Origin of the sequence: Marinobacter sp. ES-1 (genome assembly GCF_000475255.1) — a bacterium.
Taxonomy (GTDB): Bacteria; Pseudomonadota; Gammaproteobacteria; order Pseudomonadales; family Oleiphilaceae; genus Marinobacter; species Marinobacter vinifirmus.
The window spans coordinates 115344-173014 of record NZ_AXBV01000052.1; the positions used below are offsets into that span (position 1 = coordinate 115344).

At 59.1% G+C, this 57671-nt stretch carries 48 protein-coding genes (2 of these 48 cut by a window edge); 21 read left to right on the forward strand and 27 right to left on the reverse strand.

Annotated features, from left to right (window positions below; translation table 11 throughout):
* The 4 genes from Q668_RS09720 to Q668_RS09735 form a co-directional block, all read right to left on the reverse strand.
* On the reverse strand, window positions 1-1194 hold the 5' portion of the coding sequence (locus Q668_RS09720; RefSeq protein ID WP_022989420.1) for a diguanylate cyclase. 684 nt of this gene lie to the left of the window's left edge; 1194 of the gene's 1878 nt are visible here — the first part of the coding sequence; its start codon is at window positions 1192-1194; its stop codon lies beyond the left edge, outside the window.
* 153 nt (window positions 1195-1347) lie between these two features.
* Window positions 1348-2085: a pseudouridine synthase gene (locus Q668_RS09725; RefSeq protein WP_022989421.1), complete on the reverse strand. Its 738-nt coding sequence runs from the start codon at window positions 2083-2085 to the stop codon at window positions 1348-1350.
* Entirely contained in the window at window positions 2085-5162 is a 3078-nt protein-coding gene (locus tag Q668_RS09730) for an efflux RND transporter permease subunit (RefSeq protein ID WP_022989422.1), read from the reverse strand. The genes Q668_RS09725 and Q668_RS09730 overlap by 1 nt, the downstream gene beginning before the upstream one ends.
* A gap of 5 nt (window positions 5163-5167) precedes the next feature.
* The gene (locus Q668_RS09735; protein ID WP_036219649.1) at window positions 5168-6250 is read right to left on the reverse strand and encodes an efflux RND transporter periplasmic adaptor subunit; all 1083 of its coding nucleotides are present in this window, start codon (window positions 6248-6250) and stop codon (window positions 5168-5170) included.
* Between the two features lie 295 nt (window positions 6251-6545).
* Here Q668_RS09735 and ilvG point away from each other — a divergent pair, with 295 nt between their 5' ends.
* The 3 genes from ilvG to ilvD all read left to right on the forward strand — a co-directional run bounded on the left by ilvG (window position 6546) and on the right by ilvD (window position 10536).
* Window positions 6546-8246 (forward strand): acetolactate synthase 2 catalytic subunit, encoded by a 1701-nt coding sequence (gene ilvG, locus Q668_RS09740; protein ID WP_022989424.1) that lies wholly within the window; start codon window positions 6546-6548, stop codon window positions 8244-8246.
* Window positions 8243-8521: an ACT domain-containing protein gene (locus Q668_RS09745; protein ID WP_022989425.1), complete on the forward strand. Its 279-nt coding sequence runs from the start codon at window positions 8243-8245 to the stop codon at window positions 8519-8521. The genes ilvG and Q668_RS09745 overlap by 4 nt, the downstream gene beginning before the upstream one ends.
* A gap of 320 nt (window positions 8522-8841) precedes the next feature.
* Entirely contained in the window at window positions 8842-10536 is a 1695-nt protein-coding gene (ilvD, locus tag Q668_RS09750; protein ID WP_036219652.1) for a dihydroxy-acid dehydratase, read from the forward strand.
* Window positions 10537-11019: 483 nt separating this feature from the next.
* Here the strand turns inward: ilvD and Q668_RS09760 are convergent, their stop codons facing one another.
* The 5 genes from Q668_RS09760 to Q668_RS09780 form a co-directional block, all read right to left on the reverse strand.
* Window positions 11020-12198, reverse strand: coding sequence for a thiolase family protein (locus tag Q668_RS09760; RefSeq protein WP_022989427.1), 1179 nt, complete (start codon window positions 12196-12198; stop codon window positions 11020-11022).
* Between the two features lie 493 nt (window positions 12199-12691).
* The gene (locus tag Q668_RS09765) at window positions 12692-13840 is read right to left on the reverse strand and encodes an acyl-CoA dehydrogenase family protein (RefSeq protein WP_022989428.1); all 1149 of its coding nucleotides are present in this window, start codon (window positions 13838-13840) and stop codon (window positions 12692-12694) included.
* Between the two features lie 32 nt (window positions 13841-13872).
* Entirely contained in the window at window positions 13873-14634 is a 762-nt protein-coding gene (locus Q668_RS09770; RefSeq protein ID WP_022989429.1) for a 3-hydroxyacyl-CoA dehydrogenase, read from the reverse strand.
* Between the two features lie 104 nt (window positions 14635-14738).
* A complete protein-coding gene (gene bktB, locus Q668_RS09775; protein ID WP_022989430.1) occupies window positions 14739-15926 on the reverse strand; it encodes a beta-ketothiolase BktB in 1188 nt (395 codons plus the stop codon).
* A gap of 32 nt (window positions 15927-15958) precedes the next feature.
* A complete protein-coding gene (locus tag Q668_RS09780) occupies window positions 15959-17101 on the reverse strand; it encodes an acyl-CoA dehydrogenase family protein (protein WP_022989431.1) in 1143 nt (380 codons plus the stop codon).
* Between the two features lie 91 nt (window positions 17102-17192).
* Here Q668_RS09780 and Q668_RS09785 point away from each other — a divergent pair, with 91 nt between their 5' ends.
* The 7 genes from Q668_RS09785 to Q668_RS09815 all read left to right on the forward strand — a co-directional run bounded on the left by Q668_RS09785 (window position 17193) and on the right by Q668_RS09815 (window position 25915).
* Window positions 17193-18233 carry an AraC family transcriptional regulator gene (locus Q668_RS09785; protein ID WP_200861352.1) on the forward strand — a complete coding sequence of 347 codons (1041 nt, stop codon included), beginning with the start codon at window positions 17193-17195 and terminating at the stop codon, window positions 18231-18233.
* A 552-nt stretch (window positions 18234-18785) separates the two neighbouring features.
* Window positions 18786-19205, forward strand: a complete 420-nt coding sequence (locus tag Q668_RS09790; RefSeq protein WP_022989433.1) for a MerR family transcriptional regulator — start codon at window positions 18786-18788, stop codon at window positions 19203-19205.
* A gap of 62 nt (window positions 19206-19267) precedes the next feature.
* Window positions 19268-20434, forward strand: coding sequence for an isovaleryl-CoA dehydrogenase (locus Q668_RS09795; protein WP_022989434.1), 1167 nt, complete (start codon window positions 19268-19270; stop codon window positions 20432-20434).
* Window positions 20435-20596: 162 nt separating this feature from the next.
* A complete protein-coding gene (locus Q668_RS09800) occupies window positions 20597-22204 on the forward strand; it encodes a carboxyl transferase domain-containing protein (protein WP_022989435.1) in 1608 nt (535 codons plus the stop codon).
* Between the two features lie 14 nt (window positions 22205-22218).
* A complete protein-coding gene (locus tag Q668_RS09805) occupies window positions 22219-23028 on the forward strand; it encodes an enoyl-CoA hydratase-related protein (protein ID WP_022989436.1) in 810 nt (269 codons plus the stop codon).
* Window positions 23028-25016: an acetyl/propionyl/methylcrotonyl-CoA carboxylase subunit alpha gene (locus Q668_RS09810; protein WP_022989437.1), complete on the forward strand. Its 1989-nt coding sequence runs from the start codon at window positions 23028-23030 to the stop codon at window positions 25014-25016. Before Q668_RS09805 ends, Q668_RS09810 begins: the two co-directional genes overlap by 1 nt.
* Window positions 25016-25915, forward strand: coding sequence for a hydroxymethylglutaryl-CoA lyase (locus Q668_RS09815; RefSeq protein WP_022989438.1), 900 nt, complete (start codon window positions 25016-25018; stop codon window positions 25913-25915). The genes Q668_RS09810 and Q668_RS09815 overlap by 1 nt, the downstream gene beginning before the upstream one ends.
* Before the next feature lie 36 nt (window positions 25916-25951).
* On the opposite strand, the gene Q668_RS09820 is transcribed toward Q668_RS09815, so the two are convergent.
* Window positions 25952-26815 (reverse strand): PA4780 family RIO1-like protein kinase, encoded by an 864-nt coding sequence (locus Q668_RS09820; RefSeq protein WP_022989439.1) that lies wholly within the window; start codon window positions 26813-26815, stop codon window positions 25952-25954.
* A gap of 116 nt (window positions 26816-26931) precedes the next feature.
* Here Q668_RS09820 and Q668_RS09825 point away from each other — a divergent pair, with 116 nt between their 5' ends.
* Window positions 26932-27672, forward strand: a complete 741-nt coding sequence (locus tag Q668_RS09825; RefSeq protein WP_022989440.1) for an SGNH/GDSL hydrolase family protein — start codon at window positions 26932-26934, stop codon at window positions 27670-27672.
* On the opposite strand, the gene Q668_RS09830 is transcribed toward Q668_RS09825, so the two are convergent.
* From Q668_RS09830 to Q668_RS09855, 6 genes are read right to left on the reverse strand one after another with little or no spacing between them, the layout of a single operon-like run.
* Complete coding sequence (locus tag Q668_RS09830; protein ID WP_022989441.1) at window positions 27644-28069, reverse strand: PaaI family thioesterase; 426 nt, start codon at window positions 28067-28069, stop codon at window positions 27644-27646. The two genes, Q668_RS09825 and Q668_RS09830, sit on opposite strands and share 29 nt — an antisense overlap.
* Before the next feature lie 11 nt (window positions 28070-28080).
* Window positions 28081-28968 carry a 3-hydroxyisobutyrate dehydrogenase gene (gene mmsB / locus Q668_RS09835; RefSeq protein WP_022989442.1) on the reverse strand — a complete coding sequence of 296 codons (888 nt, stop codon included), beginning with the start codon at window positions 28966-28968 and terminating at the stop codon, window positions 28081-28083.
* Between the two features lie 40 nt (window positions 28969-29008).
* Window positions 29009-30094, reverse strand: coding sequence for an enoyl-CoA hydratase/isomerase family protein (locus Q668_RS09840; RefSeq protein ID WP_022989443.1), 1086 nt, complete (start codon window positions 30092-30094; stop codon window positions 29009-29011).
* Window positions 30095-30107: 13 nt separating this feature from the next.
* Window positions 30108-30887: an enoyl-CoA hydratase gene (locus tag Q668_RS09845; protein ID WP_011785602.1), complete on the reverse strand. Its 780-nt coding sequence runs from the start codon at window positions 30885-30887 to the stop codon at window positions 30108-30110.
* Between the two features lie 43 nt (window positions 30888-30930).
* Complete coding sequence (locus Q668_RS09850) at window positions 30931-32097, reverse strand: acyl-CoA dehydrogenase family protein (protein WP_022989444.1); 1167 nt, start codon at window positions 32095-32097, stop codon at window positions 30931-30933.
* 21 nt (window positions 32098-32118) lie between these two features.
* Window positions 32119-33612, reverse strand: a complete 1494-nt coding sequence (locus Q668_RS09855) for a CoA-acylating methylmalonate-semialdehyde dehydrogenase (RefSeq protein ID WP_022989445.1) — start codon at window positions 33610-33612, stop codon at window positions 32119-32121.
* 127 nt (window positions 33613-33739) lie between these two features.
* Between Q668_RS09855 and Q668_RS09860 the strand changes: the two genes are divergently transcribed.
* From Q668_RS09860 to Q668_RS09870, 3 genes are all read left to right on the forward strand, one after another.
* The gene (locus tag Q668_RS09860; protein ID WP_081697583.1) at window positions 33740-34660 is read left to right on the forward strand and encodes an AraC family transcriptional regulator; all 921 of its coding nucleotides are present in this window, start codon (window positions 33740-33742) and stop codon (window positions 34658-34660) included.
* 102 nt (window positions 34661-34762) lie between these two features.
* On the forward strand, window positions 34763-35743 hold the full coding sequence (locus Q668_RS09865) for an XdhC family protein (protein ID WP_022989447.1): 981 nt from the start codon (window positions 34763-34765) through the stop codon (window positions 35741-35743).
* A gap of 105 nt (window positions 35744-35848) precedes the next feature.
* Window positions 35849-36289, forward strand: a complete 441-nt coding sequence (locus Q668_RS09870; RefSeq protein WP_022989448.1) for a hypothetical protein — start codon at window positions 35849-35851, stop codon at window positions 36287-36289.
* Window positions 36290-36392: 103 nt separating this feature from the next.
* Here the strand turns inward: Q668_RS09870 and Q668_RS09875 are convergent, their stop codons facing one another.
* Window positions 36393-37346, reverse strand: a complete 954-nt coding sequence (locus tag Q668_RS09875) for a hypothetical protein (protein WP_022989449.1) — start codon at window positions 37344-37346, stop codon at window positions 36393-36395.
* Window positions 37347-37601: 255 nt separating this feature from the next.
* Between Q668_RS09875 and Q668_RS09880 the strand changes: the two genes are divergently transcribed.
* The 4 genes from Q668_RS09880 (at window position 37602) to Q668_RS09895 (ending at window position 41721) form a co-directional block, all read left to right on the forward strand.
* Window positions 37602-38708, forward strand: coding sequence for a polyamine ABC transporter substrate-binding protein (locus Q668_RS09880; RefSeq protein ID WP_022989450.1), 1107 nt, complete (start codon window positions 37602-37604; stop codon window positions 38706-38708).
* Window positions 38709-38716: 8 nt separating this feature from the next.
* Entirely contained in the window at window positions 38717-39829 is a 1113-nt protein-coding gene (gene potA, locus Q668_RS09885) for a polyamine ABC transporter ATP-binding protein (protein ID WP_227498338.1), read from the forward strand.
* Window positions 39830-39992: 163 nt separating this feature from the next.
* Window positions 39993-40907, forward strand: coding sequence for an ABC transporter permease subunit (locus Q668_RS09890; protein ID WP_022989452.1), 915 nt, complete (start codon window positions 39993-39995; stop codon window positions 40905-40907).
* Window positions 40900-41721 carry an ABC transporter permease subunit gene (locus Q668_RS09895; RefSeq protein WP_022989453.1) on the forward strand — a complete coding sequence of 274 codons (822 nt, stop codon included), beginning with the start codon at window positions 40900-40902 and terminating at the stop codon, window positions 41719-41721. The genes Q668_RS09890 and Q668_RS09895 overlap by 8 nt, the downstream gene beginning before the upstream one ends.
* Window positions 41722-41944: 223 nt before the next feature.
* On the opposite strand, the gene Q668_RS09900 is transcribed toward Q668_RS09895, so the two are convergent.
* From Q668_RS09900 to Q668_RS09910, 3 genes are all read right to left on the reverse strand, one after another.
* Window positions 41945-42988 (reverse strand): proline racemase family protein, encoded by a 1044-nt coding sequence (locus Q668_RS09900; RefSeq protein WP_022989454.1) that lies wholly within the window; start codon window positions 42986-42988, stop codon window positions 41945-41947.
* Window positions 42985-44136, reverse strand: coding sequence for a zinc-binding dehydrogenase (locus tag Q668_RS09905; RefSeq protein ID WP_022989455.1), 1152 nt, complete (start codon window positions 44134-44136; stop codon window positions 42985-42987). Before Q668_RS09905 ends, Q668_RS09900 begins: the two co-directional genes overlap by 4 nt.
* A 272-nt stretch (window positions 44137-44408) precedes the next feature.
* The gene (locus Q668_RS09910; protein WP_022989457.1) at window positions 44409-45515 is read right to left on the reverse strand and encodes an AI-2E family transporter; all 1107 of its coding nucleotides are present in this window, start codon (window positions 45513-45515) and stop codon (window positions 44409-44411) included.
* A 174-nt stretch (window positions 45516-45689) separates the two neighbouring features.
* Between Q668_RS09910 and Q668_RS09915 the strand changes: the two genes are divergently transcribed.
* Window positions 45690-46061: a thiol-disulfide oxidoreductase DCC family protein gene (locus Q668_RS09915; RefSeq protein ID WP_022989458.1), complete on the forward strand. Its 372-nt coding sequence runs from the start codon at window positions 45690-45692 to the stop codon at window positions 46059-46061.
* A gap of 119 nt (window positions 46062-46180) precedes the next feature.
* Complete coding sequence (locus Q668_RS09920; RefSeq protein WP_022989459.1) at window positions 46181-47107, forward strand: formylglycine-generating enzyme family protein; 927 nt, start codon at window positions 46181-46183, stop codon at window positions 47105-47107.
* On the opposite strand, the gene Q668_RS09925 is transcribed toward Q668_RS09920, so the two are convergent.
* The 7 genes from Q668_RS09925 to Q668_RS09960 all read right to left on the reverse strand — a co-directional run bounded on the left by Q668_RS09925 (window position 47104) and on the right by Q668_RS09960 (window position 56800).
* The gene (locus Q668_RS09925; protein ID WP_081697584.1) at window positions 47104-49620 is read right to left on the reverse strand and encodes a LysM peptidoglycan-binding domain-containing protein; all 2517 of its coding nucleotides are present in this window, start codon (window positions 49618-49620) and stop codon (window positions 47104-47106) included. The genes Q668_RS09920 and Q668_RS09925 overlap by 4 nt on opposite strands.
* Complete coding sequence (locus Q668_RS09935; protein ID WP_022989462.1) at window positions 49604-50473, reverse strand: DUF4123 domain-containing protein; 870 nt, start codon at window positions 50471-50473, stop codon at window positions 49604-49606. The genes Q668_RS09925 and Q668_RS09935 overlap by 17 nt, the downstream gene beginning before the upstream one ends.
* The gene (locus Q668_RS09940) at window positions 50442-52547 is read right to left on the reverse strand and encodes a type VI secretion system Vgr family protein (protein WP_022989463.1); all 2106 of its coding nucleotides are present in this window, start codon (window positions 52545-52547) and stop codon (window positions 50442-50444) included. Before Q668_RS09940 ends, Q668_RS09935 begins: the two co-directional genes overlap by 32 nt.
* Before the next feature lie 290 nt (window positions 52548-52837).
* Window positions 52838-52912 carry a DUF4172 domain-containing protein gene (locus Q668_RS17765; RefSeq protein ID WP_152521775.1) on the reverse strand — a complete coding sequence of 25 codons (75 nt, stop codon included), beginning with the start codon at window positions 52910-52912 and terminating at the stop codon, window positions 52838-52840.
* A 106-nt stretch (window positions 52913-53018) separates the two neighbouring features.
* Complete coding sequence (locus Q668_RS09950) at window positions 53019-54764, reverse strand: alpha-amylase family glycosyl hydrolase (protein WP_022989465.1); 1746 nt, start codon at window positions 54762-54764, stop codon at window positions 53019-53021.
* Complete coding sequence (locus tag Q668_RS09955) at window positions 54761-55984, reverse strand: glycosyl transferase (protein WP_022989466.1); 1224 nt, start codon at window positions 55982-55984, stop codon at window positions 54761-54763. The genes Q668_RS09950 and Q668_RS09955 overlap by 4 nt, the downstream gene beginning before the upstream one ends.
* A gap of 12 nt (window positions 55985-55996) precedes the next feature.
* Window positions 55997-56800 carry an HAD-IIB family hydrolase gene (locus Q668_RS09960; RefSeq protein ID WP_022989467.1) on the reverse strand — a complete coding sequence of 268 codons (804 nt, stop codon included), beginning with the start codon at window positions 56798-56800 and terminating at the stop codon, window positions 55997-55999.
* Window positions 56801-56915: 115 nt separating this feature from the next.
* Between Q668_RS09960 and Q668_RS09965 the strand changes: the two genes are divergently transcribed.
* Window positions 56916-57671 carry the 5' portion of a protein adenylyltransferase SelO gene (locus Q668_RS09965; protein ID WP_022989468.1) on the forward strand. Its footprint extends 699 nt past the window's final position, so 756 of the gene's 1455 nt are visible here — the first part of the coding sequence; its start codon is at window positions 56916-56918; its stop codon lies beyond the right edge, outside the window.

The following is a 57671-nucleotide window of genomic DNA, read 5'->3' on the forward strand; positions in this document are numbered from 1 at the left end:
CGCGGCGAAGGCCCGTTTCTTTTCCCGGTTGATGCGGTCAGCCAGCGCAACAGACAGCAGGATAACCCCCAGGGCCGAACCCACCTGGGTGGCGTTTTCAGTGATCAGGTTACGGGGCAATACGGTGAATTTACTGAGCGCCAGAACAATGCCGCCGAACAGCATGAACACCCAGGCCACGGTGTAATAGCGGGCGGCTGGATCGCGCTTTATCCAGCGCACCACACTGAGCATCAGCATGGTGGAACACCCCACAAAGGCCGCCAGGATGGTAGGCAGTATCATGTGCTCGTAAGGCACAAACAGCCCGGCCAGCGCCAGCAGGCCGGCGGTCATAACCATGGCCATGGTCCAGCGGTTCAGGTAAGGATGGTTTTGCCGGGTTACGCTGATAAAGCGGATGCTGAACACCCCGCCAAACAACACCACCAGGTTGAGGAACACGATGATGGACTGGTCGTTCCACCAGGTGGCCTCCGGCCACAGGTACTGGAACGCCACCCCGTGCAGGCTGGCGAGGAACAACGGCATACTGCTGATGTAGCCCACGTAATAGAGAAAACTGCGCTCCCGGACCGCCATGTACACAAACAGGTTGTACAGGATCATCACCAGGACAATGCCGTAATAAACCCCTTCGAACATACTGCGGGACTGTTCTGCCTCATAGAAGACATCCTGGTCCCAGAGGGTCAGGGGCACCTGCATGGAGCTGGTAGTTTCAACTCTCAGGTAAAGGGTTTCCGTGGTATCCGGCGCTATGGCGATAGGCACCACAAAATTCCGATGGTGAATGGGGCGCTCGTGGAAAGGTTGTTTATCGCCCAGAACGAGTGGCTGCTCCGGGTTAGCTGCCGAGGCACGATAGAGTTCGATATGGTCCAGCACCGGATAACTGATTTCCAGGAAGGTCAGGGCCTCGGCCGCCCGGGCATTTCGTAAACTGACGCGGAACCAGTAAACATCGCCGCCATAACCCAGGCTGACACTGTCACTGCCGTTCTGTTGCCACTCGGACTCCGGCAACGCCTGCACCTGGGAGAACGAGATAGGGCTGGATTCAACACGGTAATCCACGAACCGGGACAACTCCAGCCGCTCAGACTGCTCGTTCCAAACGGCGGTCTCCGCCTGGACCAACGCAGGCAGCAACAGACCGGTAATGAGCGCAAGGACAAAACAGAATCTGGGCACGGGAAGCCTCGATAACGAGCTTTATTATTCGGTTATAAGCTTATTTTCGACTATGCACCAAAGAGTTCTGTGTTTCCGCCGATCCCAACCAATCGAAGCAAAACGATATAAAAAGATACACAAATCACATCAAAGAGTGACAGGCAGGGGCGTTTAGCCGGCACCCGGCGACGGAAAGATGGACAGAACATCCATGAAACTCTGCTCCGGCGGAGCTTTCAGAGCCAGCTCCTCGCCGGTTACCGGATGCGTTAACACCAACTCTGTCGCTGCCAGCATCAGCCGCCCCTGCCCGAAGCGCTCGGCAAAATACCGGTTATGCCGGCCGCGGCCGTGGTTGGCATCGCCAATGATAGGATGGTTAATGTGCTTCATATGGCGCCGCAACTGGTGTTTGCGCCCGGTTTTCGGACACAGCTCTACCAGGCTGTAGCGGCTGGTGGGATAGCGCTCGATTTCCACCGGGATTTCGGTGGTGGCCAGCCGGCGGTAATGGGTTAGCGCGTCCCGCACCGGTTGCTCCTGTCCTCTCAGGCGCCGGTCTTCCGGCTCGTCCTTCAGGGGATGATCAATGGTGCCGGATTCCGGCGTCCAGCCCCGAACTACCGCCAGGTAGGTCTTGTTCACCTCACCGGCCATCATAGCCTGGCCGACTGTCCTGGCGGTGTCCGGGTCCCGGGCAAACAGCAACACGCCGGAGGTGGGCCGGTCCAGCCGGTGCACCGGGTACACGTGCTCGCCACCGTTCAGGGCCCGGGCGTACTGCAGGGCAAACTCGGTTTCGTGCTTGTCGATCGGGCTGCGGTGTACCAGCAGGCCGGCGGGTTTGTGGACTGCCAGCAGCCACGGGTCCCGGTAGATTTCCATAAGCGGATTGTTCTGGTAATCCATCACTGCCTCCGGCCAATCAGTGCCCGGAACCGCTCACCGGCCTTGTCGCCCAGCACCAGCAAGGCCGGTGTCAGCAGCAGGGTCAGGAAGGTGGCAAAGGCCAGGCCACCGGCAATGGCGCTGGACAGCTGGGTCCACCATTGGGTAGACGGTGCACCCAACCCCAGTGACGGAGACAAAAGATCTACGTTAATGCCCAGCACCATGGGCATCAGCCCCAGTATGGTGGTAATTGCAGTAAGCAACACCGGCCGGAAACGCAGACAACCGGTTTCCAGCGCCGCGTCATAGGCGGCTTTGCCTTCCTGTTTCATCTGGTTGTAGGTATCAATCAGAATGATGTTGTTGTTCACCACAATGCCGGCCAGGGCAATAATGCCCATACCCACCATCACCACGCCAAAGGGCTGGCCGTTGAACAGCAGCCCCAGCAACACGCCGGCGGTGGACAACACAATGGCCGACAGAATCATGAAAGTCTGGTACAGGGAGTTGAACTGGGTTACCAGAATCAGCAACATCAGCCCCACCGCCACCAGGAAGGCTGCCACCAGGAAGTTTGCGGCCTGTTGCTGGTCTTCGTTTTCACCGGCAAAGCGCACGGTGACGCCTTCCGGCGGCTCCGGCATCTCTGCCTGCAAAGTGCGCAGCAGTTCATCCATCCGCTGCCCGGGGGCTACATCGGATTTGATGGTAACGGTACGCTGGCCGTCTACCCGCACAATGGTTCCGGTCTTGTCGCCCGGCTCCAGGGTCACAAATTCGGACAGCGCCACCTGGCCCCTCGGCGTGTTGATGGTCTGGCGTTGCAGCTGCTCCAGCTCACGCCAGTTGTTGGGCACCCGCACGGCAATGTCCACTTCGTCCCGTACGTCTTCAGGCCGGTAGGTGGCCAGTATCAGGCCGTTGGTTACCAGGCGCACGGCGCTGCCAATACTCAACACATCGGTACTAAAGCGGGCGGCGGCCTCCCGGTCTACCTTCAGGCGCCACTCAATGCCGGGCAGGCTGCGGTCGTCTTCAATGTCGACAAAGCCACCCTGGGCGCGCATTTGCTGTTGTATCTGGTCCACATAGCCGTCCAGGTCGCCGCTGTTCATGCTGCTGACCAATAACTCCACCGGCTTGCCCTCAGCGGGGCCGCCTTCCTGTTTGCGGAATTCCAGCTCTACCCCGGGAATGTCTGCGGTACGTTCACGGAAATCCTCCAGGATCTCGGTGGCCGTCCGGCGGGTGAACCAGTCATTGAACTGGAACTGCAGCACACCGACAACATCCGGTGCCATCTGGGTACTGGTCGACAGCATGGAGCGGGCGTACAGCGCTTTCACCTCCGGCATATTCTGCAGGCGTTGTTCTACCTCCCGCACAATGGCATCCCGCTCCCGGATGGAAAGGTCGCCCCGGGCACGCACCTGCACCTGGGCGGAATCCGGTTCAACACCGGGAAAGAACTCCACCCCGTGATTGAAGCGGCCGTAGGCGGCGTAGATCAGGATTATCAGCACCAGGGAACCAAGCAGGGTCAGCCCCGGACGCTTGAGCAGGGTCGCCAGTACCTTGCGGTAGCCCTGAACAAACCGGCTTTCTTCCGGATCATGGTGCGAGCGCTTGCCACCACTGACGCCCCCAAGCACCGGCAGGAATACCAGTGCCATGGCCAGGGACGCAATCAGGCAGATCAGCACTGTCATGGGCAGGAATTTCATGAACTCCCCCACCACCCCGGGCCAGAACAGCAGCGGCACAAACACCGCCAGGGTGGTGGCGGTGGAAGCAATCACCGGCCAGGCCATGCGGGACGCGGCTTCTACCCAGGCTTGCTTGACCGTCTGGCCATCGCTGAGGTTTCGATCCGCCAGTTCCGACACCACAATGGCGCCGTCTACCAGCATGCCGGCCACCAGGATCAGGCTGAACAGCACGACAATGTTGAGGGTGAGGCCCATGCCCCAGATCACCAGGATGCCGGTCAGGAAGGCACCGGGAATGGTCAGGCCGACCAGCAGAGCCGAACGGGGACCCATGGCGGCGATGACCACGATAATCACCAGCACAATGGCGGTCAGTACGTTGTTGAGCAGGTCCGACAGGATGTCCCGCACTTCCTCGGACTGATCCATGATGTAGCGGATTTCCAGCGTCTCCGGCAGCCGCGGGCGGGCGTCAGCAATCAGGGTGCGAATCTGCTCGATGGTTTCGATGATGTTGGCCCCGGAACGCTTGGATACCTCCAGCACCAGCGCCGGCTCGCCGTTAATCCGGGCAAAGCCGGTGGGGTCCTTGAAAGTGCGCTGGAGCATGGCAATATCGCCGAAAGTCACCACGGTATCGCCGTCCACCTTCACGGGCATCGACATCACATCTTCAATGTTCTCGATGACCCCGGGTACTTTCAGGGCCATGCGGCCATTGCCGGTATCCAGCGAGCCGGCCGCCACCAGCTGATTGTTGCGGGTAACCAGTTGCGCCAGCTGGTCGAAATCGATGCCGTAGCTTTCCAGCACCTGGGCATCCACCACGATTTCCAGCAGGTCTTCCCGGTCGCCGCCTATTTCCACTTCCAGCACATCGGGAATGGCTTCAATGGCATCCTGCAGGCGGCGGGCAATGGTGATCAGCTCCCGTTCAGACAAGGGGCCGGACAAGCCGATGGACAGTACCGGAAACAGGGACACGTTGATTTCATGCACCCGGGGCTCGTCCGCCTCCTGGGGCAGCTTGGAGCGGGCGGTGTCCACTTTCTCGCGCACATCCTGCAAGGCTTTGTCGGGGTCGAAACCGGCATCAAACTCCAGCATCACCGAGGCATGGCCTTCAGCGGAGGTGCTGCGCATTTCCTTGATACCTTCGAGCGCCCTCAACTCCTGTTCCATGGGACGCACTAACAGGCGCTCCGCATCCTCGGGGCTGATGCCATCCAGGGTCATGGACACATAGATCATGGGAATGGTGACGTCCGGGTTCGATTCCTTGGGAATCGCCTGGTAAGCCGCCATGCCGCCAAGAAGCAGGAACAGGAAGGTCAGCAGCGTGGTGCGGCTGCGGTCCATGGCCGCAGAGATCAGTGCTCTCATGCTGGTCAGCCCCGCTGGTCTGAGCGGTCGACCGGCTGCACGGCCTCACCCTCGGCCACAAACCCGCCACCCCGGGTAATCAGCCGGATCTGATCCGGCAGGCCGGACACCCAGGCGCCATCGGTGGCTACGTTGAGCAGTTTGACGGTCTGGAACATCACCCGGTCCTGCCCGTTGACGTACTTCACACCGGGCCGGCCGTCGTCGTCCAGCGTCAGGTAGGCCGGTGAAATGAACTGGGCCTTTTGCTCCGGCAAGCGGATGTTCAGGGTAGCGGTGCCGCCAGCCGCTCTCAGCAAATCCGGGTTCTCCACCAGGATTTCCACCGCAAAGCTGCGGGTTTCCGGGTCTGCCGCACTGGCGACAAAGCTGACCACACCCGCCATGGCGGTGCCATCCAGCAATTTGATCTCCACCGCCTGCCCGGGCTCGACCGCAGACACCGACTGCTGGGGAATCTGCCCGGTGGCTTTCAGGCGATCAACCTGAACCAGCTCGAACAGGGGCGTGCCCACCTGCACCAATGTACCGGGGTCTACTTCCCGACGATTCACTACCGCATCAAAGGGAGCGGCCGGTTTGAGGTGTTGCAACGCCAGTTCTGCGGCAGTCAGCTCGGCCTTGGCGGCTGCCAGTTCACTCTGCAGCCGTAACACTTCGGTTTCGGAAGCCAGGTCATTCGAACGCAACCGGCGAGCGCCGGCAAGGTCGGCTTCCAGCTTGCGGATATTGGCTCGCCAGCGCTCAACCACGGCCTCCCGGCCATCGGTTGACAACGTCAGCAACGGCTCCCCGGCTTTTACCTGATCCCCCAGCTGCACGTGCAACTGCTCTACCGTTCCGGCCACCCGCGCACCCACCATCACCGACTGCCAGGGCTGCAGCTGGCCCTGCAGTTTCAGTACCGGCCGGTAGTTGGTGGCTTCCAGCATTTCCACCTCTACCCGGGTGGGCTGGCGCTGCTCCTGCCCGGGTTCGGCCGGGGCATCATCACTGGCCACTTTGAGCTCACCCGTAGCCATCCAGATCACCAGAAGAACAACAACCAGAAGAGATAAACCGAGGGATCCGAGTTTTGCTTTTGTCATGAAATGCTCATCACTTCCGTATTTGAGGCAATAAAAGGGTTGCAACCGGTTTTAAACGTGGGTTAGATTCTACACATATTGTTTTTACAAATTCAGAGCAGATTGCCGATTTTATGAATCTCAACGCAGTGATTGTCCTTGTAAAGCTAGTCCTGGTGGTCGTGGTACCGTCCGGGGGCTTTTGCGTGGACAAGCGGGTGAGATAGCGACAACCTGACTCAAACACCAGAAACCCCCGGCACCGAAAGGTCCCGGGGGTTTCTTTTTTGCGGCAAAGAAAAAGGGAAAAACGACCATGAACGGCGCACAGCACATTCTTGAAGCGTTCCACCGCCATAACATCAACACCGTTTTCGGCTATCCGGGCGGCTGCATCATGCCGCTATACGATGCCCTGGTGGACGATGTCGGTGTGGAACACGTGCTGTGCCGCCACGAACAGGCCTGCGCCCTGTCCGCCGACGGCTATGCCCGTGCCAGTGGCGAGATTGGCGTGTGCATCGCCACCTCCGGCCCCGGTGCTACCAACCTGATCACCGGCGTTGCCAATGCCTATATGGATTCCATCCCCATGCTGGTAATCACCGGGCAGGTAGCCACCAGCATGATCGGCACCGATGCCTTCCAGGAAACCGACATTCTGGGCATGACTCTGGGCATCGTTAAGCACAGCTACCTGGTGGACGATGCCGAAGCACTGCCGGTGATCATCGAAGAAGCCGTCCAGCTGGCCCAAAGCGGCCGCCCGGGGCCGGTGTGGATTGATATCCCCAAAGACGTCCTGCTGACGGAAGTTGCGACTGCCTCACCGGCCACTGCGCCCACACCGGACGCCCACTGCCCGGACATCACCCGCGCCCTGGCCATGCTGCGCTCGGCACGGCGCCCCCTGCTCTACAGTGGCGGCGGCGTTTCCCTGGCCCAGGCCGAAGACAGCTTCCGCGCCTTTGCCGAAACCTCCGGCCTGCCGGGCGTTGTTACCCTTAAAGGCATCGGCAACGCTGGTAAGCACAATCCCCATAACCTGGGCATGTTAGGCATGCACGGCTCCCGCGCCGCCAACAAGGCAGTCGACGAATGCGACCTGCTGTTCGTAGTCGGCGCCCGCCTGGACGACCGCGCCACCGGCAAACTGGACGGTTTCGCCCCCAACGCGAAAATGATCCACATCGACGCCGATGCCGCCGAGATCAATAAACTCCGGGAGGCCGACCTGGCGCTGCGCGGCGACCTGAACGCCATTCTGGTGGCATTCATTGCCGCTCTGGAAAGCGAGTCGCTGGCCATCGCCGACTGGCAAAAGCAATGCCAGACCTGGCACACCACCGGTGGTTTCAAGGCCGCGGATAACGAAGAGCCCATGGCCCCCATCACCGGCCCGGCCTTCATCCGCCAGCTGTCCCGCACCGCCCCGGATGACACGGTCATCGCCTGTGACGTAGGCCAGCACCAGATGTGGGTTGCCCAGCATTACGAGTTTGACCACCCCCGCCGACACCTCACCAGCGGCGGCCTGGGCACCATGGGCTTCGGCCTGCCGGCGGCCATCGGCGCGCAGTTTGCCGACCGAAACAGCACCGTCATCAACGTAACCGGCGATGGCTCGTTCATGATGAACGCCCAGGAACTGGCAACCATCCGCCGGTACAAGTTGCCCCTGAAGCTGATCATCCTCGACAACCAGTGTCTGGGCATGGTGCGCCAGCAGCAAGAGCTGTTCTACAACAACCGGGAAAGCCACATAAACCTGGACGACAACCCGGATTTCGTGGCCATGGCCCGCGCCTTCGATATTCCGGCCCTGCACATAGACCGCACCGACCAGATCCGCCGGGGCATAGAAACCATCCTGGCCTACGACGGCCCGATGCTGCTGCACGTGGCGATCAGCCGGGAAGAAAACGTATGGCCCATCGTAAAACCTGGCGCCAGCAACCGTGAAATGATCGACGAAACCAAGCGCACCAGCACTGCAAACAAGGAGAACGTAGCATGAACCCGCAATCCCAAACGGCTATGCCAAGCTACACGTTAAACTGCCGCATGAATCAGGAAGCGGCTGCACTGGAGCGCCTGTGCCAGGTGGTTCGGGTTCGGGGTTTCCGGATTTCGCGCATGTCTATGGAGGCCGCCGAAGACCACCTGGATATCGCCCTGACCCTTTCGGGTAGCCGGCCTATCGGTATGTTACGTTCGCAGCTGGAGAAGCTGCATACGGTTGTTGAGGTGGCCCTTCAGGAACAGGCGGCTGTTCGTTCGGTTTCTGCCTGAGGGTCTGGCTTGGGCTCCCAGACTTTCGGTTGTGCGGGCGGGCTTGCGGTGTGGCTGTTGGATTTTTTTTGGAAAAACAACTCGCTTCGCTCAGACATCTTTTTCCGGCAAAAAATCCAACAGCCGCCCCGCGCCGACGGGCATTGGCGGGTTCACGGGAAAACTTCCCGGGCGCGTGTTGTCCCCACTACCGACGGCCTCTCTGATATAGGCTTTTTTTGCCTGCGGCGTTTTCCTGGAAACTGTTGCACTTTGGTGCTTTGTGGGTTTCGCTGGTGAGAGGCTGATTTCGTTAACGACTTTTATTGGGAGGTTTTGTTATGACCACGGATAAACGACGTCGTTATTCCGCACCGGTGGTGGATGGTATTAACAAGTCTGCCAGTCGCGCGATGTTGCGTGCGGTGGGGTTTCAGGATGAGGACTTTCGGAAGCCGCAGGTGGGTATTGCCTCTACCTGGAGCAATCTGACGCCCTGCAATATGCACATTGACGGGCTGGCCCGGGAAGCGGCGAAGGGGGCAGACGCAGCGGGCGGCAAGAGTCTGATTTTCAATACCATCACGATTTCAGACGGCATTGCCAACGGTACCGAGGGCATGAAGTATTCCCTGGTGTCCCGGGAGGTGATTGCGGATTCGATTGAGACCGTGGCCGGTTGTGAGGGTTTTGACGGGCTGGTGGCGATCGGGGGCTGTGACAAGAACATGCCGGGCTGCATGATGGGCCTGGCGCGGCTTAACCGGCCGTCGGTGTTTGTGTATGGAGGGACCATCATGCCCGGTAAGAATCACACCGACATCATTTCGGTGTTCGAAGCGGTGGGTGCCCATGCCCGGGGCAATATGGATCTGATTGAGGTGAAGCAGATCGAGGAAACCGCCATTCCGGGGCCGGGCTCCTGCGGCGGCATGTACACCGCCAACACCATGGCGTCGGCCATCGAGGCGATGGGTATGAGCCTGCCGGGCAGTTCGGCTCAGCATGCGGTGTCTGATACCAAGCTGGCCGATTGTGAGGCTGCCGGTGCGGCCGTGCTGAAGCTATTGGAGGCAGATATCAAGCCTTCCGACATCATGACCCGCGAGGCGTTCGAGAATGCGATTACCGTGGTGATCACCCTGGGCGGTTCCACCAATGCGGTGCTGCACTTGCTGGGCATGGCCAGCACGGTTGGTGTGGAGTTATCGCTGGATGACTTTGTACGCATTGGCAAACAGGTGCCGGTACTGGCCGACCTGCGGCCGTCTGGCCATTACATGATGTCGGAGCTGGTCGCCATCGGCGGCATTCAGCCGTTGATGAAGATGCTGCTGGAGCGGGGACTGTTACACGGCGACTGCCTGACTGTCACCGGCAAAACCCTGGCTGAAAACCTCGAGACCGTAACCCCTTACCCGGAAGACCAGCAGATCATCCGGGCCTTTGAAAACCCCATCAAAGCCGACAGCCATTTGCGCATCCTGTTCGGCAACCTGGCGCCGGAAGGCTCTGTGGCGAAGATTACCGGCAAGGAAGGCACCCACTTCTCGGGCCGGGCACGGGTGTTCCATTCCGAGGAAGAAGCCCAGGAACGCATCCTCGACGGCACGGTGGTGGCCGGCGATGTACTGGTCATCCGCTACGAGGGCCCGAAAGGCGGCCCCGGCATGCGAGAAATGCTCAGCCCCACCTCCGCCATCATGGGCAAGGGTTTGGGCAGCGACGTCGCCCTGATCACCGATGGCCGTTTCTCCGGCGGCAGCCACGGCTTCGTGGTAGGCCACATTACCCCGGAAGCCGCCGTGGGCGGCCCGATTGCCCTGGTGGAAGACGGCGATACCATCACCATCGATGCGGTCAACAACTCGATCCTGCTGGAGATTTCTGACGAAGAAATGACCAAGCGGCAAGAAGCCTGGACCCCGCCCGAGCCAAGATTTACCCGGGGCGTGTTGGCGAAATATGCTCGCACCGTGAGTTCGGCTTCTACCGGGGCTGTTACTGACTTGCCCGAGTCTGGCTTGGGCTCCTAGCCTGTTGGTTTTGGGGCGGGTACGCGGGGTGTGGGGTATTTTTCTTCGGGGAAAAACAACTCGCTTCGCTCAGACATCTTTTTCCCTGTCAGAAAAATACCCCACACCCCCCTACCGACGGGCCTAAAGGGAATAGGAAAGTTTAAAGACAAAGCGAAAGATACAAACTCAGATACAGGCAAAGGCAAAGGCAAAGGCAAAGGCAAAGATTGTGTGGGTTAGCTGCCACTCACAAGGGTAGGCACTTGGTTTTCCCGAAAAAGTCTTTCCAAACGAGAACCCGCCAATGCCCGTCGGCGCGGGGTGGCTGTTGGATTTTTTGCCGGAAAAAGATGTCTGAGCGAAGCGAGTTGTTTTTCCAAAAAAAATCCAACAGCCACCCCGCAAGCCCGCCCGCACAGCCGGAAGGCTGGGAGCCCAAGCCCAGCCGCCCCACCAAACGGGAAGTCCGGGAGCCCAAGCCGGACTCCCAGAAAGCCAAACTTAAATCAGCTCCACAGCCACGGCAGTCGCTTCACCACCGCCAATGCAGAGGGACGCCACACCGCGTTTCAGGCCGCGCTGCTTCAGGGCATTGATCAGGGTGACGATGATACGGGAGCCGGACGAGCCGATGGGGTGGCCCAGAGCGCAGGCGCCGCCGTGGACGTTGACCTTTTCAGCCGGCAACTTGAGTTCGTTGATCGCCGCCAGGGTGACCACCGCGAAGGCTTCGTTGATTTCGAACAGGTCGACATCATCCAGAGTCCAATCGGCTTTTTTCAGTACCTTTTCAATGGAACCGATCGGGGCCAGGGTGAACTCTGCCGGCAAGCGGGCGTGGGTGGCGTGGGCTACGATTCGCGCCTGCGGGGTCAGGCCACGGTTCTGAGCTTCCTCAGCGGTGGTCAGGACGAGGGCCGAGGCACCGTCGCTGATGGAGCTGGAGTTGGCCGCGGTTACCGAGCCGTCTTTGGCGAACGCCGGTTTCAGCTGGGGGATTTTCTCCGGCTTGGCGTTGCCCGGTTGTTCGTCGATGTCGACTTGGGTATCTCCACCGCGGCCGGAGACCGTCACCGGTACGATCTCATCCCGGAACCAGCCATTCTCGATCGCCGCCAGGGATTTCTGCAGGGAGCCAATGGCGAATTCGTCCATGGCTTCACGGGTGATGTTGAACTCATCAGCCGTTCGCTGTGCGAAAACGCCCATCAGGCCGCCTTCGTAGGCGTCTTCCAGACCATCCAGGAACATGCTGTCCATCACCTGACCATGACCCATGCGCATACCGCCGCGGGCTTTAGGCAGCAAGTACGGCGCCTGGCTCATGTTTTCCATGCCACCGGCAATCATGATGCTGTTGGTGCCCGCTTTGATCTGGTCGTGGGCCATGATAATGGCCTGCATGCCGGAGCCGCACATTTTGTTGATGGTGGTACACCCGGAGCTATCCGGGATACCAGCAGCACGAGACGCCTGCCGAGCCGGCGCCTGTCCCAGGCCAGCAGGCAGCACACAGCCCATGATAACTTCCTGAACGTCCGCCGGCTGCAGCCCTGCACGTTCAATGGCAGCCTTAATGGAAACCGCCCCCAGTTCAGGCGAGCGAACAGAGCTCAGCGAGCCCATCATCCCACCCATCGGAGTCCGGGCGGAGCCTGCAATAACGATGTCGTTGTTCATGGATTTCGTTCTCCTTCAACAGAACTTAGTTTGTATTCTTGTTTTGCCGATCGGTCTTGTGTGGGTTTCTAGCCTGATAGTTTGGGCTCCCAGACTTCCAGCTGGGCGGGCGGGCTTGCGGGGTGGCCTTTTCATTTTCCTTGAAAAAGAACTCGCTTCGCTCAGACATCTTTTTCTGGCGAAAAATGAAAAGACCACCCCGCGCCGACGGGCATTGGCGGGTTCTCGTTTGGAAAGACATTTCCGGGAAGAACCAATGCCTACCCTTCTGACTGGCGGCTAACCCACACAATCTTTGCCTTGGTCTGTGTCTTTAAACCTTCCTATCCCCCTGCTGCCCGTCGGTAGGGGGGTGTGGGGTGTTTTTCTGGCGGGAAAAAAGATGTCTGAGCGAAGCGAGTTGTTTTTTCCCAGAAGAAAAACACCCCACACCCCGCGTACCCGCCCCCACAACCGGAAGGCTAGGAGCCCAAGCCAGACCAAAGCACCAAAGTCAGCGCCCAAGCACCGAACGGGCAATGATCTCCTTCATAACCTCCGAAGTGCCACCATAAATCCGCTGAACCCGCGCATCGATGAAATTGCGGGAAATCGGATACTCGGTGGTGTAACCGTAACCGCCGAACAGCTGCAAACAGCCATCAGCCACGCGACACTGCATCTCAGTGGCGCTGTACTTGGCCATGGACGCTGTCGGCGCATCCAGCTTGCCGTCTTCGTATTCGCGGATGCACTGGTCGACGAACGCTTTGTTGATGCGGTAGTCGGTTTCCATGCGGGCGATTTCGAAGCGGGTGTTTTGCAGCTGGCTCAGTTTCTGGCCGAACAGTTCCCGTTCCTGGGTGTACTGGATGGTCATGTCCAGTGAGCCACGGGCGGCGGCAACACCCAAGGCGCCGATGACCAGTCGTTCCCGGGGCAGCTCGCGCATCAGGTACACAAAGCCCTGCCCCTCTTCACCCAGCAACGCCGAGGCGGGGATGCGCATGTCGGAGAAGAACAGTTCAGAGGTGTCGCCGGAATGCTGGCCGATTTTGTCCAGGTTGCGGCCTTTGCTGAAGCCCGGCAACGAGGTGTCGACCAGGAACAGGCTGATGCCCTTGGCGCCGGCATTGGGGTCGGTCTTGGCGGCGACGATGACCATGTCGGCGTGCTGGCCGTTGGTGATGAAGGTTTTGGAGCCGTTCAGGATGTAGTCGTCACCGTCTTTCACTGCGCTGGTGCGGATGGCCTGCAGGTCGCTGCCTGCTCCCGGTTCGGTCATAGCTATTGCGCCGACGGCTTCGCCGGAGACCATTTTCGGCAGCCATTGCTGCTTCTGCGCGTCGTTACCGATGTGGCTGAGATACGGCGCCACGATGTCGGAATGCACCATCACGTTGGTGGACAACGCACCGAATCCCATCCGGGCCAGTTCTTCGCCCACCACAACCGAATACTGGAACGGCGCTCCGCAACCGCCGCAGTCTTCTGTTACGTCGACACACAGCATGCCGGCTGCGCCCAGGGTGTTCCAGAGTTCCCGGGGTACGATGCCGCTCTTTTCCCAGGCTTCATAATGGGGCGCCACTTCGGTTTCGAGGGCCTTGATGACGGCGTCCCGGAACAGTGCCAGTTCTTCCTGGTCAACGGTGTTGGTCATTTCGCTCACCTTTTATCCTTGTTATCCGTGCCTTATCGGGGCGCCATGCGCAGGGCGCTGTCGAGCCGGATGACTTCGCCGTTCAGAACGGGGTTGCGTACCATCTGGTCGACCATCATGCCGAATTCTTCCGGCTTACCGAGGCGCTTGGGGAACGGCAAGGTGGCGGCCAGGCTGTCCTGAACTTCCTGGGGCATGCCAGCCATCATCGGGGTCATGAACAGGCCCGGAGCAATGGTGTTCACCCGGATCCCTTCGCGAGCCAGTTCCCGGGCCGATTGCAGGGTCAGTGCTACCACACCGCCTTTCGAGGCACTGTAAGCGGCCTGGCCAATCTGGCCTTCGTAGGCGGCAACCGATGCGGTGTTGATGATCACACCTCGTTCGCCGTCGGCGTTGGGTTCGCGCTGGGCCATGTCTGCTGCCGCCAGCCGCAGGATGTTGAAGGTGCCGATGAGGTTTACCTGGATCACCTTGCTGAAACTGTCCAGCGGCATCACGCCTTCACGGCCCAGAATCTTTGATGCCGGGGCAATGCCGGCACAGTTCACCGCAATACCACAGGGGCCATGGGCTTCCCGGGCGGCTTTCAGTGCAGCTTCCGCGCTTTCTTCCGAGGCCACGTTGCATTCGATGAAAATGCCGCCCAGCTCGGCAGCCACCTGTTCGCCACGCTCTTTGTTCAGGTCCAGGATAGCCACTTTGCAGCCTGCGGCAGCCAGCGCCCGCGCGGCGCCTTCACCCAGGCCGGAGGCACCGCCGGTGACGATCGCGGGAATGTTTTTGAAATCCATAACTTGTGTCCTGTTATTGGTATTAGCGCGGCCGAAAACTGGCCGCGCATAGTTTACGTTTACGTAAACTTAATCCAGATACCCTAGCTGAAACAACACCCGTTTCAGCCGAGGCGCTCAACAATTAGTGCAATACCCTGCCCGCCACCGATACACATGGTGATCAGGCCGTAACGGCCACCGGTACGTTCCAGTTCCGCCAGGGCTTTGATAGTCAGGATGGAGCCGGTCGCACCCACCGGGTGGCCCAGAGCGACCGCGCCGCCGTTCGGGTTCACCTTGTCTTCCGGCAGGCCAAGCTCGCGGCTGACGGCCATGGCCTGGGCGGCGAAGGCTTCGTTGGATTCGATCACGTCCAGGTCGGCCACAGACAAACCGGTGTTCTTCAGGACCTGGCGAACCGCCGGAATCGGGCCCACGCCCATCACTTCCGGGTCTACGCCGGCAAAGGCATAGCCTACCAACCGGGCGCGGGCTTTCAGGCCACGCTTTTCGGCTTCCGCGGCACTGGTCAGTACCATGGCTGCAGCACCGTCGTTAAGGCCGGAGGCATTGCCCGGGGTCACAATGCCGTCTTTCTGGAACGCAGGTTTGAGGCCGGCCAGGCTTTCAACCGTGGTGCCCGGGCGTACGTGCTCGTCTTTATCGAACACGACTTCCTTACGACCCTGTTTGACCGTAACCGGCACGATCTGGCCATCGAAGTAGCCTTTCTCGATGGCATTCGCGGCCCGGCGGTGGCTTTCAGCAGAAAACGCGTCCAGTTCTTCCCGGGTCAGGCCCTGATTGGCGGCAATACGCTCGGCGGTCATGCCCATGTGGCCACTGCCAAACGGATCGCTCAGAATACCCAGGGTCAGGTCTACCGCACGGCCATCGCCCATGCGCAGGCCTTTGCGAACGTTTGGTAACAGGTAAGCACCCTGGCTCATGGATTCGGCACCACCAGCCAGCGCCATGCGGCTGTCGCCCATCACAATCAGCTGGGCCGCGCTGATCACCGACTGCACGGCAGAGCCACACAGGCGGTTCACGTTGAACGCCGCAGAGCTTTTCTCCATACCCACATTCAGGGCAATGTGCCGGGCCAGGTAAGCGTCCTGTGGGCCCGTGGTGATGATGTGGCCGAATACCGAATGGTCGATATCCGCGGCTTCTACGCCAGCGCGGCTGATGGCCTCGCGAGCGGCGGCGGTGCCCAGCTCGGCCGGAGCCAGTGAGCTCAGGCTGCCGCCAAAGCTGCCGATAGCGGTGCGGGCACCGTCCAGAATGACTACGTCTGTCAGTTTCATGTTCTTCTCCTGAATATAAGTGTTAGAAAGGCTCATTTGCCCAACATGGAGCGGGCAATCACTTCTTTCATGATTTCCGAGGTGCCAGCGTAAATGGTCTGTACCCTGGCATCTACAAAGAATCGGGAAATCGGGTATTCCAGAGTGTAACCGTAGCCGCCGAACAACTGCAGGCACTCGTGGGCAATGTCACACTGCATTTCGGTGAGCATCAGTTTCAAAATGGCTGCGTCGGTGGCCGTCATGGCGCCTTGATGATACTTGCTGATGCACTGATTCAGGTAAGCGCGGGCCATATCAATACGAGCCCGGGCTTCCGCCAGCTTGAACCGGGTGTTCTGGAAATCGGCAATGCGCTGGCCGAAGGCGTGGCGCTGCTGCACGTAATCCAGCGTCAGCGCCAGTGCGCCTTCTGATGCACCGATTGCCTGGGCACCCACACCCAGCCGCTCCCGGGGCAGCTCCCGCATCAGGTAGGCGAAGCCCTTTCCCTCTTCCCCGAGCAAAGCCTCCTCGGGCACAATCAGATCCGAGAAAAAAAGCTCGGCAGTATCACTGGCGTGCTGCCCGATTTTCTTGATGCCCTTGCCCCGGCTAAAGCCCGGCAGGCTGGTATCCACCAGGAACAACGACACACCCTTGGCGCCGGCTTTCGGATCAGTCTTGGCGCAGACAATCACCATATCGGCATGCAAGCCGTTGGTGATAAACACCTTGGCGCCGTTAATGCGCCAGCCGCCCTCGGTGCGCTCCGCCGTGGTGCGCATAGCAGCAAGATCACTGCCGGCACCCGGCTCGGTCATCGCGATCGCCCCCAGCACCTCGCCAGAGATCATCGCCGGCAACCAGGCCTGTTTCTGCTGTTCATTACCCAGATGCAGGATGTACGGCATCACAATGTTGGCGTGGATGTTGTAACCGGAGGCCAGGCCGCCAAAGCCCATGCGGGCGATTTCTTCGATCGCCAGCTGGCTCACCTCGAAACTGGCCGCCGCACCGCCATACTCTTCGGGCATATCAATGCCGAGCATGCCGGCCTGCCCCAGGGTGTGCCACAGCGGCCTCGGAATCTCTCCGGCCTCTTCCCACTGCTCATAAAAAGGTGTGACTTCCTGCTCCAGAGCCCGGACAATCATGGCCTGGAATAATTCGGTTTCTGCCTGTTCTGCTGACATGGGCGCCCCGCGTTTAAATTCAGTGAATAAAATGGAACACTATTAGACTCCGTATGCCTCCGGGCTAGAATGACCCTTCTTGCCGAATTAATTGACCTGTTACGCGGCTGCGCTGACCACTATGGCCAAGGCTCACATTGCCAACCACTACCTTCAAGCGACCCTTCGTGGCGCGGAACGCCAGGGCCACGACGGCCCCACACTGCTTGAACAGGCAGGCATCCCTGCCGACTGGCTAAACACGCCGGAACAGCTGATCACCGAACAACAACTGACCCAACTGGTGAAATCGGTCTGGCGCGCAACCCGGGACGAATTCCTCGGCTTGTCATCGGAACCCTGCAATAACGGCACTTTTGCACTGATGTGCGACTACTGCCTGGGCTCGGCCACGCTCGGTGCCGTGCTTCGAAAAAGCGCGCACTTTTACCGGGTGATCTGCCGGAATCTCGATATTGCGATGGAAGAGCAAGGCAAGCAGGTGTTCTTCCGTTTGCACCTGAAAGACGCCCGTAACGACACCGACCACCTGCTGCAGGAATTCCTGATTCTGATGTGGGAACGCCTGTCCTGCTGGCTGGTAGACCAACAGATCCCCTTCGCCCGCACCCAGTTCAGCTACCCGGCTCCGGCCCACAAAGCGGAGTACCGGGCCATGTACCCGGGTGAACTGAAATTCGAGCAGCCGGTGTGCGGCTTTCTGTTCCATGAAAAATACCTGCAGCTGCCCATCGTGCGCAGCGAGGAAGAGCTCCGGCAATTCCTGCAGGCGGCTCCGGCCTACATCCTGCACCGCCCCAGCCAGGACGAAAGCCTGCGCGCCCGCATCCACGCCCTGCTCGCCCGCTACAATTACCCGGACATGCCGGGGCTCGACGCCCTGGGCCGGGAGCTGCACATGACACCCCGCAACATCGGCCGAAAACTGCAGGACGAAGGCACCTCCCTGCGCAAGATCAAGGAAACCCTGCGGCGGGAACACGCCACCCGCCTGATGACCAGCGAAAGTCTGAGCATCAGCGAAATCGCCGAACTGGTGGGCTTCTCCGAAACCGCCGCCTTCTCCCGGGCCTTCAAGCGCTGGACCGGCTTATCGCCGGCCCGATGGCGTGGCAGCCAGGTTAACGGGTAGTGCGGGCTTGATTTGGCTTGGGCTCCCAGCCTGTTGGGTGTGCGGGCGGGGTCCAGCTTGGGCTCCTAGCCTGCTGGGTGCGGGGGCAGGTACGCGGGGTATGGGGTATTTTTCTTCGGGGAAAAACAACTCGCTGCGCTCAGACATCTTTTTCCCTGTCAGAAAAATACCCCACACCCCCCTACCGACGGGCAGCACGGGGATAGGAGAGTTTAAAGACACAGGCAAAAGCAAAGATTGTGGAGGTTAGCAGCCGGTCAAGAGGTTAAGCTTTGGATTTTCCCAGACACGTCTTTTCTAACGAGAACCCGCCAATGCCCGTCGGCGCGGTGTGGCTGTTGGATTTTTTGCCGGAAAAAAATGTCTGAGCGCAGCGAGTTGTTTTTCCAAAAAAAATCCAACAGCCACACCGCAAGCCCGCCCGCAAAACCAACAGGCTAGGAGCCCAAGCCAAGCCCACCCCCACAACCGGAAACCAGGGAGACCAAGCTTTACGTTAACGTAAACTTGAATTACCCTGAACAAAAATAACACAACCGTTCCGGACCGCACATGAGCGACAAGAAAACCTTCAATATCAGCGAGCTCTCCCAGGAGTTCGACGTAACCACACGAAGCATCCGCTTCTACGAAGACCAGGGGCTTTTGAACCCCACCCGGCGCGGGCAGACCCGTATCTTCAGCAACAAAGACCGGGTACGCCTGAAGCTGATCCTGCGCGGCAAGCGTATGGGGTTTTCCCTGGCCCAGACCAAGGAGCTGTTCGACCTTTGGGATGAAACTCTCACCGGCAATGAAAAGCAGCTGCTGAAAATGCTCGAGATCCTGGGCGACCGGCGCGCGCACCTTGAACAACAAAAAGACGACATCGCGCAGGCGGAGATGGAAATAGACACCGCAGAAACCCGGTGCCGCGAAGCCCTGGACGAACTGCAGAAAAAGAAAGAACAACAAAGCCTGGCCACCGACTAGGGCAACAACCCGCAGCGGGCAACTAAACGACACACTAGCAAGAACAAAAAAGGCAGCACACGATGAAATCCCAATACAGCGAACTCAACTTCGGCCTTGGCGAAACCCTCGACAGCCTGCGTGAACAGGTCAACCGCTTCGCCGCCGATGAAATCGCCCCCCGGGCCGAGGAAATCGACCGCACCAACGAGTTCCCCATGGACCTGTGGCGCAAACTGGGCGCCATGGGCCTGCTGGGCATTACCGTGAGCGAACAATACGGCGGCGCCGGCATGGGCTACCTGGCCCACGTCGTCGCCATGGAAAAAATCAGCCGCGCCTCCGCCAGCGTTGGCCTGTCATACGGTGCCCACTCCAACCTGTGCGTCAACCAGATCAACCGCAACGGTACCGAAGAACAAAAACAGAAATACCTGCCCAAACTCATCACCGGCGAACACATCGGCGCCCTCGCCATGTCTGAGCCCAACGCCGGCTCCGACGTCATCTCCATGAAACTCCACGCCCGCGACGAAGGCGACCACTACGTCCTCAACGGCAACAAAATGTGGATCACCAACGGGCCAGACGCCAACACCTACGTCATCTACGCGAAAACTGACCCGAAAGGCGGCTCCAAAGGCGTCACCGCCTTCATCGTAGAACGCGACCACCCCGGCTTCAGCCGCCACCAGAAACTCGACAAACTCGGCATGCGCGGCTCCAACACCTGCGAACTGGTGTTCGAAGACTGCAAAGTCCCCAAAGAAAACGTCCTCGGCGGCATAGGCAACGGCGCCAAAGTCCTCATGAGCGGCCTCGACTACGAACGCATCGTCCTCTCCGGCGGCCCCCTCGGCCTCATGCAAGCCGCCATGGACGTCGTCGTGCCCTACATCCGCGAACGCAAACAATTCGGCCAGGCCATCGGCGAATTCGAACTGGTACAGGGCAAAGTGGCCGACATGTACACCTTCATGAACACCGCCAAATCCTACGTCTACATGGTCGCCCAATCCGCCGACCGCGGTGAAACCACCCGCAAAGACGCCGCCGGCGCCATCCTGTATTCAGCCGAAATGGCCACCAAACTCGCCCTCGACGCCATCCAGCTCCTCGGCGGCAACGGCTACATCAACGACTACCCCACCGGCCGCCTGCTGCGGGACGCGAAGTTGTATGAAATCGGGGCTGGAACGTCTGAAATCCGCCGCATGTTGATTGGCAGAGAACTGTTCCTGAACAAGTAAGCGTTGCGCGGAATCCACTGACCAAGTCAAACGAGGTCCTGCGGGTAGAGCGATTCAAAAATTTCGTAGGCCATGGATGGCCGGAGAGAAGCGCACAGGGACGTGCTTGTAGCGGTTTTTGAATCGCTCTACCCGCAGGGCCGATGCACGGACGAATATCTAATGACGATACTCCAGAGCAAAATTAACCCGAGGTCCGACGAATTCCAAGCCAACCACAACTCCATGGCCGCCGCCGTAACCGACCTAAGGGAAAAAGTCGAAACCATCCACCAGGGCGGCGGCCCCGAATACCAGAAGCGCCACACCGAACGCGGTAAACTCCTGCCCCGCGAACGCATCAACAAACTACTCGATGAAGGCTCCCCCTTCCTCGAAATCGGCCAGTTCGCCGCCTACAACGTCTACGGCGAAGACGTCCACGCCGCCGGCGTAATCGCCGGCATCGGCCGGGTCAGCGGCACCGAATGCATGATCATCGCCAACGACGCCACCGTTAAAGGCGGCAGCTACTACCCGCTGACCGTCAAAAAACACCTGCGCGCCCAGGAAATTGCCGAAACCAACCGCCTGCCCTGCATCTACCTGGTCGACTCCGGCGGCGCCAACCTGCCAAGGCAGGACGAAGTCTTCCCGGACCGCGACCACTTCGGCCGCATTTTCTACAACCAGGCCCGAATGTCTGCCGATGGTATCCCCCAGATCGCCGTTGTTATGGGTCTGTGCACCGCCGGCGGTGCCTACGTACCCGCCATGGCGGACGAATCCATCATCGTGCGCAATCAGGGCACCATCTTCCTGGCCGGCCCGCCGCTGGTCAAAGCCGCCACCGGCGAAGTGGTCAGCGCTGAAGATCTGGGCGGCGCGGATGTACACTGCAAAATCTCCGGCGTGGCCGACCACTACGCAGAGAACGACGCCCACGCCCTCGACATCGCCCGGCGCTGCATCGCCAACCTCAACCGCCGCAAACCCGTGCCGGTCGAACTGCGCGAACCCAAGGCACCGCTGTACAACCCGGAAGAAATCTACGGCATCGTCGGCACCGACTTGCGCAAACAGTTCGACGTACGCGACGTGATCGCCCGCATCGTCGACGGCTCCGAATTTGACGAATTCAAACGCTACTACGGCTCCACCCTGGTGACCGGCTTCGCCCATATCCACGGTTACCCCGTGGGCATCATCGCCAACAACGGCATCCTGTTCAGCGAATCCGCCCAGAAAGGCGCGCACTTTATTGAACTGTGCTGCCAGCGCAACATCCCGCTGCTGTTCCTGCAAAACATCACCGGCTTTATGGTGGGCCAGAAATACGAAGCCGAAGGCATCGCCAAGCACGGCGCCAAGATGGTCATGGCCGTGGCCTGCGCCAACGTGCCCAAGATCACCGTGCTGATTGGCGGCAGCTACGGCGCCGGCAACTACGGCATGTGCGGCCGCGCCTACAGCCCGGACTTCCTGTGGATGTGGCCGAATGCCCGCATCTCGGTGATGGGCGGCGAACAGGCCGCCAACGTACTCGCCACAGTCAAACGTGAAGGCATGGAACGCAAAGGCCAGGACTGGAGTGCCGAAGAAGAAGCCGAATTCAAGCAACCCATCGCCGATAAATACGAACAGCAAGGCCACCCCTACTACGCCAGCGCCCGCCTGTGGGACGACGGCGTGATCGACCCGGCCCAGACCCGGGAAGTCGTAGCCCTCAGCCTGTCTGCCACCCTGAACCGACCCGCCAAGCCGACGCGCTTTGGCGTGTTCCGCATGTAACCGGAGAGAACGCCATGACCAAACAGACCTCTGCCGTTCTGCTCAACTACCTGGAAGGTGGTGTTTCCGAAATCGTGCTGAACCGGCCAGACAAGCGCAACGCATTCGACGATGTGATCATCCAGCAGCTGATCAAGGCGCTGGAAGTCACGGAAAGAGACGACCAAACCCGCGTCGTCCTCCTGCGCTCCGAAGGCAAACACTTCTCCGCCGGTGCCGACCTTGGCTGGATGCGCCGCATGGCAGACAACGACCATGCCGAAAACCTGAACGACTCCCGGGAACTGGCCAGGCTAATGAGCACCCTCAACCACCTGTCCAAGCCGGTGATCGGCCTGGTTCAGGGCGCAGCCTACGGTGGTGCCGTCGGCCTGGCAGCCTGCTGCGACATCGTGCTGGCCACCGCAAACGCCAGCTTCTGCCTGAGTGAAGTGAAACTCGGCCTGGTTCCCGCCGTTATCAGCCCCTACGTGGTGCGGGCCATCGGCGAGCGCCAGGCCCGGCGCTATTTCATCTCCGCCGAAGTCTTCAGCGCACGACAGGCCAGCGAATACGGGCTGGTGCACATCGTCTGTGACGACGAAGCCGCCATGCACGCCCGCTGCAACGAGCTGCTGCAACAACTGGCCGCCAATGGCCCGCAAGCCATGAGTGCCGCCAAGGACCTGGTGTTTGCCGTCAGCCACAAGCCTATCGGTGCCGATGTCATCGAAGACACAGCCCAACGCATCGCCGACATCCGTGTGGGTGAGGAAGGCCAGGAAGGGCTCAGCGCTTTCCTGAACAAACGAAAGGCCAGCTGGGTTCCGGGAGACAACACATAATGTTCAATAAAATCCTGATTGCTAACCGGGGCGAAATCGCCTGCCGGATTATCCAGACCGCCCACCGCATGGGTATCCGCTGCGTGGCAGTCTACTCAGACGCTGACGCCAACGCTCGTCATGTTGCCATGGCAGACGAGGCCTTCAACATCGGCCCGGCCGCCAGCGCTGACAGCTACCTGAAAGCCGACACCATTATCGACATTGCCAGGCAGAGTGGCGCCCAGGCCATTCACCCCGGCTACGGCTTCCTGTCTGAAAACACCGGCTTCGCCGAAGCCTGCGAAGCCAACGGCATTGTGTTCATCGGCCCGCCCTCTTCGGCCATCGCCGCCATGGGCTCCAAATCCGCCGCCAAGGCGATTATGGAGGAAGCCGGCGTACCCCTGGTGCCGGGCTACCACGGCAAAGACCAGTCGCCGGAGCTGCTGCGGGCCGAGGCTGAGAAATGCGGCTTCCCGCTGCTGCTGAAGGCCGTTGCCGGTGGTGGCGGCAAAGGCATGCGGGTGGTGGAAACTATGGCCGACTTCGATGACGCCCTAGCCGCCGCCCAACGGGAAGCCAGGAACGCCTTCGGCAACCCAGACATGCTGATCGAACGCTACCTGACCCAGCCACGGCATGTGGAAATCCAGGTGTTCTGCGACCAGCAGGGCAACGGCATCTACCTGGCCGAGCGGGATTGCTCGGTGCAGCGTCGCCACCAGAAAGTACTGGAAGAAGCCCCCGCACCGGGGCTGAGCGAGGACACCCGTACAGCCATGGGCGAGGCCGCCGTGAAAGCCGCGCAAGCCATTAACTACGTGGGCGCCGGCACCGTCGAGTTCCTGTACGACGTAGACGGCTCGTTCTTCTTCATGGAAATGAACACCCGCCTGCAGGTGGAACACCCAGTCACCGAAATGGTCACCGGGCAAGACCTGGTGGAATGGCAGCTGAAAGTGGCCTGGGGTGAGCCGTTACCGCTGGCCCAGGAGCAGGTGAAAACCCGCGGCCACGCCCTAGAAGCCCGTATCTACGCCGAAGACCCGGACCAGGACTTCCTGCCTGCCACCGGCACCCTGCGCTACCTGCGCACCCCGGAAGAATCCGCCCACGTTCGGGTGGATACCGGCGTTACCGAAGGGGACGAGATCAGCATCCACTACGACCCGATGATCGCCAAACTCATTGTGTGGGACGAAACCCGGGAACAGGCCATCAACCGCATGGTTCAGGCCCTGGAGCAGTACCGCATTGCCGGGGTAAAAACCAACATCCGCTTCCTGCATGCCCTTGCCGATGCCGAACCCTTTCGCCAGGCCGAGCTGACCACCGGTTTCATTGACGACCACCGCAAGCTGCTGTTTCCCGCTTCCGGACCGGATACCGACAAGGTTCTTGTGTTAGCCGCCGGCTTTGTCCTGGAGCAGCGCAAATCCCGGGAAGCCGTCAGCACAGACCCCTGGTCGCCCTTCGGCCGGCAGAACAGCTGGCGTTTGAATTCCGACTACGCAGAACCCCTGGCCCTGCAGATTGGCGAGGAGGTGGTCGAACTAAGGGTTCTTGAGCAGGATCACGGCTATCAGATAACCCTCGGCGACAACCGCTATACTCTGCAGGCCAGCCTGCAGGACGATTACCTGCAAGCAGTCATCAACGGCCACCGCCTGTGCGTGTACGGCAACCTGCACCACGACGAACTGGTGTTGTTCCACGAAGGCAACAGCATCACCTGCAAGCTCTACCGTGAACGCTGGGAAACCGAAGACCTGGCCGGCGATGGCAGTCTGGCTGCCCCCATGAACGGTGCCATTGTGGCGGTGCAGGTGCAGGCTGGCGACAAGGTCACCGCCGGCCAGACCCTGGTGATCATGGAAGCCATGAAGATGGAGCACGCCATCAAAGCCCCGGCCGATGGCACCGTCAGCGAGGTGTTCTTTGCCCAGGGTGACCAGGTATCCGAAGGGGCGGAGTTGATCGCCATCGAGATTGAGGAGACTGCGTAATGGCCTTCCCGAAACGTGTCCGACTGGTGGAAATGAGCCCCCGGGACGGTCTGCAGAACGAACCCGGCCAGGTGATTGCTACCAGCATCAAAACCGGGCTGATCGACCGGCTGGCCGACTGCGGCCTTACCCACATCGAAGCTGCCAGTTTTGTCTCCCCCAAATGGGTGCCACAAATGGGTGATGCCGCCGAGGTCATGGCCGGCATCACCCGAAAGGCCGGCGTACGTTACTCCGCCCTTACCCCCAACCTCAAAGGCTTCGAAAATGCCCTGGCGGCCGGAGCCGACGAGGTTGCCGTGTTCGGCGCCGCCTCCGAAGCCTTCACCCTAAAGAACATCAACTGCACCATTGCCGAAAGCCTGGACCGCTTCGCTCCCGTGGTGGAAGCGGCCCGCAAGCACGGCATTCCGGTGCGCGGCTACGTATCGACGGTGATGGGTTGCCCCTATGAGGGTGACATTGAGCCCCGGCAGGTCGCCAGCGTCGCCAAGACCCTGTACGACATGGGCTGCCATGAAATTTCCCTGGGTGACACCATCGGCGTGGGCACGCCGCTGAAAGCCAAACGCATGCTGGAGTCCGTGGCCGCCCATATTCCCATGGATAAGCTGGCGGCCCACTTCCACGACACCTACGGCCAGGCCCTGGCCAATCTGTATGCGGTACTGGAAGAAGGCGTCAGCGTAATCGATGCCTCGGTGGCAGGCCTGGGCGGTTGTCCTTATGCGAAGGGCGCCTCCGGCAATGTGGCCACTGAAGACGTGCTCTACCTGTTAAATGGGCTGGGTATAGAAACCGGTGTCGACCTGGAAAAACTGGTGGCGACCGGCGGCTGGATCTGCGGCCAGCTCAAACGCCACAACGGCTCTAAAGTGGGACAGGCCATGAGCGGTTGAACGTTAAGGGCCCCGCTCACGGGGCCTGACACAGGGTTAAAGGTCTGAGCCTTCATCCGCCTCGCGCAAACGCTCTTTGCGCTCGAGGTCTTCCTGTATCACCGCTTTGATCTCTTCCAGCACGGCATAGACATCAGAACTGCCACTGTCATCTTCAAATTCACCCGTCAGCACAGAGTCGGGGGTCAGTTCCCCCTCTTCGAACAGCGCCCACATCTCCCTGGCGAACCGGGTGTCCAGGATCTCAGGCGCATACTGGCCATAATAGCGGCGCATGTTATTCACATCGCGGTCGAACATTTCCTGCGCACTGTTGTTGGACGCAGCATTTACCGCCTGCGGCAAATCAATGATCACCGGGCCGTAATCGTCAACCAGCACGTTAAATTCAGACAAATCACCGTGCACGATCCCTTCGCACAGCATGAGCCTTACGTAGTGCATCATCAGCGTGTGGTCTTCAATGGCCTGCTCTGCTGACATGGACACATCAGCCAGTCGTGGTGCGACATCGCCGGTATCTTCTGTCACCAGTTCCATCAGCAACACGCCGTCAAAGCAACCGTAGGTTTCAGGCACACGCACACCGGCTTTCGCCAGCGTGGACAGCGCGTTGATTTCGGCATTCTGCCAGACTTCTTCCTGCTGCTTGCGGCCGTAGTTAGAACGCTTTTCCATGGCGCGGGCCTGGCGCCCGCTGCGAACCTTGCGACCCTCTTGATATCGCGCCGCTTTTTTAAAGCTGCGCTTGACCGCATCTTTATAGACTTTGGCGCAGCGAATCGAATCGCCACACCGTACAATATAAATATCGGCCTCTTTACCGCTCATGAGTCGGCTGATGACTTCATCAATGATGCCATCATCGGCGAGGGGCTTCAGGCGTTCAGGGATTTTCAAAGAGTTCCTGCCAAAATTGGTCGAAGAGAAGCCGCCATTGTACCGTTGGTAGAGTCTGGCGGCTAATGTCGCCCATACCAGGATTATTCCGCTCCACTAAACCCGGGATCTATGCAATGCATCTTCCATTCTGGCTGACCACGGCTGTGCTCTTTCCGGTGTTGCTGTATCAGGGTAAGCGCACTCGTCAAACCACGCCACGGCTGCCCGAGGCCTCCGGATCTCCGTGCGGGCAGTATGGTGAGGGCGAGCCCGCACGGCGTATCCTGGTGATTGGTGAATCCACCGCCGCCGGCGTGGGCACCCAAACCCACGATCAGGGCCTGGCCAGCCAGCTGGCACGGAAGCTCCATGAGGGAACCGGGCAAACCATCGCCTGGCACACCTTCGGGGTTAACGGTATTCGTTTGAATGCCCTGAACCGGGCGCTGGAACAAACAGACTTACCGGAAGCCGATGTGGTTATCCTGAGCATGGGGGTCAACGACACCACCGGTTTTACGCCCCGGAAACGATTCCGCCAGCAACTGCTTGAACTGAGGGAGTTGCTCGAAGCACGGTATCCGGCACCCCTGATGCTTCTGAGCGTGCCTCCCATGCACCTGTTCACCGCCCTGCCGGCGCCCTTGCGCTACGTGATGGGATGGCGGGCCAGGCTTCTGGACGACATCTACCGGCAACTGGCCAGCGAAGCGCCGCAGCACTTCCGCTACGCCCGTCACCCGGTGATTGAAGATACCGGGCTGTTGGCCAGCGACGGCTACCACCCCAGCATCAAAGGCTACCGGTACATTGCCGAAGCCCTGGCGCCGGAGCTGAGCCGGGGCATCAGGGCCCATGCTTCTCCGGAGGAATAGAGTAAGTCATGGTGGCATGGGCCACCGGCTCCTCCATGCCAGTGGAATAGATCGACACCTCACCCACCGCCATCGTGCGCCCTACTTTCAGCAAGGTAGCGCGAGCCCACACCGCAGCGTGAGCGGCGGGCTTGCGCATGAAGTTGATGTTGAAGTTGGTGGTTACCGCCAGGGGGACCAAGCCGATTTTGCCCAGCAGGGCGGCGTACATGGCCACGTCTGCCAGCCCCATCATAACCGGGCCAGACACGGTTCCACCGGGGCGCAAGTGGTCGTCGTCCACCTCCAGCTTCATCTCGGCCCAGCCATCACCCAGCTCCTGCAGAGTGCCGTAGGCGGCACCCTGGGGAAAGTGATCTTCAAGGAAAGCCTTCAGCTCTCCGAATGTTACTTGCATGGCTCTACTGCTCAGTCTGGTTTGTAAAGCCTCAGGATACTCGAAAAGTCCAGCTCACCGTTACCCTGCCCGGCATGCAGCTGGAACAGGTTTCGGGCCAGGGAGCCCATGGGGATGGAAGCCTGGTTGGCGACCGCGTTATCAAACGCCAGTCCCAGATCCTTGGTCATCAGGTTCACCAGGAAACCGCCCTGGTAATCCCGGGATGCCGGCACCCCTTCCATTACACCCGGCCACGGGTTGTATACATTCAGGGCCCAGTTGCCGCCGGAGCTTTGTTTCATGATTTCCGACAGTACGGCAGGGTTCAGGCCGTTCTTCACACCCAGAGCCAGGGCTTCACTGGTGCCCGCCATCAGGATGGCCAGCATCATGTTGTTGCAGATCTTGGCGACCTGGCCCGCGCCGTGGGGTCCGGCGTGGAAGATGTTCTTGCCCATGGCTTCCAGAACCGGCCGTGCCTTGTTGTAGGTGGCCACTTCGCCACCGCAGATAAAGGTCAGTGTACCGGCCTTGGCACCACCTACGCCGCCGGATACCGGTGCGTCGATAAAGGCCAGGTCTTTTGCTGCGGCAGCTTCTGCCACCGCCCGGGAGGTTTCCGGGGCAATGGTGGAGGAGTCAATCACCAGGGTGCCGGCCGGCAGGGCTGCCAGCAGGCCGTCTTCGCCCAGATACACCGCTTCCACATGTTTGCCCGCCGGCAGCATGGTGATCACGCACTCGGCGCCCTGGGTTGCCGCTTTAGCTGAATCAGCAGTGCTGGCCCCTTCGGCCACCAACGCTTCAACCGCCGGTTTGGACAGATCGAAAACCGTGACCTCATGCCCCGCCTTCAGCAGGTTGGAGGCCATGGGCCCGCCCATGTTGCCCAGACCAATAAAAGTTACCTTCGCCATCTTGCTTCTCCTTGTTTTTGTTGCAGTGCGCCGGGATTTATCAGTGCCCGGGCGCCTGGCTGAAAAATTCTTCAATCCACTCGTTGTCCAGTTCCGCCAGCGACGCATAACGCCAGCGGGGCTGCATGTCTTTGTCGATCAGCAATGCCCGGATGCCTTCGGCAAACTCGCCCTTCTTCAGGCAGTTCACCGACATCACCAGCTCGTTATCCAGCACCTGTTTCAGGCTGTCGCGCTGGCTGCGCTGCAGATGTTTCCAGGTCAGGGCCAGCGAGGTGGGTGAGGCACTGGCCAATCCCTTCACGGCTTTACCCAGCCAGCCCTCTCGGCCGCCCAGATCTTTCAGCTGCATCACCACCTGCTCAAGGGAGTCGCCATCGGCGGCCTGCTGGATATCATCAAAGTGATCGCGAACCGGAGACGCCGGCAGCCCCCCCCGGCTTTGCTGTTCATACTGGCGCAGTACCGAGCTGACAACACTATGTGCGCTGGAACCCTGCCAGTCAGCGGATGCCAGGGCATCAATCACCTGCCCTTTGAGTTCGTGGCTGACAAAACGGTCTGCCATGCCCACAAACAGCGCATCGGCTGCGTTCATGCGGGTGCCGGTCAGCCCCAGAAACATGCCGATACGCCCGGGCATGCGGTTCAGGAACCAGCCGGCGCCGATATCCGGGTACAGGCCGATGCTCACTTCCGGCATGGCCAGTTTCGAGTGTTCGGTAACCACCCGGTGGGAAGCGCCCGCCATCAGGCCGATGCCGCCGCCCATCACAATGCCGTTACCCCAGCACACAACCGGTTTCGGGAAGGTGTGAATCAGGTAATCCAGCTCGCATTCTTCGGTGAAGAACCGCTCACCTTCGGCCAGCTTCCCCGGCTCGGTCATGCTGCGGTACAGGGACACGATATCGCCACCGGCGCAGAAGGCCTTGTCGCCCTCGGCTTCCAGCCAGACCGCACATACGCTGTCATCGTCAGCCCAGCGTTGCAGCTGCGGCTTGAGCAGGCGGATCATGTCCATAGACAGCGAATTCAGGTTGCGCGGGCTGTTCAGCCTGGCGACCGCAATCCGGCCACCGCCGTTAGTGGTCCACTCTTCAAATACCATCGGTTGATCGCTCATAGCAGCCCCGGGCTTATCGGTTTTTCCATTCCGGCTTGCGCTTCTCGAGGAACGCATTCACGCCTTCTTTCTGGTCTTCGGTGTGGAACAGCTCCACAAACAGTTCCCGCTCCATGCGCCAGCCATCAGTGTGGCTACGGCCATCACGGGCGCTCATCACCAGCTGCTTGCAGCGGGCAATCGAAGACGGGCTCTGCTTGCAGGCGCCTTCGGCCAGCTTCAGGGCGGCTTCCAGGCCTTGTCCAGACGGCACCACTTCTTCCACCAGACCAATCTGCAGCGCCTTGCTGGCATCTACCCGCTCGCCGCACAGAATCATGCGCTTGGCCCAGCCCTCGCCTACCAGCCAGGGCAGGTTCTGGGTGCCGCCGGCGCAGGGCAGCAGGCCAACACCGGCTTCTGGCAGCGCCATCTGGGCGTGCTCTTCGGCAATGCGAATATCGCAGGACAGGGCACATTCCAGGCCACCGCCCATGGCGTAGCCGTTAATGGCGGCAATCGACACACCCCGGAAGGCAGTCAGCGTGGCAAAGGCCTGGCCGAACTTCTGGGCCATCTCGTTGGCTCGGGCACGGTCGCCGTCGGCAAAGGTTTTCAGGTCCGCCCCGGCAGAGAAGAATTTCTCACCCTGGCCGGTGACCACCAGCGCGAAGATGTTGCGGTCTGCGTTGAGGTCTTCAATGGTGGCCTCCAGAGCCGCCAGGGAGTCTGCCGTCCAGGTGTTGGCCGGGGGGTTGGCGATGGTCAGGATCGCAATGTGATCGCGCTTTTCCAGTTGAATCAGTTCGCTCATGGTAAATTCCTTTGGTTGTTCCGGTGCTGATGATTGGGGCCGGTTACTGGATGGCTTCGGCAACGCCGTCTTCCAGCATGCGGCGGGCAATAATCAGGCGCATGATTTCGTTGGTGCCCTCGAGAATCTGGTGTACCCGAAGGTCCCGCACATAGCGCTCCAGCGGGTATTCCCGAATGTAGCCGTAGCCGCCGTGCAGCTGCAGGGCTTCGTTGGCCACCTCGAAACAGGCATCGGTGGCGAAGCGCTTGGCCATGGCGCAATGCAGGGTGGCTTCCGGGTCGCCGGCATCCAGCTTGAAGGCACCCAGGCGCACCATTTGCCGGGCCGCCACTAGGTTGGTGGCCATATCCGCCAGTTTGAACTGCAGCGCCTGGAACGCGGCCAGTGGCTTACCGAACTGCTGGCGCTCGTGCAGGTAATTGCGCGCCCGCAGCAGCGCCGCCTGGGCGCCGCCAAGGGAGCAGGTGGCAATGTTGAGGCGACCGCCGTCCAGGCCCTTCATGGCAATGGCGAAGCCGTCGCCTTCATTACCAATTCGGTTACTGGCCGGAATACGCACGTCTTCCAGGGTCACCAGCCGCGTGGGCTGGCTGTGCCAACCCATCTTTTCCTCGTTCTTGCCGTAGGAAACACCCTCGGCATTGGCAGGGATCACAAAGGTGGAAATCCCCTTGGCGCTACTGTCGGCATCACCGGTACGGGCCATCAGTACCAGCACATCGGTGGCACCGGCGCCGGAGATAAACATCTTGCTGCCGTTGATCACATAGCTGTCGCCGTCACGAACCGCCCTGGTACGCAGGCTGGCGGCATCGGAGCCGGCCCCCGGTTCGGTCAGGCAGTAGGAGGCCAGCCATTCACCGCTGGCCAGCCTGGGCACAAACTCCTGCTTCAGGTCGTCCGAGGCAAAGCTGGCTACCATCCAGGTGGCCATGTTGTGAATCGTGATAAAGGCCGCCGTGGACGGGCAGGCCATGGCCAGCTCTTCCACGATCACCGAGGTGTCCATGCGGGACAAGCCCATGCCGCCCAGGGCTTCCGGGGTATAAATCCCCATAAAGCCCATCTCGCCGGCTTCTTTCATCACCTCCACCGGGAAGGTGTGGTCCACATCCCACTGGCCGGCATAGGGTGCCATGGCTTTCTCGGCAAAGGCCCGGGCCGCATCCCGGAACGCCAGCTGGTCTTCGGTCAGGTTGAAATCCATCGTTCAGCTCCCTGCTCGGCGTTACCGGAGTTGGATGGAGAAGTTGGCTTCGGTAGACGTCGCTTCACTGTTAAACCAGCGGGAGGTGACGGTCTTGGTTTCGGTGTAGAAACGCACTGCCTGCTTGCCGTAAGCGTGCTGGTCACCGTAGAAAGAACCCTTCCAGCCAGTGAAAGAGAAGAACGGCAGGGGCACCGGAATGGGGATATTCACACCCACCTGGCCAACTTCGATCTCGTGCTGGAAGCGGCGGGCGGCGCCACCGTGGTTGGTGAAGATGGAGGTGCCGTTGCCATAAGGACTGTTGTTAATCAGCTCGATGGCTTCGCCAAGGTCGTTCGCGTTCATGCAGGTGAGCACCGGCCCGAAAATTTCTTCTTTATAGATGTCCATTTCCGGCGTGACTTCGCTGAACAGCGTGGGCCCTACCCAGTTACCGCCCGGCAGGCCATCCACGGTGCAGCCGCGACCATCCAGCATCAGCTTCGCACCCTGGGCTTCGCCGGTGGCAATCAGGGCTTCAACCCGCTCCTTGGCCCTGGGGCTGATCACCGGGCCATAGCTGGCACCGGAGTCGTTCCAGGCACCCGGGCGTACCTTCGCCATGGCTTCCTTGAGTTCCGGAATCCACTCTTGCGCAGCGCCTACAAACACCGCCACGGAGATAGCCATGCAACGCTGGCCGGCGGCACCCACAGAGGCACCCACCAGGGCATTGATCACCTGCTGCTTGTCGGCATCCGGCATGATGACCATGTGGTTCTTGGCACCAGCAAAGCTCTGAACGCGCTTCATGTTGCGGGTGCCGGTTTCGTAGATGTAACGGCCGACCGGTACCGAACCGACAAAGGAAATTGCCTTGATGGCCGGATCGTTCAGCAGGGTATCCACCTGCTCCTTGGCGCCATGCACTACCTGCAGAACGCCCTTGGGCGCACCGGCTTCTTCGAACAGTTCCGCCAGGCGCATCGGGGTCAGCGGGTCCTGCTCGGAAGGCTTCAGTACAAAGGTGTTACCGCAGGCGATGGCCATGGGGAACATCCACAGGGGAATCATAGCCGGGAAGTTGAACGGGGTAATGCCGGCGCACACGCCAAGGGGCTGGATCCAGGAATGGGTGTCCACTTCCCGCGCGACGTTTTCAACGGTCTCGCCCATCATCATGGACGCCACGTTGGCGGCATGCTCTACCACTTCAATACCGCGCCAGACATCGCCCTTGGCGTCGTCAAAGGTCTTGCCGGTTTCCTGGGACAGAATTTCGGCAATCTCGTCGTGGTGCTCTTTCAGCAGGGCCTGGTAACGCAGCATCACCCGCGCCCGCTCGGATACCGGGGTTTCTTTCCAGCTCTTGAACACTTCGCCGGCGTTGTCGATGGCCTTGCGCATTTCGTCCGCCGTGGCGCAGGGCACCTGGGCGATGACTTCGTTGGTGGCCGGGTTGGTCACGTCGATCCAGTTCTGGGTCTGGCTCTGAACAAATTCACCAGCAATAAACTGAGGTACTTTTTTCATGAGGATGGTCCCTGTTTGTTGTTGTCCGGGAGTGCCGTGGCCCGCTGAATAACGAAACGGACCTGGCGATGATTTTCCAAAAGACTAGCACGCTCCTTGCCGCCTGATGATTGACTAAGTTTCGCCCATGATGGATTATTTTTCGATGACCAGTCATCAAAGCACCAAGCCATCCGCGCAAACCTCCCAGTGGCCTGTTCCTGCGGACAGTGTTCGCTATGTGGTTCCGGAGCCCATCGTCCGCCAACTGGCGCACCACCCACTAACCCGGGAGCTGTACCCTCTGGCCTTCGGCCATTACCGGCGGGCGGCGGGCCATCACATGCATCGGGAACACCATCGTGACAATCTTTTGATCTATTGCACCGATGGCAAAGCCTTTCTGAACGTAGCAGGCGAGCCCTACACCGTGACCGCCGGCGACCTGTTGCTGCTGCCGGCCGGCGCCAGCCATCGCTACACGGCAGACCCGGACAATCCATGGACCATTCACTGGGTGCACTACACCGGCCCGCTGGCCGCAGAGTTTGGTGACTACATGGGGTTTGATGACAACACCCGGGTGCTCCATCTGGGGCGCCAGCCCCGCCTGCTGGTAGACTTCAACGGCCTGCTGTCGGTACGCCAGACCGGCTTCCGCACCAAGGGGCTGATCCACGCCAGCAATCGCCTGCGACAGCTGCTGAGTGCCGTCCCCATGAACGTGGATGAAACCAGCCAGGCTCGGCAGGCCGAGCTGGACACCCTTCACAACTACATGCGTGAACACCTGGAAGAGCGACTGACCTTGCAGCAACTGGCCGAACTCAGCGGGCTGTCACCGGCCCATTTCACCACCCGTTACCGGGAACAGACCGGCACCTCACCGATTCAGCATTTCCTGCACCTGAAGGTGGAGCGGGCCTGCGAACTGCTGGACACCACCAGCCACACCTTCGCTGACATCAGCCGGCAACTGGGTTACGACGATGCCTATTACTTCTCCCGGCTGTTCAAAAAGGTAATGGGCAAATCCCCCAGCGACTACCGGCATACCGCCAGGCACTGACCCATTGGCGCAGATAGCCTGGCTCCCTGGCCCGACTGCAATTGGCAAGGCGACAAAATTCCGGTATCACACAGGACTCACTTATTCATTCGGGAGGCGCAGATGCAGCCACTGGACATTCAGGTAGTTGACCAGGCCATCAGCTGGTGCGATGGCGGTCAGGATTTCTGGCTGTGTACGGTACTCAGTACCTTCGGCTCCTCTCCCCGGGCGCCGGGCTCCTGGCTGGTAGCACAGGCCAATGGCGACCATTGCGGCTCGTTGTCAGGCGGCTGTGTGGAAGAGGACTTTCTCGAACGCCTGCAGGAAGGCGAATTCCAGGGCCGCATCAACCGAATCCGCTACGGTGCCGCCGATGGCCTGGACAATCCCAGAGTCAGCCTGCCCTGCGGTGGCGTTCTGGATGTGCTGATCGAGCACTTTCCCGCCTCCGCCTCATCCCGGGAGCACTTCCTGGCACTTCGGGCCGCCTTGAGCGGCCAGGGCCATGTGGCTCGAAAGGTTTGCCTGAAAACCGGCGAAGCCAGTGTCGAGCCAGACCGGGAAACGGGCCAGAAAGTGATGGAAGACGAAACAACCGCCACCCTGAAACTGCGGGTGGGGCCGGTATCCCGGTTGCTCATTGCCGGCTTGTCGCCGGTGGCCACCGCCTGCGCCAGCTTTGCCCATAGCCTGGGTTTCGAGGTGATCGTATGTGACCCGCGCCAGGAAGAAGTCTGCAACTTCAACGTACCCGGCGTTACCCTGCGCCAGGAGTTGCCCTCCGTGTGGATTGCCCGCGAAGGCTGCCACGGAGCAACCGCGGTGGTTGCCCTCACCCACGACCCGAAGATTGACGACACCGCCCTGATGGAAGCGGTGAAAACCGACGCCTTCTACATCGGCGTGATGGGTTCTTTACGCACCTCGGAAAAACGCCGGGAGCGTTTACTGCGCATTGGCGGGCTGAACGAGCAGCAGGTTGAGCGAATCCGAATGCCCATCGGCCTGAATATCGGCAGCAAGACACCGGCGGAGATCGCCCTGTCTGTGATGGCGGATATTGTTCGGGTCCGCCAGGGCATTGCGAAGGATAACCTCTGATATTTTTCAGTATGTCCTAATCTATCCCAAACAAATCTCCGTACAACTGATCACCCTGCCCAACTTATACCCGGGCGGGGGCCAATCAACTGTATGGAGAGAACCATGAACAAGCACAACAAAACCCGCTCCCTGTTCACCGTAGCCCTGCTGGCCGGTAGCCTCAGCGCCGGAACCGCACTGGCAGACCACCATGGCAACGACAAAGTGGGCGTATGGGGCGACGACCAGTCTGTGTCTGAAGGCACGGTAACCGCCAAGAAAGTCATGACAGAAAAGAACGGCTGGCTGGTAGTGCACCGCACCGATGAAGCCATGAAACCCGGCCCGGTAGTGGGCTATGCGCCTCTGAAGAAAGGTAAGAACATGGACGTAGCCGCCATTCTCACCGAAGAAGTGGCCGCCGGTGACATGCTGATGCTGATGATTCACAGCGAAGACGGCGGCATGAAAACCGGTGTATTCGAATACACCCTGGGCGCCAAGGAAGACGGCCCCATCCGGATGGATGGCAAGCTGGTGATGGCGACGATTACGGCGCAGTAATTCGTCATCTCGGCAACATGCCCGGCATGCTCCGCCGCAGCCGGGCAAACCCCGATTCCAGCTTTAGCCCATTTTCGACCCCATAAGCTTCCTCAGAGGAATACTACATCCCCACCAATTCATGGTACTCCGCATAAAACCGCCCAAAGCTCAAATACCGGCCCCGATGATCCACCAGCTCCATCGCATCAAAAGCCTCAACAAAGGCCCGGGATTCACCGGTGCTGATTACCCCTCGATAATCGCCTGTCCAGTCCATGTACTGCACCAGGTCCAGCAGCAGGGTCATCGTCAGGGCGCCATTGGCCTGCTCAAGGTAGCGGTATGCCAGGGCGTAGTGTTCAAAGCGGTAGCTGACGTTGCCAGCCTCGCTTCGTGTGGCATCTCGCAGCGGGCTGTAGTCGTAGTGCTGGTAAGCCGGGGCAACCGGATCACCGGCCACAAGGGCGGCCTGGCCTTCCGCAAACCAGTACGGCAGCAGGGGAACCGCGGCGCTGTAATGGCTCAGGTTTTCCTGAACGTAATGGGCCAGCTCGTGGGTGAATATCTGCCCGGCCTCATAAGGCCAGCTTCTGTGATATGGCGCGATGGCCACCGCTGCGAGGGTTCCCAATGCCAGGTTGACATTTGTCACCCGCGAGCTCAGACACCCCACAATCCGCTCAGGATAGGGCACCTCGGCACTGCGCTCATCCACAAAGTCCCGCCAGGTCATTTTGAACCGGTTTAATACACCGTCTATGCGGGTATTCAGTTCTGTGGCCGCGGCTCGGAAGCTGTTTTCGCTATAGGCAGGGGAACCGTATACACGAACCCGGCCATCGGCGGTTTCGAAGTACAGAGTTTCACCGATGCACACCTCGGCTTCGTGGTTCAGGCTCCAGCTTTCATCGGGGAAATAATGGCCGGTGTCCCTGGCATCCAGGAAGTAGCCCCGGCTATAGCTCGGCTCGTCGTAGTAACGATCACCCGACGTGGCACTGACCTTACAGCCAGACAGCACAACTGCTGCCAATGCCAGCAATCCTCCCACCCTCAACCCTGGCAACTTCAGCATCTGTTTGCTCCAGATTCGATTGTTTGGATCTATAGTGACCAAGATACCCAGCCGTGTCCGTCAACCAGTGTAAAAACAAGGTAAAGGCCGCCGCCCCCGCCACGATTCGGGGCGTACGCACAACCCCCGATCCCGCCAGTGAAATTTATGTAGCGCACACCCCCACATCGTGTTAAAAATCGCTCGGATCCCACCAGAACCGCGTGCGTCCTGCACGTTTTGTATCCATCCCTTTTCAGTGAGGGACACCATCCAATGTTCAAGTTGTGTAAGCCACAGGCGCTTGCCGCCGCTGTTGCGTTGTCTCTGGGTGCCTCTTCGGTTTTTGCTGCCGGAGAAGTGCGTGTTTACAACTGGTCTGACTACATCGCCGAGGACACCCTGGCGAAGTTCACCCAGGAAACCGGCATCAAGGTTGTCTACGACGTTTACGACAGCAACGAGGTGCTGGAAGCTGCGCTGTTGTCTGGCCGCTCCGGTTACGACCTTGTTGTGCCCTCCAACCACTACGTAGCCAAGCAGATTTCTGCCAAGGCTTTTGTAGCACTGGACCACAGCAAGCTGCCGAACATGGCTAACCTCAACCCGGACCTGATGGATGATCTGGAAAAGGTGGACCCGGGTAGCCGGTTCTCCCTACCTTACCTGTGGGGCACCAACGGCTATGGCTACAACGAAGGCCGTATCCAGACCATCCTGGGCGACAGCGCCCCGACCGACTCCTGGGCCCTGGTGTTTGATCCGGAAGTGACCGGCAAGCTGGCCGCTGGTGGCTGTGGCATTGCCATGCTGGATTCTGGCGAAGAGATGGTTCGTGCCGCCATGGCCTACATTGGCCTGGACCCGAACAGCAACAACGCCGACGACATCAGGAAAGGCGGTGAAGTGATCAAGGCGGTGCGCCCGAACATCACCTACTTCCATTCATCCCGTTACATTGGCGACCTGGCCAACGGTGACCTGTGCGTGGCCGCCGGCTATTCCGGCGACATCCTGCAGGCCGCTGCCCGTGCTGAAGAAGCCGAGAACGGTAACGTCATCCGCTACACCATCCCCAAAGAGGGTGCGGTGCTGTGGTTTGACATGATGACCATCCCGGCCGGCGCACCGAACGTGGAAAATGCCCACAAGCTGATGAACTTCCTGATGCGTCCGGAAATCATCGCCGATGTGACCAACTATGTGTGGTACGCCAACCCGAACAAACCGGCCAACGAGTTTGTGGACCCGGAAATCCTCAATGACACCAGCATCTACCCCACCGACGAGGTGATGAAGAAGCTGTACATCATGGAAGGTCGGCCTCAGGACGCCCAGCGCCTGATGACCCGCACCTGGACCAGCGTGAAATCCGGTCGCTGACGGTGGCCGTGATCAACAATACCTCCGCGCAAGCGGAGGTGCTCCTCAGCATCAAAGGCATTTCCAAGAGCTTCGACAGCACCCTGGCGGTGGACGACGTGAGTCTGGACATCCACAAGGGCGAGATCTTCGCCCTGTTGGGTGGCTCCGGCTCTGGCAAGTCCACCCTGCTGCGCATGCTCGCGGGCTTTGAAACCCCGGATTCCGGCCGCATCGTGCTGGACGGTCAGGACATCACTGCCCTGCCTCCTTACCTGCGCCCGACCAACATGATGTTCCAGTCCTATGCCCTGTTCCCGCACATGACTGTGGAGCAGAACATTGCCATGGGCCTGAAACAGGACAAGCTGCCGAAAAGCGAAATCGCCGACCGCGTGGCCGCCATGCTCAAGCTGGTGAAGATGGAAGCCTACGGCAAGCGCCGGCCCCAGCAATTGTCTGGCGGCCAGCAGCAACGTGTGGCCCTGGCCCGCTCGCTGGCCAAGCGCCCGAAGCTGTTGTTGCTGGACGAGCCCATGGGCGCGCTGGACAAAAAACTGCGCACGGAAATGCAGCTGGAGCTGGTGGATATTCTGGAGAAAGTGGGCGTGACCTGCCTGATGGTGACCCACGACCAGGAAGAAGCCATGACCATGGCCAGTCGCATTGCCATCATGTCTTACGGCCGGATTGCCCAGGTGGGCTCCCCCATTGATATCTATGAGAGCCCGAACAGCCGCATGACGGCGGAGTTCATCGGCTCGGTGAATATCTTCGAGGCGAACATCCTGGAAGACAACTCCGACAGCATCTCGCTGACCAGCGACCTGCTGGATGCACCGGTGTTTATCGACCGGGGTGTGACCACGCCCGCGGAAACCACGGAAACCCTGATCGCCCTGCGCCCGGAGAAGATCTACCTGACCACCGAGAAGCCCGAAGGCGACACCAACTGGAGCTGCGGCACGGTAGACAACATTGCCTACCTGGGCGACATCACGTCTTACTACGTGAAGCTGGCTAGTGGCAAGCGGGTACAGGCCACCATGGCCAACGTGGAACGCCGGGGCGAGCGGCCTACCTGGGGTGATCAGGTGTTCGTGTCCTGGGAAGCCTCCAGTCCTATCCTGCTCTGGAACTGACGCCATGACCACAGGAACCTCCGACAAGGCCCCTGCTGCGGCGAAGGGCAGCGTTGCGCGGTGCTCGCAAACTCGCCTACCAAGAAGGTATGTCTCCTTTGCTGCGCTCCGTGCGCCTCGCCCTTCATCCACATCAGGAACCTTGTCAGAGGTTCCTGGAAAATTGATAACCCCCTTCGCGGAGCGGGTGCGTGCGGTGGTATTCCATCGCCGGGTGGTGTTTGGCGTGCCGTTCGCCTGGCTACTGCTGTTCTTCCTGCTGCCGTTTGCGCTGGTGCTGAAGATCAGCCTGACCTCAGCGGTGATGGCTATTCCGCCCTACGAGCCGGTGTTCCGATGGGTGGATAACACTCTGTCGGTGGTGGTGAACTTTGGCAATTACCTGTTCCTGGCCTCCGACAGCCTGTACATCGCCGCCTATTGGGGCTCGGTGAAAACCGCATTCCTGGCCACCCTGTTCTGCCTGCTGATCGGCTACCCCATGGCCTATGCCATGGCCCGGGCGCCCAAGCACTGGCAGCTGGTGTTCCTGCTGATGGTGATGCTGCCGTCCTGGACCTCGTTCCTGATTCGCGTGTACGCCTGGATGGGCATTCTGGGAAACCAGGGGCTGCTGAACAGCTTTCTGATGTGGCTGGGGCTGATCGACTCACCCCTGAAGATGCTGAACACCAACTTTGCGGTGATTCTGGGCATTGTCTACGCCTACCTGCCGTTCATGATCCTGCCCATCTACACCAACCTGGTGAAGCTGGACGTGCGCCTGCTGGAAGCGGCGTCGGATCTTGGCTGCCGTAGCCTGACTACTTTCTGGGCGATCACTTTGCCCCTGTCCAAGGCCGGCATCCTGGCCGGCTCCATGCTGGTATTCATTCCGGCGGTGGGCGAGTTTGTGATTCCGGAACTGCTGGGCGGGCCGGATACCCTGATGATCGGCAAGGTGCTGTGGGAAGAGTTTTTCAACAATCGCGACTGGCCGGTGGCCTCTGCGCTGGCGATTGTCATGCTGGCGCTGCTGTTGATTCCGATTGTGCTGTTCCACCGCTTCCAGGCTCGGGAGATGGAAAAGAATGGTTAAGCTGAAAGCCCCCGGCTTCTCAAAATCCATGCTGTTGCTGGGCATGCTGTTCCTGTACCTGCCGATGGTGGTGTTGATCGTTTACTCGTTCAACGCCTCGCGGCTGGTCTCGGTGTGGGCCGGCTTTTCCACGAAATGGTACGGCGCGCTGTTTGCCAATGAGCAAATCCTGTCTGCCGTCTGGATGAGCCTGCGCATTGCCTTCTATTCCGCCAGCATGGCGGTGTGCCTGGGTACCTTGTGTGCCTTTGTGATTACCCGGTTCAAGAAAATGCGCGGGCGCACGCTGCTGTCGAGCATGATCACGGCGCCGCTGGTGATGCCGGAAGTGATCACCGGTTTGTCACTGTTGCTGCTGTTTGTGCAGATGGCGCAGCTGATTGGCTGGCCGGTGGATCGTGGCATGGCCACCATCTGGATTGCCCACACTACCTTCTGCAGTGCTTATGTGGCGGTGGTGGTGAGTGCGCGGCTGCGGGAGGTGGATTTGTCCATTGAGGAGGCGGCCATGGATCTGGGCTGTACGCCGCTGAAGACTTTCTTTGTGATTACCCTGCCGGTGATTGCGCCGGCGTTGGTGTCGGGCTGGTTGCTGGCGTTTACTTTGTCGCTGGATGATCTGGTGATTGCCAGTTTTGTGTCCGGGCCGGGGGCGACGACTTTGCCGATGGTGGTGTTTTCGTCTGTGCGGATGGGGGTGTCGCCGGAGATTAATGCGTTGGCTACTTTGATTATTGCGGCGGTTTCGGTGATTGCCTTTATTGCCTGGTTCTGGATGCGGCGGGCTGAGAAGCGGCGGCTTAGGCCTCGGTGAGTGGCAGGCTCGGGGTCGGGCTTGGGCTCCTATCCGTTTGGTTTTGGGGCGGGCTGGGAGGTGGGGAGGGATTTTCTTCTGGAAAAAACAACTCGCTTCGCTCAGACATCTTTTTTCCTGCCAGAAAATCCCTCCCCACCTCCCGCCGGCAGAGCCTTTTTGGAAACAGCCGGGTGGACCGGTTGGTTAGCTCGCTGACTGACTAACGAGTGTGCGTTAGCGATTATGTGCCATCAACTTGTGTGAGGATGTGAGTCAGGCCGTTGCATTCCACCATGGGGTCGTCGCAGTTCACTACTATGTCGGACTTTGCAATGACGTAGGCTTTGCCGGTTATGTTGTTTTTGACCACCTGATACTCCCCTTCCTTTTCCACTTCGGTGAATTCTCCGATGAAGCCGGTTTCCCTCAGGGATATGGTTTCGAGTTTGTCGCCGGGTTTGATGTGGTCTTCGTAGTTCATTAACGCCAGTCTTGCGGAGGTTCCAGTACCCGTGGTGCTTCGGCAGATGACGCCGGGGTGGACGTAGGTTGCTGAGCGGGAGCGGTAGTAGCCTTCGGCTATTGGTTCTACCGGGCCCATGAAGTGTAGGAACGGGAGGGGGCCTACGTCGCCCAGGGTGTAGTGGGAGAAGCCTCTTTCGGCCTGGATGGCTTCGACGATGGCGTGGGCGGTTTGGGCTAGTTGGCGTTCTTCGTCCAGGGTGAGGTCGAAGCCGAGGGATTTGGCGTCTACCAGGGCGTAGAAGCCGCCGCTGTAGGCGACGCTGTAGTTGACCTTGCCGATGTTGGGTACGTTGATGCTGGCTTTGTGGGTGTGGATGTAGCTGGGCAGGCCTTCGCAGGTGATGGCTTCTACTACGCCGTTGTGCACGGTGGCTTCTATGTTTACCAGGCCGGCGGGGGATTCGAGTTTGAAGTGTTGTTTGCCTTCCTGTTTCTGGACTATGCCGGTTTCCAGTACGGCGGTGGCGGTGCAGATGGTGTTGGAGCCGGAGTAGATGGGGTAGCCCATGACTTCCATGATGATGTAACCGGCGGCGGCTTCGGGGTTGGTGGCGGGTACCAGCAGGTCTACGGACATTTCAGGGATGCCGTAGGGTTCTTCCAGCAGCAACCGCCGCAGGCCGTCGGCGTCGTCGCGCAGGTATTCCATCTGGGCCCTTACCGTATTTCCCGGCAAGTCGATGATGCCGCCAGTAACGATTCGGCTGACGTCACCGCCGGCATGGGTGTCCATCAATTGAATGGTGAGTTCCGGTTTCATCCGCCCGCCTCCACGTCACAGGGTTGTCCGTGTTCCAGCCACTGAGCATCCGGCACGATCACGATCTTGCCCAGGTAGTTGCTGCCACGGTTCACGAAATACTCTTCGGCTTTGTGCAGGTCAGACAGTTTGAACGCGCCGTGCAGGACGGGTTTCAGCTGGCCATCGCGTATCCAGGTCATCAGCTGGTTTGCTTCTTCGCGGGTGCCGTGAGACACGCCGAAGATCTGCACCTGGTACAGGTAGATTCGGGTCCAGAGGATTTCGCTGATGTTGCCACCGCTGGCGCCGGCGATGCTCAGGCGCGGGTAGGTGCTGCGGGCGTTCATGTCGAAGATCATGGCGTCGATGAACTTGTCAGTCATTTCGCCGCCTACCAGGTCCATCACTGCGTCCAGGGGTTTGCCATCCGTTTCGCTCTTCACCCGGTCGACGAAGGAGTCCATGTTGCTGCGATCCAGCACCGCTTCGGCGCCAAGGTCGAGCAGTGCGTTCACTTTGTCTTGCTGGCTCAATGCGTAGGGAATGGCACCGATGATTCGGCAAAGCTGGATCAAGGCTGTGCCCACGCCACCGCTGGCACCGGTCACCAGCACCCGCTCGCCTGCCTGCACCCTGGCAGAGGTGAGCATGTGGTAGGCAGTCTGGTAGGAACACATGCCCATGGCTGCCAGCTCGGCATCCGCCAGTTCCGGATTCGGGATATGGTGAAACTGGTCAGACGGCAGGGCGACGTATTCGGCGTAGCCGCCATCGGCGCCATGGCCGTAATAGTCCGGTGTGAGATTGATGTCGGTGCGGTCGGTGGCGTAGATGTTGAAGTCCAGGAGGCCGCGCTCCCCGATACGTTGTTCGCTGACGCCCTCACCCACGGCGACTACTCGGCCTACGATATCTGCGCCTTGTATGCGCGGGAAGGTCAGCGTGGGTTTGCCGCCCATCTGGAATGAGGTCATTTCGCCCTTTTTGGTGGGGTACAGGCCTTCACGGGCTTTGCGGTCGGTGTTGTTCTTGGCGGTGGCGGTTACCTGGACCAGAATCTGGCCTGCTGCTGGTCTGGGCACCGGAACATCCTGGTATTCAAGCTTTTCCAGGCCGCCATGGGCGGTGAGGACCATGGCTTTCATGGTGGGCGGGATGTCGGGCATTGAATTCTCGCTGCGCTGGTGGATTCTTTGATTCACTGAGCATAGGAAAGATCTGGCTTTGTGTCAGGGAACGTGATGAGTTTGGCTTGGGCTCCCATCCTTCTGGTTGTGGGGGCGGGCTGGGAGGTGGGGCGTGTTTTTCTTCTGGAAAAAATAACTCGCTTCGCTCAGACATCTTTTTTCCTGCCAGAAAAACACGCCCCACCTCCCGCCGGCAGAACCTTGTTGGAGGGGAAGCTCAGTTCGTGATCGAGCGTTGTGTTTTAGACGGCTTACCGAGCAATCACTTTGTACACCGGGCGTAGTCTCGGGATTTGTTTCAGGATCACCTGGATTACGGTCATCAGGGGGACGGCCAGCAGTACGCCTACCGGGCCCCAGAGCCAGCCCCAGAAGAAGATGGATACGAAGATAATGACGGGGTTGATGGCCATGCGGAATCCGTGGATCCAGGGTTCCAGGAAGAAGCCGACGATGGTGGTGAGCAGGATGAAGCTTAGCGGTGCCAGTGCCATCATCCATACGGTGTCCAGGGTCAGTGCCGACACCAGTGCCAGTAGCGCGATGGTGAGCATGTTACCGAGGTAGGGAATAAACCGGGCAAGGCCGGCGATCAGGCCCCATACGGCCGGGTCTGGCAGGCCGATGGCCCAGCATGTGAGCCCGGTGATCAGCCCTACCGACAGATTGCTCAGGCCTAACACTGCCAGGTATTGGGCGATCTGGTGTTGGGAGTCGTGGGTAATTCTGAGCACGGTTTTGCGCTGAGACCTCGGGATTTGCCGCACGAAGTTGCGGATCAACCTGTCGCCGCTGACCAGCAGAAAGTAAGTCAGCGCCAACGCCAGCGCCAGGCCGGCCAGGCCGTTGCGGGCTTTTGTCATCAGCTGGCTGCGCCAGGAATCGGTCTGAAGCACCACGGTTGTCGGTTTTTCACTACCGTCCTCAGACGACAGACCCTCTACCGACTTCTCCACCTGTTCCGCAGAACGGGTGACTTTGTCCAGTTGCCGCATAATCTCACTATCGCCCACCAACAGGCGCGACAAACCTTGCGGGGCGCGCTCAGCCCATTCCAGCGCCGGTGCGGTTACCGCAACCCCCAAACCGACAATACCCGCCAGCACCACAAGCACCAGTACAAGCGAGCTCACCACCCGCGGAACATGCCATTTCAACCTGGCTTTCTTCACCAGGGGCGACAACAACAAGCTGGTGAGTACCGCGAGAATGATCGGCAGGACAATCTGGTGGGCCAAGTACAGGGTGTACAGAATACCCAGCGTGAACAGGCCGTAGATGGGAGTGGACAACTCGGCAAGCGCTGACGCTTTTTTGTCTTCCGGAGGAGCGGTCTGGTCGGGCTTCTGGTCTTCCATGTGCAAGTCTGGCCTGGTGAGTGTTTACACAGAAGCCTGCGCTTCCGCAAAGACACCAGTGTAGCGTTTCGAACAAGTGGCTGCATTATCAGGGCATTACAAACGCCACGGCGCTGAACCATCAGCCACGCGGCTCGTATAGTTAACAAACGCCACCGGATAACCAGAACCCGCATGAACCCAAAATACGACACCCTGTTCTACGACGGCAGCTGCCCGCTCTGCGCAAAGGAAATCCGCACCCTGCGCCGACTACAGCGTGGGCAACTCATCTTCGCAGACGTTCACGAACAACCGGAAGGCAGCCCCCAACTGCCATGCCATGAAGACCTCCTCCGCCGCCTGCACTTAATGACCTGGACCGGCGAATGGGTGACCGGGCTGCACGCCAACGTGCGGGCCTGGAGCCATACGCCGTTTGGGTGGCTGTTCAAACCGCTGTTGTGGCCCGTGATCTATCCCATTGCCAGACGGGTTTATGAGAGCTGGGCTGACCGGCGGTATGAGCGGAAGTATGTTTGTGCTTTGGGGGTAAAGAAAACGTAGGTCGGTAAAGGTACGATTCCGCGAAATTGGGAAATCAGTCACCCATTCTTTTTTTCTGGCAGGCGATAGCTGGTATTATCGCTGCCAACATGGATTGTAAACCGCTGCAAGGAGCACAAATGCGCAATCTGCTCTCATCGTCCGTTATCGTTGCTTTGTTCGCTGGTTGTACTTCGGTTACCAGTGAGACGCTCAACAATGCTCAGATTGAGGCCATTCAGGACCGCGTTGAAGAACGCCACCCAAACCTTTCTTCCTCTCAACAAACCGCAATTACAGAACTGGTTGTACGGGCTGTAGACAATATGGTTTTTGTGGAAGGTGGAAGCTTCATGATGGGGGAGTTTGGGGTGCCCTGTGAGCCTGGCTCAAAGGACTTTTGCAAGGTCGACATCTGGCTAGACAACGATTATGCGCACAAGGTTACACTGAATGATTTCTACCTATCAAAATACGAGACTACCCTAGGTGATTTCGACCTGTACCGGGAGGTTCTGGGCAAAGAACCCTACGCACAGGAGCTTCGGACAAGAAACGATCGAAAACATCTTTTTCAGCCCGAGCTCCCTGCCTGGACCAGGGAGTGGCAAGAAGTGAAGGATTATTGCCTCTGGGTTGGAGAACTAGCCGGTTCACCTATTGACCTTCCCACCGAGGCTCAGTGGGAATTTGCTGCACGAAATAGGGGCCAAAACATTCTTTATGCAACCGACAACGGAAAAATAAAAGAAGGGATCAATACGCCTGATGCCACGCAGCGAGAAGACGGGATGATGCCAGTTGGTAGCTTCCCGCCTAACCCGCTTGGAATACATGATCTTACTTCGAACAGCGCAGAGTGGGTCAACGACTGGTATTCAGAAAGCTATTACAAGGAAAGCCCGGAAAATAATCCGACTGGGCCTGCATCGGGGAATACAAAGGTCGTAAGAACAGGAAGCCGCTACAGCACCCCTAAGGCAAGCACTTCAATACTGAGAGATAGTCGCCCTCCTCAAGAGCCTCATTACTATGAGGCTCTTGGATTTCGCTGTGCGATGAATTAGGTCAGGGCACTACTATCCTGATGTCCAAACTGAGCAATTCGGGTTTTCAACCGTTCAGCTTTTAAATGAGCAGGTACAGGAACCCACGCTAACCCCAAAGATCTTTTTGTCGGCTTCATGGCCAAGTCTGACGTAATCCATGTATGAAACTGCGACAGCTGGTTGTCCGAGGATGAATATCCATCATCCAATATCGCAGAAAGCCGCGCTAAACTGTTCATTGGATCAACCCTTTTACCCTCTGATGACATATGTTCAAGCGTTTCAAAGAACTGTCGCCAAGTTCTAATCTGAGAAACAACTATAAGCAGTGCCTTCTCTTGCTTTTCTTCCCAACTCTCGATGAAGCTTTCGCAAAGCGTTGAAAGCATCATGCCCATAGTCTCCGGTGGGAGTTGAGAGTAAGGCAAACCATTTAGGTTCATCTGCTCAAGCGTTTCAAAATGCTTAGCATCTTTAATAATTCTATCAGCAAGCGCCTCAGCCGCTGCTTTCCGGTCAAGTCTCACCCTCCAGAGCCTATCCACAGTATCCATCGGACTGCATAGAAGTTCGGCAATGTTTTGAACCTCATTCGTAAGATTCAGATACAGCACACGAGTCCATTGCTTAAAGAGATCTGGCTGAACATTTGCCAAAAACTGGTAGTCAACCTCAGAAAGCACTTCAAAGACAGTTTTAACCAGATGCCAAATTCGGTCAGCCCCTATTTCGGAACCGAAGGAACCACTAGCACCCGGACCAAAAACAAGACGTCCTTTACAAACGAAAACGACTTTTCGCCTATCAAAACGAAGCTCAAAATCAAACCCCGCGCCGGCTCCGACTGCGAGCGTCCCGCCGATAGAGATATTGAACAAGTCTTGCCAATCTGCGTTCTTCCGATATTGCTCCTCGGGATGAACCCAGCTGAACTTGCCTGCTATCGCACCTCCAGCTTCAGCACCGGCAAAAGCGTCACCCGTGACGGCCAATCCTGCATTCGGACTTGCTTCGACCTTTTTGTTTTCCGACAACAGAAACGAGGCCGCTCCGGAAGATAACCTTACGTTAGCTTCACCACTGGCTCGACCACCAGCAAAACAATTCAGGGTAATGTCACCGGAAAAACGGAAAGCACCAAACGCCAGATCAGCTAACTCGCCGCTACGATTACGATACGTAAACCGACAATCCCACCCGGCTTCATTCGGGACAAACACCTCCGCCAGCTTTGCCTCGGCTTCAATCAATGCCAGTGACGCGCTGGCCTTGGTCCCGATATCGATTTCCCCTTCACTGAGGTTAAAAGCATTAACGCCGGCACTGGCTTGCATGGCGAAACGCATCAAGTGGGCCTCTGCGCTTACCTGGAAGTTATTCTCAATCGGACAATCGTGTTCGCCAACCGGCTTCCAGGTCAGTTTCGAGTGTTCCTCCCCCAACAAATAGAAATCATCACTGGCCTCAGCAAACTTCACCTCAATATTACCCAATGGGCTTTTTGCAGCGTCTGCTGCTATGCCATCGCGGATCTGGCCAAACAGTGCCTTTGCGGTGCCGGTTCGATCTCGCAGCATGTTGGATATTGACTTTGTTTTACGCACATAGCGAATAGACCCGTATTCGGTTACCAACCGCCGGTAAGCTTCACGGCGAATGTAATACCAGCGACCCGGTCGGCTGAAAACCATAACTTCGACGATTCCGGTTTCCCGCTTGGTTCTTCTCTGGGAAACAAAGCCCCTCTCTTTACTGTTGCTTCGGGAAGTCAGAAATTCATTTGATGAGATGCCTGTTCCTTTTACACCGGTGGAGGCACTTCCCTTTTCCAGCTTCGCCACTAGTTTATTGCGCTCTTCCCGCAGCATCGCTAGTCGCTTTTCCTTTGCGGCCCTCTCAATACTTTCTCGTTTCCCGGCATCCGGTCGGGCAAAGGTCAGGTAATAATCCGGATCGTAGTCGTTATACCATTGAATTTGTTCATCAATAGCGGCGATCTGTGACTGGATTGTTGACGCCTTGGTAACGTTTTCCTCATCACTCGCCTCAGGCTCAGGCTCAATTACCCCCATCTCTGCAGCTTTGTCCATCCAGCGGCGTTTAGGGCTTATTTCACCAGATTCAGGATCATGCACAGCGTCCTGAGCACTTTTGAATTCAGCCATCAGTGCGTCAACTTCATCAATTTCCTTCAGCAGAAAATCAGCCGCATTCTGCGGCAGTGCAACGCACCATTTGCCATCACCGGCTCCGGTAACATGGATGATTTCAGTGTAATCATCTGTGCACTCAGTACACGAGGCCTGCCCTTTCGCTTCACTACCAGTTGAACGGGGAGCTCTTAGAACATCAGTTTTTTGAGAACTCTGGCCCATTTCATTTGCCGGAATTATCAACTCCCAACCAACCTGGATATGGTCCTTGTTCGTGACTTTAGGGTTGACTGACTGAAGTCTTCTGACAGTTGTCTGATAGTGGTTGGCGATGGCCGAGAGTGTATCCCCGGCCTGAACTTTATGAGTTGTTTGCATGAGCTTTCTCCGACATGCTTTCCATAGCAATCAGACGGTCTCTTGGCGAGAGATCGTCTCGGGATAACGCTTCCTGATACGGTTCAGAATGATGAAAATCTGCTCCCAACTGGAGCGCCAACCTCAACCAGCGCTCAAGATAGGCCGCACTCAAAAAACCAGCTTTCTGGGCTTCTTCGAGGCAGTTAAACACCCATACAGCGGGCCGCTTCGTGTGGCCTAACGCCTCATCGTAATAAGTGGCATACCCGCTTGCTTCACCCGCCAGCCAATACCGCTCCGAATTCTTGAGTTCTGTGGCGGACACCACTACCTGGCCCGAATCACGCAGTTCATCAGCGGGTTGATTACACCCCTGGCTTTCACGCCAGACATGGCCGTCATGCCAGTACCATTGGCGCCCCACAGCGAGAAAGTTCTGGCAGCTTTGTTTGCTCAAAACACACAACAGCGGAGCAAACATACGCGGCTCATAGAACCTCAGTAGTTGCTGCTTCTCCGGCAGTGACTCAAAGAGCCAACGAGTCAGGTGCTGACGAAGTTCTTCCGCAGAAGAGCCTGAGGTAATCAAGATACCCATAGAAGATGATTCCAGCTGCAATTGCAGCTGTGTGCGAAAACCAGGTGCATCTCTCAAGTCAATAAGAATGGGACCACTTGCCCAGTCAGGCTGCCAGCTTGTTCCCTCAAACAGACTCCACCATTCGATACGTTCACCCACCGTGCCAGAGTAGAGCTGTTCAAGGAGCGTCTCATCGCTAGCCAAGTCCAGGATGGCAAAATCGTAGTTTTCCGGTGCAGTTGTTCTTGGGGCTATCAGCTCAAGTGTGCTGATGTAGTTTGCAGCGTCCATGCTCATCAAACTCGCAGTTGGTTACTGACAGCGCTCCTTCACGAGCGGCTTGTTTAAGCAATGGGGAGCGGAGTTTTGCTCCAGACGCACTGAAGCGCTGGGAGGCCAGTGCCAGCTGGGCATGCTCAACTTTCGGCGAGTGATGTTCAGCAATTAACGCTGGCTTGGCCGGAGTCTGCGCCCCAACCCCACTACCACTTCCCGGCCCACCCCCGGAGTTCATCCGCACCAGCGGCCCGGAAATGGTCACCCCACTCGGATCCACCGTCACAAAGCTGCCACCGGCCTTCAGTGTCACCTCGGCACCCGCCTCAATCACAATTTTCATACCGGCCTTGTGGTGAATCTCCGTACCGGCTTCCACCAGTTGGTTCTTGCCCTGCTTGCTGTGGTGGCTGCCGTTTACGGTGAGGCTATAGTCCGCTCCGATACTCTCCCGATGCTCGCCATCGGTAGTGTGGTGGCTGCTGCCCTTGGTGTGGCTGAAGCGGTTGTTCTCCACCGTCAGGTGGCTGTCGTTCTTGATGACTTCGGTGCGGTTGTGTTCGGTCAGCAGGTCCAGGTCTTTCTGGGCGTGGACGTAGATCTGTTCATCACCGGCTTCGTCTTCAAAGCGCAGTTCGTTGCTACCCTCACCCTTATGGGTTTTGGTTTTTAATGTGGTCCGGGTTTTGTGTTCCGGCAACGCGTAGGGCGGTGTGTTGGTGGCGTGGTAGGTTCTTCCGGTGATGATGGGCTGGTCCGGGTCGCCGTCCAGGAAGCTGACAATCACTTCGTGGCCGATTCGTGGCAGGGCCATAAAGCCGTATTGGCCACCGGCCCAACCCTGGGCCACGCGCAGCCAGGCGCTGCTGTGTTCATCGTTCTTGGAATAACGGTCCCACGGGAATCTTACTTTTACCCGGCCGTACTGGTCGCAGTGAATTTCTTCACCCTCGGGACCGGTGACGAGCGCCATCTGGGGGCCGTCCATCACGGGTTTTTGATTGCACAGGGGGCGCCAGGTTTTGTCGGCCGGGATGGCGGTGAAGTCGTTGTGGTAGCGGGTGGGTTCGCTGCCACCCTCTTCTTCCAGGGCCTGGGGCTGTTTGCCGGTGTGGGTGATGGCGGTGAGCAGCCATTCCCGGTTCAGGGTCTGGCTGTCGTGGTCCTGCAGTTCCACTTTGGCGCCGGGGGTGAAGTCCGGGCGGTTGCTTTTGCCGTTGGCGAGGGCGGCGTCGTTTCTCAGGGCGTCCAGCCTGGCTTGGGTGAACGGTTGGCCACTGGCGTCGGCTTTGTAGCGGCCAGGATAAGCGTAATGCTGATAATCTTCCCGGTGGCTCGAGCTTCCTGCGCTGTGTTCATGCATCAGGGCATAGGCCGGGTTCTTGAAGGTGTAGTCCTTCATCGCCACGGAGGACACACGCACCCGCTCTTCATAGGCAAAGCTGAAGACGCAGGCTTGTTGGGTGCTGCCGCCAGCTTTGGTGTTGCAGGGCACCGGGTCCAGTTTGGGAGCATCACCATGGTGATCAGCGAGGATCAGGGCCGGTTGTTCTTCGCCATCCACGGTGCCGTGCTGGTAGCGGTAGTGCCAGCCTTCTTCGGCGGCCAGTCGTTCCAGGAATTGCAGATCACTTTCCCGGTGCTGAACGCAGTATTCCCGTTCTTCGGGGGGGCGTTTGAAGTCAAACACGGTGTCGATGATGCCCCGCTCTTCCAGCAAGGTTCGCACAATGATGTCCGTGGCCTGGGTCTGGAAGATACGGCTGTTGTGCATCAGGCCCAGACGCCACATCGGGGGCTGAATCACCACTTCGTAGCGGGTGCGGCGGTGGCCGGTGTTGCCACGGACAAACTCGTTCACCACACCGGTGAAGCGGCGCAGGGGCTGGGCATTCTGCCAAACCACCAGGTCTACCGGTTGTTCCAGAATGTTCGCAGCGGCCACATCGGGGTCTGTGCTGGCCAGTTCTAACCGGCCATGAAACAAGGAAGACAGCTGTTCGGTCAGCGCGAAGCCAACTACCGAAAAGTGATCAGAGGGGAATTCGCCTACACGGGCGGTGAACTGCAATCCGCTTGCCTGGGGCATAACTTCGGTCCCTGAAGTTTAAATGGTTATAACAAACTCATCCTGAGCTGCGCCGATTATAACCACCCGTCACGGCATTACAAACAACCCGGTCACAAACCGGCTTGGTCAATCAGTCACTGTGCAGCAACAAGGCGTAGCGGGTACTGCATCCGCCCCCGGCTAACTGAAAAATACAACCTTTCTCCACTAAGTCCGTCAAATCCCGCGTAGCCGTCGCCTTGCTGACCTTAGCCATAGACTGGTATTTCCGGGCGTTGATGCCTTTCCCAAATTCCTCGCCGGCAGAATCAAGCAACCGAGGAGCGCAGAGCACCCTCATCCCAAGTGAAACGGGGCCAGTCTTGTTCTTGCCAGATATACATGAGCCGAATAAACCCGCTTTTTGGATCAAAACCTGAGCCGATTATGGCTCATATTCGGCTCAGCGGCTACCTCAGCCCCAGCGGGTCAGACCCGCAGTACATTTCGTCATGCCAAATGTATCGGGGGTCTGACCCCCAGCCAGAGGCATTGGTAGGGTTTCAGGGTAATCGTGCCGCTGAGGTCTTCGATGGGCTGGTCGGAGAGCAGGTCTGTCCATTGGTCTGTGCTGATCAGGTTGATGTCGCTGAGGGCCACTTGTTGCACTTCGGCGCTGATGTTGTGGATGCAGAAGATGGATTGTTCCCGGCGCAGGCTCTGGCGCCAGAAGCCGAACAGTTGCAGGCCCAGGTGCAGGGTGAACTGGGTGGCGTTGGGGTGGAAGGCGGGCTGGGCCCGGCGGATGGCAATCAGACGTTTGAGTTCCCCGTACACCTTGCTGTGATGGCTGAGGGGATCAGCCAGCGTTGCTTCCAGGCTGTCCAGCTGCCACTGGCTACGGTTGATGGAACGAAGCCGGCCGGTATGTTCCACACGGTCGAGGTCGTTGCCGGTGGCCAGCAGGCTGTGAATATAGAAAGCCGGAATACCTTCCAGCGCCAGCATGATGGTGTGGGCACACAGAAAGCGCTGCAGCTGCCAGTGGTCTGCTCCACCCTCGGCAGTACCTTTCAGGGCATCCCACAGGGCAATGTTCAGCTCATAGGGCTGATCCCGGCCATCGGCCGTGCGCCGGTATGACACCTTGCCCCCAAAAGATTCCAGGGTATTGATCAGCCGCTGCTTCTCGTCCTCGTCCAACAGCCCGTCGGTGGGGCGCATCCCTATGCCGTCATGGGAGGCGATAAAGTTCAGGTAGGTGGTGCCCATCTGCGCCGGCGGCATGCCCATCAGCCAGGTTTTCAAATGGCGGCAATTACCGGTCACCAGGGTGTTGATCAGCAGGGGCGGCAATGAAAAGTTATAGATGGCATGGGCTTCGTTGGCGTTGCCGAAGTAGGTCAGGTTCTCCCGATTGGGCACGTTGGTTTCTGTGATCACCACGGCATCTGCGGTGTGATGCTCAATCAGCAGCCGCAGAATCTTAATCAGCTCGTGGGTCTGCTGCAGGTGAATACAGGGCGTGCCCGGCTCTTTCCAGAGAAAGGCCACCGCATCCAGCCGGAAGATCTTCACGCCCCGCTCCAGGTAATAACGAATGATACCGGCGAATTCGATCAGCACCTCCGGGTTGGCGAAATTCAGGTCCACCTGGTCTTCGCTGAAGGTACACCACACATAGCGCTCGCCGTCCTCGGTCTGCACCGGATTCAGCAGGGGCGAGGTGCGGGGCCGAACCACCTGGCTCAGGTCATCTTTGGGATTGGCTTCAACAAAGTAATCCTTGCCCGGCCCCACCCGCTTGCGAAAGTTCTCGAACCAGCGGCTGCGGGCCGACATGTGGTTGATCACCAGGTCCGCCATCAGTTTGTAATCCCGGGCGATGGCTTCGATATCTTCCCAGCTGCCGTGGGATTCGTTCACCGCCAGGTAATCCATCACCGCAAAGCCATCGTCTGAGCTGTAGGGGAAGAACGGCAGAATGTGCACGGCCGTCACTGACTCCCGCAGGCAGTCGTCCAGAAACCGCTTCAGGGTCACCAGCGGTTTTTCATCCGGGCGCTGTACCGTGTCGGCGTAGGTGATCAGCACCACATCCGCCTGGCTCCAGTTGTTCTGGTGTGCCGGCGGTGGCTCGGCCTCCGGGTCCAGGCCCATGGCATCCAGCAACTGGTCCGCCAGAAACTCGCAATCCAGCGCCGGATAAACCACCTCCAGCATCGCCACCAGCCGGCTTTCCAGTGACTGGCTCATGGCCGAAACTCCTCGTTGTCCAGCTCCACCGCCTCCAGCAGCTGCTCGCGAATATCCGGAATGGCACTGGTCACCCGGTTCCAGCTGGGGATAAACGGCGTATCCATGGGGTTATCCAGGAAGTACGCCCCGGCGCGCATCACGTTCTGGGCGAACAGTTCCACCGCCTTTTCTTCTTTGTGGCGGTCAAAACTCAGGCCATTGATCATGGCGTCGTTCTGGTAGGTCTCGACAAAATCCAGGGCGATGCGGAAATAGCTCGCTTTGAGGGTGCGGAATTTCTCGTTGGAGAAAATCTCACCGTTGGTCGCCAGCTTGCGGAACAGCGCCTTGGCGATGTCCATGCTCATCTTCGACAGGCCCCGGCTGGCGTCTTCCGGCGACAATTCCTGATGCTTGTGGTCATACACATCCGCCACATCCACCTGGCACAGCCGGTTGGTGGCGTAGTTGCGCTTCATTTCCGACAACACGCCGATTTCCAGGCCCCAGTCGCTGGGGATGCGCAGGTCATTGATCACATCGGTGCGGAAAGAGAACTCACCCGCCAGCGGGTAGCGGTAGCTGTCCAGGTAATCCAGGAAATCGTTAGGCCCGCAGACTTTCTTCAGGGCGCGGATCAGCGGCGTCACCAGCAGCCGGCTGACCCGGCCATTCATCTTGCTGTCCGCTACCCGGGCGTAATAGCCCTTGCAGAACATGTAGTTGAAGCCCGGGTTAGCAACCGGGTAGATCAGCCGCGCGAGCAGGTCCCGGGAATAGGTCAGAATATCGCAATCGTGCAGCGCGACAGACTCGCTCACGCCGGAAGCCAGCACATAGCCGAAGCAGTACCACACGTTCCGGCCCTTGCCCATTTCTGTCGGCGCCAGGTTTTGCTCCCGCAGTTTCAGGTCCAGCGCCCGCAGCCTCGGGCCATCGTTCCACAACACCTTGAACGGTTGCGGCAGGTCCGAAAAGTATTCCAAGGCATGTCGGTACTGGTCCTCACTGGCGCGATCCAGGCCGATGACCACCTCGTCCAGGTAAGGCACACGGGTGAGCTCTTGCACAATGTTCCGCAGCGCCGGGCCTTCGAGTTCCGAATACAGGGATGGCAGCACCAGCGACATCGGCCGCTCTTTGCGAAAGCGCATCAGGTCTGCCTCGATGTCCTCCACCGGGCGGCGCACAAGGTTATGCAGGGTGGTAACAATGCCGTTCTGGTAAAAGTCGCCCATGGCGGCTCTCCTTTACTGGTAACCGTACTCCAGGAGCAGGTTGAGTACGCAGGCGTTCCAGCCCTCGGGGCCGGGTCTCAGGGAGCGCATGGCATGTCGGGTGGGCGAAAACTGCAGCTGTTCACTGTTCGCCCCGCTTATTACCACCGGGATATCTGCCTCCTCCAGCATGCGCTGGTCGTTCGGGCTGTCGCCCAGGGCGATGGTGATTACCGGCTCATTGCCGAAACACTCCTGGTAACGACTCAGCAAAAAACGGGCCCCCTCTGCCTTATCGAAGGTTCCCATGACATGCCAGAAGCGCCCGCCCTGCACCAGTCGCAACCCCGCAAGCCCAAGCGCGGCGCGGAATTGCGCCAGTTCGGCGTCGGTTCCATCCCACAGCAAAGGCTCGGTAGCCAGGCGCTGTTTTGACCGGGCTGCCTCGCCTTCTTTCAGCCCCGTCAGCTGCGCCAGCTCCCGCACCGACAGATCAGAAAAGCCCCGGAATCGTGCGCCGGTCTCCCGCTGCACCAAAAGTGTGCGCATCAGCTCGTTATGGGGAACACCAAAATGCACCACCTCGTCGTGCGGATTGTTCAGACATCCCGCCGGAATCACCACCGCGGCCCCGTTCTCGGCAATAAACGGCGCCCGCAGGCCCATCGCCCGCTGCAACTCCCGCATCTCCGCCGCTGTCTTGCTGGAATTCAGCACCAGCGGAATCCCGTTAGCCGCCAGCCGCTCCATCGCCGGCAATGCCGCCCGCCAGCTATAGCTATGGTGGTCCAGCAAAGTGCCATCCAGATCGGTAAAAACCACCAGCTGTGGTTGCATTCGCCACCTCCACTCTGCACTCTGAGGGGGTCTGACCCCCGATACATTTCATGGCACCAAATGTACTGGGGGTCTGACCCCGTTTCAGAGACCGATTCAAAAACCAGGCCAATCCATGACCAACGACACCTTCAAAGTTGAACACCGCTACCTGGACCTGCCGGACAGCTTCTACAGCCGGGTGAAGCCCACGCCGCTTTCGCAGCCAAAGATGGTGTGCTTCAACCACAAGCTTGCGGCGCAGCTGGGGTTTCATGTTCAGGATGAGCAGGATTGGGCACAGATTGGCGCGGGGGCGGAATTGCTGGAGGGGATGGACCCGGTGGCCATGAAGTACACCGGCCATCAGTTCGGCATGTACAACCCGGAGCTGGGGGATGGCAGGGGGTTATTGCTGTGGGAAACCGTGGCGCCGGATGGCACCCGGTGGGACTGGCACCTGAAAGGCGCGGGCACCACGCCCTATTCGCGCTTTGGCGATGGCCGGGCTGTGTTGCGCTCCACCATCCGGGAATACCTGTGTTCGGAAGCCATGCACGGGCTGGGCATACCCACCACCCGGGCGTTGTTTATGATCAGCGCCAAAGACCCGGTCCGGCGCGAATCCATCGAAACCGCCGCCGCCCTGATGCGCGTCGCCAAAAGCCATATCCGCTTCGGCCACTTCGAATTCGCCGCTTACCATGATGGCCCGGAGGCAGTGAAAACCCTGCTGGAGCATGTCATCTCACTGCACTTCCCGCACCTGGTTGAACTGCCGGAACCACAACGCCACGCCCGCTGGTTCACCGAGGTGGTGGAACGCACCGCCCGGCTGATTGCCGACTGGCAGGCGGTCGGCTTTTGCCATGGCGTGATGAACAGCGACAAC

What these genes read in the sequence shown, in the direction of transcription:
- Q668_RS09840 (WP_022989443.1), bottom strand. Translation starts at nt 30,094, where the DNA reads ATGAGCGATCAACCGATGGTATTTGAAGAGTGGACCACTAACGGCGGT.
- Q668_RS09935 (WP_022989462.1), bottom strand. Translation starts at nt 50,473, where the DNA reads ATGGACGCTGCAAACTACATCAGCACACTTGAGCTGATAGCCCCAAGA.
- Q668_RS09855 (WP_022989445.1), bottom strand. Translation starts at nt 33,612, where the DNA reads ATGAAAAAAGTACCTCAGTTTATTGCTGGTGAATTTGTTCAGAGCCAG.
- Q668_RS09960 (WP_022989467.1), bottom strand. Translation starts at nt 56,800, where the DNA reads ATGCAACCACAGCTGGTGGTTTTTACCGATCTGGATGGCACTTTGCTG.
- Q668_RS09905 (WP_022989455.1), bottom strand. Translation starts at nt 44,136, where the DNA reads ATGCCCGACATCCCGCCCACCATGAAAGCCATGGTCCTCACCGCCCAT.
- Q668_RS09875 (WP_022989449.1), bottom strand. Translation starts at nt 37,346, where the DNA reads ATGCTGAAGTTGCCAGGGTTGAGGGTGGGAGGATTGCTGGCATTGGCA.
- Q668_RS09845 (WP_011785602.1), bottom strand. Translation starts at nt 30,887, where the DNA reads ATGAGCGAACTGATTCAACTGGAAAAGCGCGATCACATTGCGATCCTG.
- Q668_RS09900 (WP_022989454.1), bottom strand. Translation starts at nt 42,988, where the DNA reads ATGAAACCGGAACTCACCATTCAATTGATGGACACCCATGCCGGCGGT.
- Q668_RS09870 (WP_022989448.1), top strand. Translation starts at nt 35,849, where the DNA reads ATGAACAAGCACAACAAAACCCGCTCCCTGTTCACCGTAGCCCTGCTG.
- Q668_RS09730 (WP_022989422.1), bottom strand. Translation starts at nt 5,162, where the DNA reads ATGAGAGCACTGATCTCTGCGGCCATGGACCGCAGCCGCACCACGCTG.
- Q668_RS09735 (WP_036219649.1), bottom strand. Translation starts at nt 6,250, where the DNA reads ATGACAAAAGCAAAACTCGGATCCCTCGGTTTATCTCTTCTGGTTGTT.
- Q668_RS09955 (WP_022989466.1), bottom strand. Translation starts at nt 55,984, where the DNA reads ATGGGCGACTTTTACCAGAACGGCATTGTTACCACCCTGCATAACCTT.
- Q668_RS09800 (WP_022989435.1), top strand. Translation starts at nt 20,597, where the DNA reads ATGACGATACTCCAGAGCAAAATTAACCCGAGGTCCGACGAATTCCAA.
- Q668_RS09920 (WP_022989459.1), top strand. Translation starts at nt 46,181, where the DNA reads ATGCGCAATCTGCTCTCATCGTCCGTTATCGTTGCTTTGTTCGCTGGT.
- Q668_RS09770 (WP_022989429.1), bottom strand. Translation starts at nt 14,634, where the DNA reads ATGGATTTCAAAAACATTCCCGCGATCGTCACCGGCGGTGCCTCCGGC.
- bktB (WP_022989430.1), bottom strand. Translation starts at nt 15,926, where the DNA reads ATGAAACTGACAGACGTAGTCATTCTGGACGGTGCCCGCACCGCTATC.
- ilvD (WP_036219652.1), top strand. Translation starts at nt 8,842, where the DNA reads ATGACCACGGATAAACGACGTCGTTATTCCGCACCGGTGGTGGATGGT.
- Q668_RS09850 (WP_022989444.1), bottom strand. Translation starts at nt 32,097, where the DNA reads ATGGATTTCAACCTGACCGAAGACCAGCTGGCGTTCCGGGATGCGGCC.
- Q668_RS09825 (WP_022989440.1), top strand. Translation starts at nt 26,932, where the DNA reads ATGCATCTTCCATTCTGGCTGACCACGGCTGTGCTCTTTCCGGTGTTG.
- Q668_RS09910 (WP_022989457.1), bottom strand. Translation starts at nt 45,515, where the DNA reads ATGGAAGACCAGAAGCCCGACCAGACCGCTCCTCCGGAAGACAAAAAA.
- Q668_RS09860 (WP_081697583.1), top strand. Translation starts at nt 33,740, where the DNA reads ATGATGGATTATTTTTCGATGACCAGTCATCAAAGCACCAAGCCATCC.
- ilvG (WP_022989424.1), top strand. Translation starts at nt 6,546, where the DNA reads ATGAACGGCGCACAGCACATTCTTGAAGCGTTCCACCGCCATAACATC.
- Q668_RS09725 (WP_022989421.1), bottom strand. Translation starts at nt 2,085, where the DNA reads ATGGATTACCAGAACAATCCGCTTATGGAAATCTACCGGGACCCGTGG.
- Q668_RS09790 (WP_022989433.1), top strand. Translation starts at nt 18,786, where the DNA reads ATGAGCGACAAGAAAACCTTCAATATCAGCGAGCTCTCCCAGGAGTTC.
- Q668_RS09765 (WP_022989428.1), bottom strand. Translation starts at nt 13,840, where the DNA reads ATGACCAACACCGTTGACCAGGAAGAACTGGCACTGTTCCGGGACGCC.
- Q668_RS09815 (WP_022989438.1), top strand. Translation starts at nt 25,016, where the DNA reads ATGGCCTTCCCGAAACGTGTCCGACTGGTGGAAATGAGCCCCCGGGAC.
- Q668_RS09830 (WP_022989441.1), bottom strand. Translation starts at nt 28,069, where the DNA reads ATGCAAGTAACATTCGGAGAGCTGAAGGCTTTCCTTGAAGATCACTTT.
- Q668_RS09865 (WP_022989447.1), top strand. Translation starts at nt 34,763, where the DNA reads ATGCAGCCACTGGACATTCAGGTAGTTGACCAGGCCATCAGCTGGTGC.
- Q668_RS09810 (WP_022989437.1), top strand. Translation starts at nt 23,028, where the DNA reads ATGTTCAATAAAATCCTGATTGCTAACCGGGGCGAAATCGCCTGCCGG.
- Q668_RS09940 (WP_022989463.1), bottom strand. Translation starts at nt 52,547, where the DNA reads ATGCCCCAGGCAAGCGGATTGCAGTTCACCGCCCGTGTAGGCGAATTC.
- Q668_RS09795 (WP_022989434.1), top strand. Translation starts at nt 19,268, where the DNA reads ATGAAATCCCAATACAGCGAACTCAACTTCGGCCTTGGCGAAACCCTC.
- Q668_RS09950 (WP_022989465.1), bottom strand. Translation starts at nt 54,764, where the DNA reads ATGAGCCAGTCACTGGAAAGCCGGCTGGTGGCGATGCTGGAGGTGGTT.
- Q668_RS09925 (WP_081697584.1), bottom strand. Translation starts at nt 49,620, where the DNA reads ATGCAAACAACTCATAAAGTTCAGGCCGGGGATACACTCTCGGCCATC.
- Q668_RS09805 (WP_022989436.1), top strand. Translation starts at nt 22,219, where the DNA reads ATGACCAAACAGACCTCTGCCGTTCTGCTCAACTACCTGGAAGGTGGT.
- Q668_RS09780 (WP_022989431.1), bottom strand. Translation starts at nt 17,101, where the DNA reads ATGTCAGCAGAACAGGCAGAAACCGAATTATTCCAGGCCATGATTGTC.
- Q668_RS09880 (WP_022989450.1), top strand. Translation starts at nt 37,602, where the DNA reads ATGTTCAAGTTGTGTAAGCCACAGGCGCTTGCCGCCGCTGTTGCGTTG.
- mmsB (WP_022989442.1), bottom strand. Translation starts at nt 28,968, where the DNA reads ATGGCGAAGGTAACTTTTATTGGTCTGGGCAACATGGGCGGGCCCATG.
- Q668_RS09760 (WP_022989427.1), bottom strand. Translation starts at nt 12,198, where the DNA reads ATGAACAACGACATCGTTATTGCAGGCTCCGCCCGGACTCCGATGGGT.
- Q668_RS09745 (WP_022989425.1), top strand. Translation starts at nt 8,243, where the DNA reads ATGAACCCGCAATCCCAAACGGCTATGCCAAGCTACACGTTAAACTGC.
- Q668_RS09895 (WP_022989453.1), top strand. Translation starts at nt 40,900, where the DNA reads ATGGTTAAGCTGAAAGCCCCCGGCTTCTCAAAATCCATGCTGTTGCTG.
- Q668_RS09915 (WP_022989458.1), top strand. Translation starts at nt 45,690, where the DNA reads ATGAACCCAAAATACGACACCCTGTTCTACGACGGCAGCTGCCCGCTC.